General features: G+C 65.5%; 48 protein-coding genes (1 of these 48 only partly in view). 22 read left to right on the top strand and 26 right to left on the bottom strand.

The features are described from left to right. On the top strand, positions 1–128 hold the 3' portion of the coding sequence (locus ACSQ22_RS09280) for a PilZ domain-containing protein (RefSeq protein WP_055397452.1). The gene continues 247 nt to the left of window position 1, outside the view; only the last 128 of its 375 coding nucleotides appear in the window; the start codon falls outside the window, past its left edge; it ends in the stop codon at positions 126–128. A gap of 101 nt (positions 129–229) precedes the next feature. Here the strand turns inward: ACSQ22_RS09280 and ACSQ22_RS09275 are convergent, their stop codons facing one another. Beyond that, the gene (locus ACSQ22_RS09275) at positions 230–1,915 is read right to left on the bottom strand and encodes a long-chain fatty acid--CoA ligase (RefSeq protein WP_436130135.1); all 1,686 of its coding nucleotides are present in this window, start codon (positions 1,913–1,915) and stop codon (positions 230–232) included. A gap of 29 nt (positions 1,916–1,944) precedes the next feature. Then, a complete protein-coding gene (locus ACSQ22_RS09270; RefSeq protein ID WP_436130134.1) occupies positions 1,945–2,124 on the bottom strand; it encodes a hypothetical protein in 180 nt (59 codons plus the stop codon). Positions 2,125–2,147: 23 nt separating this feature from the next. Here ACSQ22_RS09270 and ACSQ22_RS09265 point away from each other — a divergent pair, with 23 nt between their 5' ends. Beyond that, positions 2,148–2,504: a hypothetical protein gene (locus ACSQ22_RS09265; RefSeq protein WP_436130133.1), complete on the top strand. Its 357-nt coding sequence runs from the start codon at positions 2,148–2,150 to the stop codon at positions 2,502–2,504. Positions 2,505–2,527: 23 nt separating this feature from the next. Here the strand turns inward: ACSQ22_RS09265 and hrpA are convergent, their stop codons facing one another. After that, positions 2,528–6,607, bottom strand: a complete 4,080-nt coding sequence (hrpA, locus tag ACSQ22_RS09260; RefSeq protein WP_436130132.1) for an ATP-dependent RNA helicase HrpA — start codon at positions 6,605–6,607, stop codon at positions 2,528–2,530. A gap of 139 nt (positions 6,608–6,746) precedes the next feature. Here hrpA and ACSQ22_RS09255 point away from each other — a divergent pair, with 139 nt between their 5' ends. Further along, on the top strand, positions 6,747–8,609 hold the full coding sequence (locus tag ACSQ22_RS09255; protein ID WP_436130131.1) for a serine hydrolase domain-containing protein: 1,863 nt from the start codon (positions 6,747–6,749) through the stop codon (positions 8,607–8,609). Positions 8,610–8,644: 35 nt separating this feature from the next. Here the strand turns inward: ACSQ22_RS09255 and ACSQ22_RS09250 are convergent, their stop codons facing one another. Next, on the bottom strand, positions 8,645–8,776 hold the full coding sequence (locus ACSQ22_RS09250; RefSeq protein WP_436130130.1) for a hypothetical protein: 132 nt from the start codon (positions 8,774–8,776) through the stop codon (positions 8,645–8,647). A gap of 162 nt (positions 8,777–8,938) precedes the next feature. On the opposite strand from ACSQ22_RS09250, the gene ACSQ22_RS09245 reads away from it, so the two are divergent. The 3 genes from ACSQ22_RS09245 to argA all read left to right on the top strand — a co-directional run bounded on the left by ACSQ22_RS09245 (position 8,939) and on the right by argA (position 12,670). Beyond that, positions 8,939–9,190, top strand: a complete 252-nt coding sequence (locus tag ACSQ22_RS09245) for a hypothetical protein (protein WP_436130129.1) — start codon at positions 8,939–8,941, stop codon at positions 9,188–9,190. Between the two features lie 19 nt (positions 9,191–9,209). After that, positions 9,210–11,240, top strand: coding sequence for an AAA family ATPase (locus tag ACSQ22_RS09240; RefSeq protein WP_436130128.1), 2,031 nt, complete (start codon positions 9,210–9,212; stop codon positions 11,238–11,240). Between the two features lie 83 nt (positions 11,241–11,323). Beyond that, positions 11,324–12,670, top strand: coding sequence for an amino-acid N-acetyltransferase (argA, locus tag ACSQ22_RS09235; RefSeq protein ID WP_055397476.1), 1,347 nt, complete (start codon positions 11,324–11,326; stop codon positions 12,668–12,670). On the opposite strand, the gene blaACA is transcribed toward argA, so the two are convergent. Continuing rightward, positions 12,657–13,571, bottom strand: coding sequence for an ACA family class A beta-lactamase (gene blaACA, locus ACSQ22_RS09230; RefSeq protein WP_436130127.1), 915 nt, complete (start codon positions 13,569–13,571; stop codon positions 12,657–12,659). The two genes, argA and blaACA, sit on opposite strands and share 14 nt — an antisense overlap. Positions 13,572–13,667: 96 nt before the next feature. On the opposite strand from blaACA, the gene ACSQ22_RS09225 reads away from it, so the two are divergent. After that, a complete protein-coding gene (locus tag ACSQ22_RS09225) occupies positions 13,668–14,537 on the top strand; it encodes a LysR family transcriptional regulator (protein WP_436130126.1) in 870 nt (289 codons plus the stop codon). A 49-nt stretch (positions 14,538–14,586) separates the two neighbouring features. Here ACSQ22_RS09225 and ACSQ22_RS09220 read toward each other — a convergent pair whose 3' ends face one another. Both ACSQ22_RS09220 and ACSQ22_RS09215 read right to left on the bottom strand, forming a co-directional pair. Continuing rightward, the gene (locus ACSQ22_RS09220; protein ID WP_436130125.1) at positions 14,587–17,376 is read right to left on the bottom strand and encodes an IPTL-CTERM sorting domain-containing protein; all 2,790 of its coding nucleotides are present in this window, start codon (positions 17,374–17,376) and stop codon (positions 14,587–14,589) included. A 51-nt stretch (positions 17,377–17,427) separates the two neighbouring features. After that, positions 17,428–20,289: an IPTL-CTERM sorting domain-containing protein gene (locus tag ACSQ22_RS09215; protein ID WP_436130124.1), complete on the bottom strand. Its 2,862-nt coding sequence runs from the start codon at positions 20,287–20,289 to the stop codon at positions 17,428–17,430. A gap of 167 nt (positions 20,290–20,456) precedes the next feature. Here ACSQ22_RS09215 and ACSQ22_RS09210 point away from each other — a divergent pair, with 167 nt between their 5' ends. Further along, entirely contained in the window at positions 20,457–21,173 is a 717-nt protein-coding gene (locus ACSQ22_RS09210) for a response regulator transcription factor (protein WP_055397486.1), read from the top strand. Beyond that, positions 21,160–23,154, top strand: a complete 1,995-nt coding sequence (locus tag ACSQ22_RS09205) for a histidine kinase (protein WP_436130123.1) — start codon at positions 21,160–21,162, stop codon at positions 23,152–23,154. Before ACSQ22_RS09210 ends, ACSQ22_RS09205 begins: the two co-directional genes overlap by 14 nt. Before the next feature lie 75 nt (positions 23,155–23,229). Here the strand turns inward: ACSQ22_RS09205 and ACSQ22_RS09200 are convergent, their stop codons facing one another. Then, entirely contained in the window at positions 23,230–24,861 is a 1,632-nt protein-coding gene (locus ACSQ22_RS09200; protein ID WP_436130122.1) for an HD domain-containing phosphohydrolase, read from the bottom strand. A gap of 92 nt (positions 24,862–24,953) precedes the next feature. On the opposite strand from ACSQ22_RS09200, the gene trhO reads away from it, so the two are divergent. The 3 genes from trhO to ACSQ22_RS09185 are packed head-to-tail and all read left to right on the top strand — an operon-like array spanning position 24,954 to position 27,875. Next, on the top strand, positions 24,954–25,955 hold the full coding sequence (gene trhO, locus ACSQ22_RS09195; protein WP_436130121.1) for an oxygen-dependent tRNA uridine(34) hydroxylase TrhO: 1,002 nt from the start codon (positions 24,954–24,956) through the stop codon (positions 25,953–25,955). Between the two features lie 47 nt (positions 25,956–26,002). After that, positions 26,003–26,665, top strand: coding sequence for a glutathione S-transferase (locus ACSQ22_RS09190; protein WP_431153088.1), 663 nt, complete (start codon positions 26,003–26,005; stop codon positions 26,663–26,665). A 1-nt stretch (position 26,666) separates the two neighbouring features. After that, the gene (locus ACSQ22_RS09185) at positions 26,667–27,875 is read left to right on the top strand and encodes a GGDEF domain-containing protein (protein ID WP_228895948.1); all 1,209 of its coding nucleotides are present in this window, start codon (positions 26,667–26,669) and stop codon (positions 27,873–27,875) included. Between the two features lie 133 nt (positions 27,876–28,008). Here the strand turns inward: ACSQ22_RS09185 and ACSQ22_RS09180 are convergent, their stop codons facing one another. The 6 genes from ACSQ22_RS09180 to ACSQ22_RS09155 all read right to left on the bottom strand — a co-directional run bounded on the left by ACSQ22_RS09180 (position 28,009) and on the right by ACSQ22_RS09155 (position 33,454). Then, complete coding sequence (locus ACSQ22_RS09180; protein ID WP_199731376.1) at positions 28,009–28,545, bottom strand: disulfide bond formation protein B; 537 nt, start codon at positions 28,543–28,545, stop codon at positions 28,009–28,011. 146 nt (positions 28,546–28,691) lie between these two features. After that, complete coding sequence (locus tag ACSQ22_RS09175; protein ID WP_228895010.1) at positions 28,692–29,816, bottom strand: sulfate/molybdate ABC transporter ATP-binding protein; 1,125 nt, start codon at positions 29,814–29,816, stop codon at positions 28,692–28,694. A gap of 12 nt (positions 29,817–29,828) precedes the next feature. Beyond that, on the bottom strand, positions 29,829–30,737 hold the full coding sequence (cysW, locus tag ACSQ22_RS09170; protein WP_431153087.1) for a sulfate ABC transporter permease subunit CysW: 909 nt from the start codon (positions 30,735–30,737) through the stop codon (positions 29,829–29,831). After that, positions 30,734–31,603: a sulfate ABC transporter permease subunit CysT gene (cysT, locus tag ACSQ22_RS09165; RefSeq protein ID WP_436130120.1), complete on the bottom strand. Its 870-nt coding sequence runs from the start codon at positions 31,601–31,603 to the stop codon at positions 30,734–30,736. Before cysT ends, cysW begins: the two co-directional genes overlap by 4 nt. A 31-nt stretch (positions 31,604–31,634) precedes the next feature. Then, positions 31,635–32,639 carry a sulfate ABC transporter substrate-binding protein gene (locus ACSQ22_RS09160; protein WP_029413810.1) on the bottom strand — a complete coding sequence of 335 codons (1,005 nt, stop codon included), beginning with the start codon at positions 32,637–32,639 and terminating at the stop codon, positions 31,635–31,637. A 248-nt stretch (positions 32,640–32,887) separates the two neighbouring features. Continuing rightward, complete coding sequence (locus ACSQ22_RS09155; protein WP_436130119.1) at positions 32,888–33,454, bottom strand: RBBP9/YdeN family alpha/beta hydrolase; 567 nt, start codon at positions 33,452–33,454, stop codon at positions 32,888–32,890. A gap of 273 nt (positions 33,455–33,727) precedes the next feature. On the opposite strand from ACSQ22_RS09155, the gene ACSQ22_RS09150 reads away from it, so the two are divergent. From ACSQ22_RS09150 to ACSQ22_RS09130, 5 genes are all read left to right on the top strand, one after another. Next, positions 33,728–35,380: a methyl-accepting chemotaxis protein gene (locus ACSQ22_RS09150; protein WP_436130118.1), complete on the top strand. Its 1,653-nt coding sequence runs from the start codon at positions 33,728–33,730 to the stop codon at positions 35,378–35,380. A gap of 145 nt (positions 35,381–35,525) precedes the next feature. After that, positions 35,526–36,407: a hypothetical protein gene (locus tag ACSQ22_RS09145; protein ID WP_436130117.1), complete on the top strand. Its 882-nt coding sequence runs from the start codon at positions 35,526–35,528 to the stop codon at positions 36,405–36,407. A gap of 152 nt (positions 36,408–36,559) precedes the next feature. After that, complete coding sequence (locus tag ACSQ22_RS09140; protein WP_436130116.1) at positions 36,560–37,327, top strand: hypothetical protein; 768 nt, start codon at positions 36,560–36,562, stop codon at positions 37,325–37,327. Between the two features lie 38 nt (positions 37,328–37,365). Then, positions 37,366–37,980: a sigma-70 family RNA polymerase sigma factor gene (locus ACSQ22_RS09135; protein WP_436130115.1), complete on the top strand. Its 615-nt coding sequence runs from the start codon at positions 37,366–37,368 to the stop codon at positions 37,978–37,980. Further along, positions 37,977–39,143: an ankyrin repeat domain-containing protein gene (locus ACSQ22_RS09130; RefSeq protein WP_436130114.1), complete on the top strand. Its 1,167-nt coding sequence runs from the start codon at positions 37,977–37,979 to the stop codon at positions 39,141–39,143. The genes ACSQ22_RS09135 and ACSQ22_RS09130 overlap by 4 nt, the downstream gene beginning before the upstream one ends. Before the next feature lie 59 nt (positions 39,144–39,202). On the opposite strand, the gene ACSQ22_RS09125 is transcribed toward ACSQ22_RS09130, so the two are convergent. Next, positions 39,203–40,072 carry an HDOD domain-containing protein gene (locus tag ACSQ22_RS09125; protein ID WP_055397514.1) on the bottom strand — a complete coding sequence of 290 codons (870 nt, stop codon included), beginning with the start codon at positions 40,070–40,072 and terminating at the stop codon, positions 39,203–39,205. Between the two features lie 138 nt (positions 40,073–40,210). Further along, on the bottom strand, positions 40,211–41,158 hold the full coding sequence (locus tag ACSQ22_RS09120) for a LysR family transcriptional regulator (protein ID WP_055397516.1): 948 nt from the start codon (positions 41,156–41,158) through the stop codon (positions 40,211–40,213). A gap of 154 nt (positions 41,159–41,312) precedes the next feature. Between ACSQ22_RS09120 and ACSQ22_RS09115 the strand changes: the two genes are divergently transcribed. Beyond that, complete coding sequence (locus ACSQ22_RS09115; protein ID WP_121419901.1) at positions 41,313–41,960, top strand: FMN-dependent NADH-azoreductase; 648 nt, start codon at positions 41,313–41,315, stop codon at positions 41,958–41,960. Between the two features lie 356 nt (positions 41,961–42,316). Here ACSQ22_RS09115 and ACSQ22_RS09110 read toward each other — a convergent pair whose 3' ends face one another. The 4 genes from ACSQ22_RS09110 to ACSQ22_RS09095 form a co-directional block, all read right to left on the bottom strand. Continuing rightward, positions 42,317–44,626: a putative bifunctional diguanylate cyclase/phosphodiesterase gene (locus ACSQ22_RS09110; RefSeq protein WP_436130113.1), complete on the bottom strand. Its 2,310-nt coding sequence runs from the start codon at positions 44,624–44,626 to the stop codon at positions 42,317–42,319. A 301-nt stretch (positions 44,627–44,927) separates the two neighbouring features. Beyond that, positions 44,928–45,764 (bottom strand): MetQ/NlpA family ABC transporter substrate-binding protein, encoded by an 837-nt coding sequence (locus ACSQ22_RS09105; protein ID WP_436130112.1) that lies wholly within the window; start codon positions 45,762–45,764, stop codon positions 44,928–44,930. A 235-nt stretch (positions 45,765–45,999) separates the two neighbouring features. Then, positions 46,000–47,088: a DUF6817 domain-containing protein gene (locus ACSQ22_RS09100; protein ID WP_121419898.1), complete on the bottom strand. Its 1,089-nt coding sequence runs from the start codon at positions 47,086–47,088 to the stop codon at positions 46,000–46,002. A 323-nt stretch (positions 47,089–47,411) separates the two neighbouring features. Continuing rightward, complete coding sequence (locus ACSQ22_RS09095; RefSeq protein WP_055397526.1) at positions 47,412–47,720, bottom strand: hypothetical protein; 309 nt, start codon at positions 47,718–47,720, stop codon at positions 47,412–47,414. Positions 47,721–48,000: 280 nt separating this feature from the next. Here ACSQ22_RS09095 and ACSQ22_RS09090 point away from each other — a divergent pair, with 280 nt between their 5' ends. Then, positions 48,001–48,294, top strand: coding sequence for a hypothetical protein (locus ACSQ22_RS09090; protein ID WP_055397528.1), 294 nt, complete (start codon positions 48,001–48,003; stop codon positions 48,292–48,294). 259 nt (positions 48,295–48,553) lie between these two features. Here the strand turns inward: ACSQ22_RS09090 and ACSQ22_RS09085 are convergent, their stop codons facing one another. The 4 genes from ACSQ22_RS09085 to ACSQ22_RS09070 all read right to left on the bottom strand — a co-directional run bounded on the left by ACSQ22_RS09085 (position 48,554) and on the right by ACSQ22_RS09070 (position 52,874). Continuing rightward, on the bottom strand, positions 48,554–49,693 hold the full coding sequence (locus ACSQ22_RS09085; protein WP_436130111.1) for a zinc-binding dehydrogenase: 1,140 nt from the start codon (positions 49,691–49,693) through the stop codon (positions 48,554–48,556). Between the two features lie 214 nt (positions 49,694–49,907). Then, positions 49,908–51,056, bottom strand: coding sequence for an MFS transporter (locus ACSQ22_RS09080; protein WP_436130110.1), 1,149 nt, complete (start codon positions 51,054–51,056; stop codon positions 49,908–49,910). Between the two features lie 97 nt (positions 51,057–51,153). Next, positions 51,154–52,149: an alpha/beta hydrolase gene (locus ACSQ22_RS09075; protein WP_436130217.1), complete on the bottom strand. Its 996-nt coding sequence runs from the start codon at positions 52,147–52,149 to the stop codon at positions 51,154–51,156. A 254-nt stretch (positions 52,150–52,403) separates the two neighbouring features. After that, on the bottom strand, positions 52,404–52,874 hold the full coding sequence (locus tag ACSQ22_RS09070; RefSeq protein WP_431152816.1) for a cyclophilin-like fold protein: 471 nt from the start codon (positions 52,872–52,874) through the stop codon (positions 52,404–52,406). Between the two features lie 96 nt (positions 52,875–52,970). On the opposite strand from ACSQ22_RS09070, the gene ACSQ22_RS09065 reads away from it, so the two are divergent. From ACSQ22_RS09065 to ACSQ22_RS09055, 3 genes are all read left to right on the top strand, one after another. Then, complete coding sequence (locus ACSQ22_RS09065; protein ID WP_121419893.1) at positions 52,971–53,861, top strand: LysR family transcriptional regulator; 891 nt, start codon at positions 52,971–52,973, stop codon at positions 53,859–53,861. Positions 53,862–54,010: 149 nt separating this feature from the next. Then, a complete protein-coding gene (locus ACSQ22_RS09060) occupies positions 54,011–54,490 on the top strand; it encodes a MerR family transcriptional regulator (protein ID WP_055397539.1) in 480 nt (159 codons plus the stop codon). Beyond that, a complete protein-coding gene (locus ACSQ22_RS09055; protein ID WP_121506623.1) occupies positions 54,417–54,818 on the top strand; it encodes a carboxymuconolactone decarboxylase family protein in 402 nt (133 codons plus the stop codon). Before ACSQ22_RS09060 ends, ACSQ22_RS09055 begins: the two co-directional genes overlap by 74 nt. Before the next feature lie 39 nt (positions 54,819–54,857). Here ACSQ22_RS09055 and ACSQ22_RS09050 read toward each other — a convergent pair whose 3' ends face one another. Together ACSQ22_RS09050 and ACSQ22_RS09045 are read right to left on the bottom strand one after the other, a co-directional pair. Then, positions 54,858–55,445, bottom strand: a complete 588-nt coding sequence (locus ACSQ22_RS09050) for a DUF1566 domain-containing protein (protein ID WP_436130109.1) — start codon at positions 55,443–55,445, stop codon at positions 54,858–54,860. Between the two features lie 102 nt (positions 55,446–55,547). Then, positions 55,548–56,531: a LysR substrate-binding domain-containing protein gene (locus ACSQ22_RS09045; RefSeq protein ID WP_436130108.1), complete on the bottom strand. Its 984-nt coding sequence runs from the start codon at positions 56,529–56,531 to the stop codon at positions 55,548–55,550. Positions 56,532–56,685: the final 154 nt, after the last annotated feature.

Raw genomic sequence — 56,685 nt, 5'->3', positions numbered from 1 at the left:
TGCTGTGCCGGGGCATCGATCTGGACAGCGTGACCCACCTGCGCCGCCTGATCGAACTGCAATTGGGCGACCCCGCCTTGCTGGAGCGCGACCTGGGCGAGCTGACGCTGGCTACGCCATCCCACTGACCCGGGGCATGGAAAAAAGGGCTACCAATGGCAGCCCCTGACTCCGACTCCCGGCCTGGCCACCCGCCCATGGGCCACTGCAACTGCTACTGCTACGGCCCCTACTGAGCCTCCTGCTCCTGCAGCGCCCGCCACATCACCTTGCCACTGCCACTCTTGGGCAACGCCGCCACAAACTGCACGATGCGCGGCACCTTGTAGACCGCCATGTTCTCGCGGCACCAGTCGATGATCTGATGCTCGGTCGTGTCCTGGTGCGTGGCGCGCAGCACCACCACGGCCTTGACCGTCTCGCCCCGGTAGCTGTCCTTGGCGGCGATGATGCAGGCCTCCTGGATGGCTGGGTGGCGGAACATCAGCGCCTCCACCTCGGCGGGCCATACCTTGAAACCGCTCGCGTTGATCATGCGCTTGAGCCGGTCGGTCAAAAAGAAATAGCCGTCCTCGTCCATGCGCCCCAGGTCCCCCGAACGGAAGAACCGCTTGCCCTCGAACTCGATGAAGGCCGAGGCCGTGGCATCGGGCCGCTTCCAGTAACCCTCGAACACCTCGGGGCCATGGATGATGATCTCGCCCTGCTCGCCCACGGGCAGCTCCTGCAGCGTGTCGGGGTCGATCACCCGCGCGTCGGTGCTCATGAACGGAATGCCCAGGCACTGCTGCTTGGGGTGGTCGGGCGGGTTGGCGTGCGACGGAGCGGCTGTCTCGGTCAGGCCATAGCCCTCGGAATACCGCAGGCCATACTGCTCCAGCAAGCGCTGCGCCACTGCCTGCGGCATGGCGGCCCCACCACCACCGATATAGGCCAGGCTGGACAGGTCATAGCTGGCAAAGTTCGGGCTGCCCAGCAGGTCGATGACCATGGTGGGAATGTTGGTCCAGGTGGTGACCTGGTAGCGCGATATGAGGCGCCCGGCCAGGTCGCGGTCCCACCGGGGCATGATGACCAGCGTGGCGCCGCAGTAGATCGACGTGTGCATCACGCTCACCATGCCGGTGATGTGGAACATGGGCACCACCGCCAGCGTCACATTGTCGGCTGACCCATTGCCCCACAGGCTGGCGGCCACCGTGTTGTGCATGATGCTCTTGTGCAGGTGCATGCAGCCCTTGGGCAGGCCGGTGGTGCCGCTGGTGTAGGGCAGCAGCGCCAGGTCGGCCGGCCCCACCGACAAAGCGGGGGGCGCATCACGACAAGCCAGCGCATCAACCCAGGCGTGGACCTGCCCGCCCTCCAGCGCAGGCAAGGGGTGGCGCGTGCCCAGCCAGTCCATCCATGCTTCGGGCGGCGCATCAATGCCGGTCACGGCCACGTCGAACGCATCCGAGAACTGTGTGACCACCAGATGCGCCAGGCGCTCGCCAGGGGCCAACGCATTGCTGGCCTTGGCCATCTCCGGTGCCAGATCACCGGTAGTGATCGCCACCTTGGTGTCGGGATCGGTGATGTAGTGCTTGAGCTCCTCGGCCCGGTTCATGGGATTGACCGGCACCACCACCGCATTGGCCCGCAGGATGGCGAAATGCGCCATCACCAGCTGCGGGCAGTTCTGCATGCACAGCACCACACGGTCGCCGCGCTGCACGCCCAGCTGGGCCAGCCGCGCAGCCAGGCGCTCCGCGCCTTCCATCAATTGCCGATAGCTGACCGTGGTCCCAAAAAACACCAGCGCCGCCTTGTCGGGGTAGCGGCGTGCATTGGTGGCCAGGTTGTCCCACAGCGAGGTGGACGGCAGGGTGATGGACTTGGGCAGCCGGCGGGGCCAGAACTTGTAGTGAGCGCGCATGGAGCAGGGATTCCTTTGAAGAACACAGCCTAGTTCGCATGGTGCCCCACGGCATTGGGGATGGCACTGATGCTGCGTCGCGCATGTGACGCCGAGGTACCGGTCGCACGCGGCGCAGTGGCCACAGGCTGGCGGCGCAGCGCCAGCGCTTCTGGGGCAGCTGTGATCGAGATGCGTCGGCTACCATCGTCGCCACGCCGCTTGTTCATCCTACCTACCAAGACTCGACGACATGCTGACCCTCGTCTATTACGCCCTGATGCTCCTGGTCGGTTACTTCTTTTACCGGTACGGACAGAAGTTGCTCAACCAGGGCTTGCGCGACGAGAACGATGAGTTCACCAAACCACCTGTCGGGCCCATCGGCTTCTTGCTCGTTGCCGGTTTGGGTTGCTACCTTTTGCTCGAAGCCCTGCGCGCAGTGGTGCTGCGCGAAATTCCCTGCGTTGGAAAGGGCTGCGCCGGGCAGGTCTACACCCTGGCAGAGCATTCCGGCCAGTACTGGGCCAACCTGTTTTTTGTGGTGTGGTTGGTGCTCGCCCTGGGCTACACGATGTACGTGACGATCAAGATCTGGACCAGGGGGTAAGGCGCAGGCCTCCACCCCGGCCATCAGCTATTGACCTGCGCCCACAACTTGTCCAGCCGCTTCACGCTCACCGGCTGGGGCGTGCGCAGCTCCTGCGCAAAGAAGCTCACGCGCAGCTCCTCCAGCAGCCAGCGCAGCTCTTGCATGCGCGCATCCACCTGCCCCTTGCGCTCGGCCACCAGGCGCCAGTAGCGCTGCTCTTGCGGGCGCAGCTCGGCCAGCTTGGCAGCGTCACGGGCGGGGTCGGCGCGGTATTTATCAAGCCGCAGCGTGATGGCTTTGAGGTAGCGGGCGTAGTGGGCCAGTTGCGTCCACGGGGCCACGGCAATGAATTTCTTGGGCACCAGGCGCTGCAGCTGCTGCAGTGCGTCCGCAGTGGCTTCGGGGGCGTTTTTGGTGTCCTTGATCTTGCGGGCGGCGGCTGCGTATTCGGTGAGGATGGTGGCGGCCAGGCGCGCCACCTCATTGGCGATCAACGTGAGGCGCCCCCTGCCCTCTTCCACGCGGCGTTTGAAGGCAACTTCGTCGGTCGGCAGCGGGTCGAGCAAAAAGGCCCGGTCCAGCGCCACGTCGATGATCTGGGTGCGCAGCTCTTCCTGCGTGCCCAGGGGCATGAACGCTACGGCCATTTTCTGCAGATCGGGGATGTTTTTTTCCAGGTACTTGAGGGCGTCCTTGATCTGCAGCGCAAACAGGCGGCGCAGGCCCGCGCGGTGTTTGGCGGCGGCGACTTCGGGCTCGTCAAAAACCTCGATGGTCACAGCGTCGCCGCCGTCGATGAGCGCCGGGAAGCCGATCAGCGTCTGCCCGGCCTTTTTGATCTCCATCAGCTCGGGCAGCTCGCCAAACGTCCAGGTGGTGTAGCGCTGGCCTGCGGGGGTCGATGGGGTGACGCTCGCAGGTTTCGCGGGCGCGGGCGCTGCCCCCTTTACTCCTGATTTAGTAGCTGCTTGCGCTTTACCATCAAGCGCTGGAGGCATTTTTGACTCATTTTTTTCACTCTCTGCTGCCCCGCCACCGAGCTTGAGCCCTGCCAGCGCCTGGAATGCGCCGCGCGCCTTGGCGCCCCATTCGGCCTTGAGCGCGCCCAGGTTTCGGCCGTGGCCCAGCTGGCGGCCGTGCTCATCCACCACGCGGAAGTTCATGAACAGGTGGGGGCTGAGCATGTCGAGCTTGAAGTCCGCCCGCTTCACATCCAGCGAGGTTTCGTCGCGCACCTGCTTGAGCAACACATCGGTAAGGCTGCCGGTGCCAAAACGTTCGGGCGTGCCCAGCAGCGCGGCCAGACGGGTGGCGGACTCGGGCAGCGGCACAAAGCGGCTGCGTGGGCGCTGCGGCAGGCTTTTGAGCAGCGCCTGGATCTTGTCCTTGAGCATGCCGGGCACCAGCCATTCGCAGCGCTCGTCGCTCACCTGGTTGAGCACAAAGAGCGGGATGGTCACGGTGATGCCGTCACGCGCATCGCCGGGCTCGTGCAGGTAGCTGGCGGCGCAGTCCACACCACCGAGGCGCACGGTGCGTGGGAAGGCGTTGGTGGTGATACCCGCGGCCTCGTGGCGCATCAGTTCTTCGCGGGTGAGCTTGAGCAGATCGGGCTGTTTTTTACTTTCTTCGCGGTACCAAGCCTCAAAGCTGTGGCCGCTGCATACCTCGGGCGGCAGCTGCTGGTCGTAGAAGGCGTAGATGAGTTCGTCGTCCACCAGCACGTCCTGGCGGCGGGACTTGTGCTCCAGCTCTTCGACCTTGGCAATGAGCTTCTGGTTGGCGGCCAGGAAAGGCAGCTTGGTCTCCCAGTTGCCACCCACCAGCGCCTCGCGGATGAACACCTCGCGCGCAGCGTGCGGGTCTACCTTGCCGAAGTTCACGCGGCGGTTGTTGTAGACCACGATGCCGTAGAGCGTGGCGCGCTCCAGCGCCACCACTTCGGCAGACTTTTTCTCCCAGTGCGGGTCGAGCAGCTGCTTGCGCAGCACATGCCCGCCAATCTGCTCCAGCCACTGCGGCTCAATGGCCGCAATGCCCCGGCCAAACAGACGCGTGGTTTCCACCAGTTCCGACGCCACGATCCAGCGGCCGGGCTTCTTGTTCAGGTGCGCGCCTGGGTGTTTGTAGAACTTGATGCCGCGCGCGCCCAGGTACCAATCTTCCTCGTCGCTCTTGGCGCCCACGTTACCCAGCAGCCCGGCCAGCATCGACAGGTGCAGCTGCTCGTAGCTGGCGGGCTGGGTGTTGATCTGCCACTTGTGCTCGGTGACCACCGTGAGCAGCTGGGTGTGGATGTCGCGCCACTCGCGCAGGCGCCGGATGCTGATGAAGTTCTGGCGCAGCAGCTGCTCGTACTGGCGGTTGCTGAGTTTGTGAGTCGCAGCGGGGACGGCGGCGGGTACAGCAGCAGGCGCTGCGGCAGGACTGCCCCCGCCACTGCGCTGCGCCACCGGCAAGTAGGCCTGCGAAGGCGCTTTCTGCGCGGCCATCGCCTTCTGGGCACGGGCCGATGGCAGGCTGGGTGCTCCGCCCCGCGCTTCGTTGATCCATTTCCACAGCTTGAGGTAGCCGCTGAACTCGCTCTTGTCGTCGTCGAACTTGGCGTGCGCCTGGTCGGCCTGCTGCTGCGCCTCCATGGGACGGTCGCGCACGTCCTGAACGCTCAGGGCGCTGGCAATCACCAGCACTTCATCAAGCGCCTTGCGGTCGCGCGCCTCGATGATCATGCGGCCCACGCGCGGGTCCAGCGGCAGTCGCGACAGTTCCACGCCCATGGGGGTCAGCTCGTTGGCGTCATCCACCGCACCCAACTCGGCCAGCAGCTGGTAGCCGTCGGCAATCGCGCGGCCCGAAGGTGCCTCGATGAAGGGGAACTGCGTCACGTCGCCCAGATGCAGCGACTTCATGCGCAGGATGACGCCTGCCAGCGATGACCGCAGGATTTCGGGGTCGGTAAAACGGGGGCGGCCATTGAAACCAGCCTCGTCATACAGGCGAATGCAGATGCCGTTGGCCACCCGGCCGCAGCGGCCAGCGCGCTGGTTGGCGGCGGCCTGGCTGACGGGCTCGACCAGCAGCTGCTCGACTTTGCTACGGAAAGAATAGCGCTTCACGCGCGCTGTTCCTGCGTCAATGACGTACCGCACGCCTGGCACGGTGAGCGAAGTCTCGGCCACGTTGGTGGCCAGCACGATGCGGCGGCCCGTGTGGCCGTCAAAGATGCGGTCCTGCTCCGCCTGGGACAAACGCGCGAACAGCGGCAGCACCTCGGCATTGCGCATCACGGGCTGGTGCGACAGATGCTTGCGAAGGTGGTCGGCCGCTTCGCGGATCTCTCGCTCGCCGGGCAAAAACACCAGGATGTCACCGGCCGCATTGCCTTGCCACAGCTCGTCCACACCATCGGCAATGGCCTCGTTCAGGCCGTAGTCGCGGCTTTCTTCAAACGGGCGATAGCGCTGCTCCACCGGGAAGGTGCGGCCCGACACCATGATGACGGGGGCCGGGCCCTTGGCCGACTCAAAGTGCTTGGCAAACCGGTCCGCATCAATCGTGGCCGAGGTAACGATGACCTTCAGATCAGGCCTGCGCGGCAGGATCTGGCGGATGTAGCCCAGCAGGAAGTCGATGTTGAGGCTGCGTTCGTGCGCCTCGTCAATGATGATGGTGTCGTAGTTCTTGAGCAGCGGGTCGGTCTGCGTCTCGGCCAGCAAGATACCGTCGGTCATGAGCTTGACGGAGGCATCGCGGGAGAGGCGGTCCTGGAACCGCACCTTGAAGCCCACGACATCGCCCAGCGGCGTGTTCAGCTCTTCGGCGATGCGCTTGGCCACGCTGCTGGCCGCAATGCGGCGCGGCTGGGTGTGGCCGATGAGCTGGCCCTTGGTGCCTGGCCTGGCGTTGCACTTGCCTCGGCCCAGCGCCAGTGCAATCTTGGGCAACTGCGTGGTCTTGCCTGAGCCCGTTTCGCCGCACACGATGATGACCTGGTGCTTCTTGATGGCCTCCATGATCTCTTCGCGCTTGCCCGATACGGGCAGGGACTCAGGAAAGGCGATGCGCAGCAGCGCAGTGCGCGGGGCGGTTGGCAAGGGGTGGGGAGGCGCGGATTCGGTCATGGAGGGCTGCATTATCCGAGCCGGGCGTTGGCCGCGTGCAACACGGGCCATGCGCGCGGTTGCCAGCGCGGGTGCCGGGCTTCCACAATCGCGCCTCGACTGGCGATGCCTCCGTGGCCAATGCCCCCAGGAATACCGAATGCCCCGACAGCCATCCGCCCAGAATCTTGTTGATCAGCCCCGCCTTTTTCCTGCATCGCGCCGTGGTTGGCTGACCTGGGCGGGCACCAGCGCGATGGCTTCGCTGCTGCCCGGTTGTGGTGGCAGCAGCACTGCATCCCCCACCCTCACAACGACCATTGCCTGGGGGCGCAAGGAAATTCGCGAAGCCATGCAAAGCAGCAAGATGCGGGCGGCCTCCGTGGCACTGCTGCACAACGACCACATCGTCTGGCAAGAGGCCTTCGGGGCGCTGGATGCAAACGCCACCACGCCCGCCACGCCCGACACACGCTTTAACGTCGGCTCCGTCAGCAAGGTGCTCGCGGCGCTGGCCATCATGGTGCTGGTAGACCGCAGGCTCGTGCAGTTGGATGCCCCGGTGGTGGGCTACCTGCCGCAGTTCGCGATGCTGTCGCCGGGCTACCGCGACATCACCGTCCGGCACCTGCTGAGCCATGCCTCGGGGTTGCCCGGCACTTACCTGCACAACATGTTTGCCTTTGCGCCGCTGCCGGGCTATGCCGCCGAGGTGGAGGCAGCCATGGCCAACGTGCACCTCAAGCACGCCCCCGGCGCCATGGCGGTGTACTGCAACGACGGTTTCACGCTGATCGAGCGCATCGTGCTGGCCGTTAGCGGGCAAACCTACCCGGCGTTTGTGCAGTCCGCCCTGCTCAACCCTCTGGGCATGGCCCGATCAGGCTACACGCTGCAGCCGTTGCCACCGGGCAGCTTTGCCCCCGGCAGCATCAACGACGCGCCGCAGGGCCAGGAGTTCGTGATGGGCTACGCCACGGGCGGGCTGTGCACCACACCCGGCGACATGATGAAGCTGGCCGCCATGCTCATCCAGGGCGGCGAGTACGATGGCCAGCGCATCGTGTCGAAAACCAGCGTGGCCGAGATGGGCAGGATTCAGAACCAGGGCATGCACCCCGGCCTCACCCCCGACTGGCAGTCGGGCCTGGGCTGGGACAGTGCGCGGCACCCGGGCATGAATGCTGCGGGCGTGCTCGCGTGGCAAAAGAGCGGCGGCACCATGTTTTATTCCAGCGACTTCTGCGTGCTGCCCCAGGCGGGCATGGCGGTCATGATCACCGGCAACGCCGCCAGCTTCAAGCCGGGCCCGATTGCCGAGGGCATTGCGCTGCGCGCCTTGCAGGAGACGGGGCAACTGCGTGTGCTGCCGCCCCGGGTCTCGACCGCCGCCCCCGCCATGGCCACCGCATCCTCCAGCGCGGTGGATGCCCTGCTCGGCATCTATGGCAACTATTCCGCGCCCATCAAAGCCGTCTCGCCCGACCGCCAACAGGTTGACCTGTGGTCGTGGAACCCAAAACTGCAGGACTGGAAAACCCTGAGCACCGGGCTTCGCCTGCGCAGCGATGGCTGGTGGTGGTCAGACACCCAGTCTGGCACCCACTACCGCTGGGAGCAGTCCGAAGGCCGCCGCTACCTCCTTGCGCGCGAGGCCGCCACGGCGGGGCACTACTGGATCACCGTGCCCATCGGCCAACAAATGCCGCCCGCACCCAGCCCCCTTGCCGCCCCCTGGACTGCACGGCTCGACAGCACCTGGCTGCTGACCAACGAAGCACCCACATCCATTCCGCTGGCCATTGGTGTGGGGGCCTCCAGACTTCGGGAGCTGCCCGAACTGCCCGGCTACCTGTTCTGGGACGAGAGCCAGTTCCTGCTGCCCTTGTCGGCGGACCGGGCCGGTATGACCGTGCAGGTGCCGCTCAACGCGGGCCGTGATCTGGTGGAACTGGTCGTGCAGACACGCGACAAGGAGGAGTGGTTGCACGCTGCTGGCTGGATCTACCGGCGCCAAGCCTGAAAACTGCGCTGTTCACCCCCACCGCACTGTTCTTTTCAAGCGACAAATTCAGCCGATTGCGGCGCCTTCGGCTTGCCAAGCACCGGGGGCATCGCCACAATTCGCGCTTCTTTCAGGCCGCGCCCGCCGCCACGGCAGCCCCTGAAAACACTGGAGGTCACCACCATGTTTGTTCCCTTGTTCGCTCCCGCCTGACCACAGTCCACCGCCCCGGCTGGACTGTGCATTCACAGCAATTCCAGCCACGGCAAGCGCGTTTCTGCACCTTTCATTGCAGCGCCCCACAAGCCCTGGCTCTATTGCCGGGGTTTTTTGTTTGTGGAGTGCACATGAGTGCCAAAAAACTGTCTCGGGCCTTCGCCCAGGGCGAGCTTAAGAAGCTGCGCCGCATGAAGGCGCCCCTGGTGTTGAAGCTCGAAGCCTCGGGCCCGCCCCGAAATCCTGTGGCCGTCGCGCTGGCCCAACGCAGCCTGTCCAGTGCGGCAGGCAAGCACATACGAACCCGTGGGGCCCAGCGCCGTGCGGACAACGTCGCCCTGCGCAAGGCGATCCAGACATCCCGCTTCACCGCAAGCGACTGATACAAAACGATTGAAAACCATGGACCTTTCTACCCTTCAAGAAACCACGCCGCGCGAGCGGCACACACCGGGCGCTGCCCACCGGGAGCTGCTGGCCCAGCGCCAGCAGGCGCTGGCACAGGCCGCAGCGCAGCTCAAGGCCGAGCTTTTTGGCATCGACGACGTGATCGACCGCGTGATCGATGCCATCCGCGCCTGGTACGTATTGCCCCAGCTCATCACCCGCCCCGTCATCGTCTGCCTGTGGGGCCTGACGGGCACGGGCAAGACCCAGCTCACGCGGCGCCTGGCGCAGCTGCTGGGCTTTTACGACCGTTTTGTCGAAGTGCAGATGGACGGCTTCAGCCACGGCGCGAGCTACCGCAGCTCTTCCATCTCGGGCATGCTGGGCGACTCCGGCATCCACGAGGGCGCACCGGGCATGCTGGTGCTGGACGAGTTCCAGCGCTTTCGCACAGTGAGCACCAAGGGCGAGGAGGTCAAGGTAGAGCGCTACCAGGATGTGTGGACGCTGCTGTCCGACGGGCGCCTGCCGCCCGCTTTGAGCGCCCTGACCAACATCGAGCGCAAGCTGGCCGACGCGCACTACGAAGCCGAACGTGCCGACGACAACGAGGAGGAGCGCGCCGGCAAGAAGCCCTACCGCTTTCAGCTCGACGCCTGGGACGCGCAGGAACTCAAGCGCATGCTCAAGCTGCAAGAGCCACTTGCCGAGATCATGCAGTGGCCTCCCGTGCAGGTGCAGGCCCTGTTCACGCGGTTTCAGCAGTCGCTTTCGTCCTGGGAGACCGACTACAGCAAGCTGCTGGTGTTCGTCTGCGGCAACCTCGACGAGATGTACCACGAGACCGCGCAGCGCGTGGAAGACTGCGACACCGACGCCGACATCTTCCACCGCCTCACGCGCAAGCTCTCCCTCATCGATGTGAAGAAGGCGCTCAGCGAACGCTTCAAGCCCGAGCAGATCGCCCGGCTGGGCAACGAGCATGTGATCTACCCCTCGTTCAACAAGGCCACCTACGAGCAGCTCATCCGCAACCTGTGTGCGCGGTATTGCGACGACATTGCCGCCCAGTGCGGCGTGCGCTTTGCCATCGGGCAGGACGTGCGCGATGAGCTGTATGCCAACGCGGTGTTCCCGGCCCAGGGCACGCGGCCGCTGTTCTCGTCGGTGCATGCCATCCTGAGCGCCAATTTGGTCAACGCCGCGCTCTGGGTGCTGCAGCAGCAGCTGCCCCTGGCGCAGGACTTTGACATCACGCTGGCGGACGACAAGCACCATCTGGTGGTTCAGGGCGCCGGCGCTAGCGGAGCCGTGCAGCAGGCGCAGTTTGCGGTGACGCTGGAGCTCAACCGCCTCAAGCAGCGCGCCAATGCCGACTTCCGCGCCCTGCTGGCCGTGCACGAAGCAGGCCACGGGCTGGTCTACTGTCTGCTGTTCGGCCAGGCCCCGCAGGAGGTGAAGATCAACATCGCCTCGTTCGAGGGCGGCTACAACAGCTTTGCGGGCCTGAAGGTCACCACGCGCCAGAACGCGCTCGACATGATGTGCGTGGGCCTGGCAGGCCGCGTGGCCGAGGAGCTGGTGTTTGGTGAAATGGCCTGCACGACCGGCGCGGAGCAGGACTACAAGCAGGTCACGGCCGAGGCTGCGCGGTTCATTCGCCACCATGGGTTTGGCACGCGGCTGTCCCGCACCGACGTCACGGTGGAGCTGGACAACCACCTCAACACCGACGTGGAACCCAGCAACGCCGCCATCGAGGAACTGCTGCAGTCCCAATACCAGCGCGCCAGCGCCCTGCTGGGCCAGTACCGGGGTGCCCTCACCCGCCTGGTAGAGGCCCTGCTGGACCACGGCATGATCGCCCAGCCCGAGATGCAGGCGCTGATGGCTCAAAGTGGCGTGGCCATTGCGGTGGCAGCCCAGACGGGGCCTGACGAAGCTTTGATCCTGGAGCCCTTTGCGGCCCGGCTGGCGGCGTTTCGGCAACAAACCGGGGGCCAGGCTGCAACTGCCCCAGACAGCGAAAGCCCTGCATGCTTATGATGCGCGACTTGGCGGCCCTGCTCAGCTGCCTTTCATTGCCAGTTTTTCCGTAGCTCCAAGGCCACCCACCGCTCTCCACTGCCATGTCCGCCGTTTTCAACTTCACCTTCGTCCCCTGGTTCCGCTCGGTGGCGCCTTACATCCACAAGTTCCGCAACCAGACGTTTGTGATCGGGCTCACGGGTGAGGCCATTGCGGCCGGCAAGCTGCACAGCATTGCGCAAGACCTGGCACTGATCCAGGCCATGGGCGTAAAGATTGTTCTGGTACACGGTTTTCGCCCACAGGTGAACGAACAGCTGGCCGCCAAGGGCCATGCAGCCAAGTATTCGCATGGCATCCGCATCACCGACTCGGTGGCGCTCGATTGCGCGCAGGAGGCTGCGGGCCAGTTGCGTTATGAAATCGAGGCCGCCTTCAGCCAGGGGCTGCCCAACACGCCCATGGCGGGTGCCACCGTGCGGGTGATCTCGGGCAACTTCCTGACCGCGCGGCCCGTGGGCATCGTGGATGGGGTGGATTTTCAGCACTCGGGCCTGGTGCGCAAGGTAGACGTGGCGGGCATCCAGCGCACGCTGGACATGGGTGCACTGGTGCTGCTGTCGCCGTTTGGCTTCTCGCCCACGGGCGAGGCTTTCAACCTGAGCATGGAAGAAGTGGCCACCAGCGTGGCCATTGAGCTGCGGGCCGACAAGCTGATCTTCTTGACCGAGGTGCAAGGCATCCGCATGTCGCCCACCGAGCCCGAGAGCGACGACAACCCCATCGACACCGAGCTGCCGCTGGCCGCCGCGCAAGCCTTGCTGGCGCAGCTACCACCCGCACAGCAGCCCACGGACACGGGCTTTTACCTGCAGCACTGCGTGAAGGCCTGCAAGGCCGGCGTGGAGCGCAGCCACATCCTGCCGTTCGCGGTGGATGGATCGCTGTTGCTGGAGGTGTATGTGCACGATGGCATCGGCACCATGGTCATTGACGAAAAGCTGGAAGAGCTGCGCGAGGCCACGATTGACGACGTGGGCGGCATCCTTCAGCTCATCGAGCCGTTTGAGAAAGACGGCACCCTGGTCAAGCGCGACCGCACCGAGATCGAACGCGACATTGCCACCTACACCATCATCGAGCACGATGGAGTGATCTTTGGCTGCGCAGCGCTCTACCCCTACCCCGAGGCCAAGACGGCCGAGATGGCCGCCGTGACGGTGTCACCGCAAAGCCAGGGCACGGGCGATGGCGAAAAGCTGCTCAAGCGCATCGAGCAACGCGCGCGGCTGCAAGGGCTGGACAGTATCTTTGTGCTCACCACCCGCACCATGCACTGGTTCATCAAGCGCGGATTCCAGCCCGTGGACCCGGACTGGCTGCCCGATGCTCGCAAGCGCAAGTACAACTGGGACCGGCGCAGCCAGGTGCTGGTCAAGAAGCTCTGAACGTCTCGCGCGCCGCCGCCACGGCCCGCGCTACCTGCGCAATCGCCGCATCTCGCTGCTCGGGCTTGGCGGTAGACCGCGTGAGATAACACGTCACCAGCACCGGAGCGCCTCCAGCCGGAGGCCACATCACCGCCACATCATTGGCCGTGCCGCTGTCACTGGCAGTGCCCGTCTTGTCCCCCACCTTCCAGCCCGGCACACCCGCGCGCAGGCGCTTGTCGCCCGTGCTCGTCTCTACCAGCCAGCGCTGCAGCCAGGCGCGCGACGGGGGCGTGAGTACATCGCCCAGCACCAGCTTTTGCAGGGTCTGCAGCATGGCCTGCGGCGTGGTCGTGTCGCGCGGGTCGCCCACCTTGGCTTCGTTCAACGTGGGCTCGGTGCGGTCCAGCCGTGTGATGCTGTCGCCCAGTGACCGCACAAAGGCCGTGAACCCCGCCGGGCCGCCGTGGCGCGCCAGCAGCACGTTGGCGGCGGTGTTATCGCTCAGGCTCACGGTGGCGGAGCACAGCTCGCCGACCGTCAACCCGCCCCCATCGCCCGCACGGGGGCCGCTGACGGGTGAATACGCCACCACATCGCCCGCAGCGTAGTGCACGCGGGCATCCAGTCGCTCCTTGCCCTGGTCCACCAGCGCCAGCATCCAGCCCGCCAGCACCGCCTTGAAAGTGCTGGCCATGGCAAAGCGCTCGTCCTGGCGCCAGCCCAACTGCAGGCCCGAGCCCGTGTCCAGCATGGCCACGCCCAAGCGGCCCTGGGCAGTGCGTTCGATGCTGGCGAGGGTCTCGTTCCATTCGCGGGTGGTCTTGTCGCGGTTCGCTGCGTTGCTGGCGGTCGCACAACCCCAAAGAGGCATGGTGGTAGCGGCCATCAAACCCAAGGAAAACTGTCGTCTTTGCATAAAAATTGGAGGTGAGTGAAGACAAGGCCTGAACGATAAAGAGCTTGAGTCCAAAGCACCATCGACAATAATTGCCGCCAGCCCCTAGAAAAACTTATGCATCTCCCGCTCAATGCCTTGCGCGCGTTCGAAGCCTCGGCGCGCCACCTCAACCTGACGCGGGCGGCCCAGGAGTTGCACGTCACGCAGACAGCGGTCAGCCAGCACATCCGCAAGCTCGAAGACCGCCTGGGCAAGCCACTGTTTCGCCGCCTGCCGCGTGGCCTGGCGTTGACGGACGAAGGCCAGGCGCTGCTGCCAGTGGTGACGGAATCGTTCTCCAACCTGGCGCGTGCCCTGGAAAAACTGGGCGACACCCGCCCGCGCGAAGTGCTGACCGTGGGCGCCGTGGGCACCTTTGCCGTGGGCTGGCTGCTGCCCCGACTGCGCGACTTTCAGCAGGCCTGCCCGTTTGTGGACCTGCGTCTGCTCACGCACAACAACCGGGTGGACATGGCGGGCGAAGGGCTGGACTATGCGATCCGCTTTGGGGACGGCGCCTGGCATGGCACACATGCCGAACGCATCATGGACGCGCCCATGTCTGTAATGTGCACCCCGGCCCTGGCCAACAGCCTGCGGGTGCCATCAGACCTGGCGCGCCAGCCCCTGCTGCGAAGCTACCGCACCGACGAATGGTCCGCCTGGTTCGAGGCGGCCGGCGTGCCCTGCCCCGTTGTGCGCGGCGCGGTGTTCGACTCGTCGCTCACCCTGGCCGAAGCGGCGGCCCAGGGCGCGGGCGCCGCGCTGCTCCCGGCGTGCATGTTCGAACGCGAACTGCGCCAGGGCCGCCTGGTGCGACCGTTCGCGCTGGAACTGCGCCGGGGCGCCTACTGGCTCACACGGCTGCAATCCCGGCCCGTGACGGCGGCCATGCACGCCTTTCACGGCTGGCTCGCCACAGCTCAGAAAACTAAACAAAAATAGGCTTCATCGCTTTACCCATAAGCGTTAACAGCTATTAATTGAGGAGCAATCAAGCCCTGCGCCGCTGCGCCACCATGCCCAGCGCCCCGGCCATCACTCCCAGCAGCAGCAGGGCCCAGGGGGACAGCGCGGGGATCGCTTGCAGGTCGGCGGCCAGCGGCATCACCGGGTCGGCGATCACGCCGGGCGCAGCATCGTCGTCGCCAGGCTGGTTATCGGTCACGTCAAAGCCCACGGTGGTGCTGCCCAGGCCCACGCTCGCAGGCACGATGAACTGGCCGCTGCCGGTGCGCTTGACGAAGTCCGCCACCGGCTGCGGCCAGGTGGTGGTCACGCGCACCGTGGCACCCGCGTCGCAGCCGATCAGCCTGAAGCGGAACGCGCCCTGCGGCGCCACCCGGCCAGGGGGCGGCGTGGCGGCCTCGAAGGCCGTGGCGGCTGGATCGAACTGGCACAGCGCCCCGCCGTCGTTGCCAATGCTGGCGCTGGCCGGGCCGCCCGCGCCGTTGGCGGGCAAGGTGGTGCCAGTGAACGTTTTGAGCAGTGCCACGATGGCAAACGCTTGCTGCTGCCGCGCGGCGGCAGCGTAGTGGGCGTTGCCTGCCTGGTCGGCGTAGATGGTGCAAGTACCCGCGCCGTTGAAGCTGACCACCTGGCCCGCCACCGTGCAAGCGCCCGCAGTGGTGAACACCACGGGGTTGCCGGACGCGCCGCCCGTGGCCGCCACGGTGTAGGTTCTGCCCGCCACTGCGGGGCTGGGCGGCGTGGTGGTGAAGGCGATCACCTGGCCGGCCTGCACCACCGCTGTGCTTTGCGACACCCGGGGCGCGGCGGGATAAACCGCATCGCCCGCCTGGTCGGCGTGGATGGTGCAGGTGCCTGCGCCGTTGAAGCTGACCACCTGGCCCGCCACCGTGCAAGGGCCCACCGTGCTGAACACCACCGGGTTGCCGGACGCGCCGCCCGTGGCCGCCACGGTGTAGGTGCTGCCCGCGACTGCGGGGCTCGGCGGCATGGTGGTGAAGCTAACGGCCTGCGACGTGTAGGTGAAGTCGTCTTCCGGCACGTCGGGGCTGGCGTTTGCCCCCACGGTGTAGCGCACGCGCACGGTGCTGCCCGCCGTGCCGGGCGGCGCGGCTGCGGTCAGGCTCATCGAACCGTCCGCATGGGTGATCGAGCCCGTGGCGCTGACTGGCGTCCCGTCAAAGTTCAGCGTGCCGCCCGACAGGTTGAAGCCCCTGACGGTGACCGCGTAGCCCCCAGCGGGCGGCCCCTTGGCGGGGTCCAGCTCGGTGATGGATGGCAGCGTCGTGCTGACCTGCACCGCCCCGGCGTCGACGGCCGCGCCCACTGTGGCGGGCCGGGCCACGCCGCGCTGGTCGGTGGCGGGCTCGCCTGCGGCATAGCGGGAGGCGGCCCAGGCTCTGCTGGCAGGGCCTCCCGGCGGCATGGTCTGCGTGGGGCCACCATAGTCGCCCAGCGGTTGCAGGTAGAGGCCACCCACGCCTGAGGCTGGGGCGCGGATCACGTTCCAGTGGTCGACGGCCAGGTCGTCATCCGCCACGTCGCTGCCATAGACGTCCGTCAGGTAACTCTGGATGGCGTTGCCGGACACGATGGAATTGAACAACTGCACGACCGGCACCGTGCTGCCCGAGGATGGGATGTGGATGCCGCCACCCAAGCCCCCTGCCACGTTGTTCACGATGGTGCTGTTGTCGATGCGTGCCACGCTCGCGCCGCCGATCCAGCCTACGCTGATGGCGCCGCCATCGCCATCGCTGGTGTTGCCGGTGAAGGTGCTGTTGCTGATGCTGAAGTCGTCCGACGAGCGGAATGCGCCGCCTTTGGCGCCGCTGCGGTTGCCCGCGAACGTGCAGTTGCGCACGGTGATCGTCCCGTTGAAGACGGCCAGAGCGATGCCCCCGCCGTCCCCGCCCACGGTGCTGTGGGCGCGGTTGCCCGAGATGGTGCTGTTGCTGATCGTCAGCGCCGATGCCGCGATGCCGCCGCCGCCGCACACGTTGCCATGGCATGCGGACGAGAACACCTGGTTGCCGGAGAGGGTGCTGCGGTCGATGGTGAGCGCACCATACGACGCCACACCACCCCCGCTGTGCCCAAATTCGCCTTCACGCACCGTGTTGTTGGCGATGGTGCTGCGGTCGATGGTGATCACGCCGTTGGGTGAGTTGTAGATACCGCCGCCGCGCCAGCCGGTGGAATTGCCGCTGACCTCGCTGCGCACGATCGTGAGCCTGCCCGCGGGCCCGTTGCCGATGCCCGCGCCTACGTTGCCCGCCCACATGCCCGTGACCTTCACGTCGTCCAGCGTGAGCGTGCCCCAATTGGCGATACCGCCCACCGAGCCGGAGTTTCCGTTCATGTTTACGCCACCGTCCACCGCCGTCGTGCCGTTGGCGAACGCCAGTCCGCTGATATGCACCGGTCCGCTCACTGGCACCCCCGCGCTGGCCGTGCCAGCATTCACCTCCAGCAGGTGCACCGCGTTCTGGCCGTCGAGGGTGAGCAGGCTGGCGCCGGGGCCGCGCAGCGTGATGGCGCGGGCAATGACCAGCGGCCTGCCCACCGCCAGCACCTGCGGCGCCGCAAACACCGCGCCGTCGAACGCTACGGTGTCGCCATGCTGCGCGGCCGCGATCGCATCGCGCAGGCTGCATGTTTGCGCATTGCCGGGCGCGCAGCGGGCCGCGCTGCCGCTGGCGGGGTCGTCCACGCGGTTCACCTGCCAGGTGGCTGCCCAGGCTAGCGGCACCGCAGACAGCACCATCGCAGCCAGGCCCAGCCGCATCGATAGAATCAGTACGTTTTTGATCATTATTTGATAGCACACTGTGTTGACTGACTAGGCGATGGAAGGCAATCTGTCTCAAAATCTGGCCATGCGCCACGCCAGTGCGCCCACCAGCAGCGTGAGCAGCAGCAGGCCCCATTCACCCAGCGTGGGGATGGCCTGCGCGGCACCGGGCGCGGCCGCCAACGGCATGACCGGGTCCAGGATCACGCCGTTCGCCGTCCAGTCGTCGTCGCCCAGCTGGCCGTCGGTCACGTCAAAGCGCACGGTGCTGCCGCTGATGACCAGGTTGGAGGGCGCGAAGAAGCTGGCGCTGGCAGCCTGGCCGGAGGCCTTGCCGTACTTCGCGAACGCACTGACGGCTTGGGGCCAGTGGGTGGTGATGGTGACGGTAGCACCGGGGGTGCAGCCCACAAGCCGGAATTCGAACATGCCTTGGGGTGCGCCCTGCCCTGGAGGGGCTGCGTTCGCGGCCGTGTAGCGGGTGGCCGACGCGTCGAACTGGCAGGTAGCGCCACCGCCTGACAGGCTGGCGCTGGCCGGTCCTGAGCTGCCCCCGCCGCCCGAGGGCACCGTGGGCCCGCTGAAGCTCGCGGAGCCGACAGTAAAGCTCTGCCGCACTTGAGCGGCAGCAGAGTAAGCCGCATTGCCTGCTTGATCGGCTTGGATGGAGCAGGTGCCGGCGCCGGTAAACACCACCGCGCCGTTTGCCGCTACCGTGCAGGCGCCCAGCGTGGAGCCGGCCGTGTCGAGGCTGTAGATGACCGGCAGGCCCGAGCCGCCGCCCTTGGCCGCCGCAAGATATGTTCCGCCCACCTTGGCGAAGGCCGGAGGTGATGTGGTGAAGCTGATGGACTGGCCCTGTCGCGCGCCCTGTAGCACGTTGACGGCAAACGTCGCAGTGACGCTGGCGTCGCCCTTGCTAGTGACGGTGAGCGTGCGCGCGCCCAAACCCGAGAACGTGACGGCGAACGCCACACTGCCTTCGCTTTGCTGAATCTCGCTGGGTAAGGTGTCGGCGGGGTTGCTGCTGGTGATGATCCAGCGCGTGGTGTCGTCGATGTTCTGGCCCACCGGGTCGGCCACGGCCAGCACGAAGGGCTGCGGCGCACCGGCACCGACCGCCACCACGGTGGTGCCAGGCGCCGTCTCCACACGGGCCGGACCGCTCAGCGACGGCAAGGGCAGCGGCAGGTTCTCGAAGTCGATGGCGGTGCGCAGGTTGTGCCCCGTCATGCTCACGATGCCGCGGTACGTGCCCACCACGCGGTTGGCCCTGGCTTCGTGAATGCCGTAGCCAATGTAGCTGGCCATGTCGCCCGACAGGCTCTGGGGGCCCAGGTCGGCGGGCACTTGGGCGCTGGCGCCGCTTTGGGGCAGAGCAAGGTCGATGTCTGCCGCATAGGGTACATGGCCGCCCGCTGCGGTGTCGGCCCAGGGCCCGATGACAATGACACGGCCCGAGCTGGTGAACGGCTGCCCGAGGCGGGCGCGCAGCGACAGCGCGCTGTGGCACGTGCCCGCGCTGCCCGTGTACTGCAGGCACAGGCTCAATGCATGTGTGCTGTCGTCCTTGTCGAAGTCGAAGGGTGACCGCCACACGTCCTTCTCAGGTTTGATGACGGTGATGAAACGCGGCGCATGCCCGGTGCGGGTGTTGCGGCTGCTGTCCAGTGTTATCGGCGATTGCACGTTGGTGGTGACGGCCGCCGCAAAGTCCTGGTTGCGGTTGCCGTTGTACGCGCTGGCCAGCGTGTCGATATAGCGATCGGTGGTATCGGCGACCACAGTCTGGCGAGGCGCGCTGCGGTCCAGTGCCGCCGTGGCGATGAGGTCCGCGCCCGGCGGCTCCGCCCAGCCGTCGTTCCACGATCGCACCACCTGACCGCTCACGTTGAACCTGCGTCGCCCGTAGACCTGCACCTGCGGCTGCGGCGTGGTCTGGTCCAGCACCGGCCCGTTCACATGCATGACCAGCGACTGCTTGCCTGCCATCGAACCCGTACTGAACAGCACCTGGCGCAGCGGAAAGCCGACTTCGAGCGGCTGCGGCTGCAACAGTGCATAGGCGCGGTCCCCTGCCGCGCCGCCAAGCCACAGGTTTTCGTTCTGCCGGAAGTCCTGCGCGGCGACGGTCGGGTCGGTGGACGACTGACGCACGCTGGTGGAGGCATAGGGTCTGCTGCTGATGCCCGCCAGACTCTCCAGCGTGATCAGCAATTGCGCCTGGTGCAGCACGCGCGCCTGGCCCACCGGCTGCTCGCTGCTGGCGAACTCGAAGCTGCCGTAGGAACCATCGGTGTCCTGCGCGGCTTCCACGCGCAGCATCGATTCCACACCCTGCGCCAGCCGGTGCTTGACGAGCTCGGTCACGTCGAAGCTGTAGAAGCCGCGCTCGGTAATGCGCAAGGGCTGCGTCGGCCGGTCCGCATCGGTGGCGCGCCCACCGACGGCGCTGGCCAGTTGCAGGTCGCAGGCGGGAGCCGTGCCCTCGTGCGCAAAGCAGTCTGCGCCCCCGGCCTGGTAGGCACCGAAGATGGCGATGTAGCCCGAGGTGGTCACCTTGTCGACATACAGCACCAGCCGTGCGCGCACCACCTTGCCGGCGTCGAGCGTATAGCTGTCATGGCCTACGGTGGCAACCGTGTTGTCGGTGTCCACATTCAACTTGGTCAGCGCACCGTCTGGCAAGGTGGCATAAGAGAACTTCAACTGCGCGCTGGCCCCCTCGCTCACTGGCAGGCTGGTGCCGTGGGGCGCATAGCCCGCGCCGGTGGTGCTTCCGTCGGCCACCAGGGGCGCCTCGATCCACGACGGCTGGGCCACGCTGCAGGCCTGCAGCAGCAGCACCATGGCCAGCGCGCCCAGCGCCACCGCGCTGCGCGCGCGCAACCAGGCCCGGTGCATGAGCGGGGTGTGAAGGACATTTTTGAGCATATTTTTAGCCTCTAGCGCTTTCTGATCAAGCGCTGACAGCTATAACTTCAATAGCAAAAAGCCAGCAAAGCCAGCGCGTGACCCGGATGCTAGGGACAGGGGGCGGTTTCGTATGTCCCCCTTTTGGGCGACATGCCCGTGCCCAGCGGCTGTGGCAGCATCGGTGCATGCCACCGCCTTCTTCCATTGCCTCCACCCCCGTTCGCGTCGCCGTGGTCGAGGACGACGCCGCCTGCCGCACCGCCCTGGCCCACGCGCTGCAAGGCGCCAGCGACATGCGCCTGGCGTGGACGGCCGCCAGCCGCACCGAGGCCATGGCCGCGCTGGCGCAGGACGACGCCGCGCCGCTGGACGTGCTGCTGCTCGACCTGGGCCTGCCCGACGGCAGCGGGCTGGACGTGCTGGCCGCGCTGCGGGCACGCTGGCCGCAGGCGGCGGCCATGGTCAGCACCATCTTCGGCGACGAGGTGCACGTGCTGGATGCCATCGCCGCCGGTGCCATGGGCTATTTGCTCAAAGACTTGCCCGCCACCGCCGTGGTGGACGAAGTGCGCAGCCTGCACGCAGGCGGCAGCCCCATCAACCCCATGGTGGCGCGCAAGCTGTTGCTGCTGCGCCAGACGCAGCCCGCGCTGGCGGCGGCGCCGCCCCCGCCGCCGGGCGCAGGCCTGGGCGCAAGCGCACCCCCGTCCGCGCGCGAGGCCGAACTGCTGCGCCTGGTGGCGCGCGGCCATACGCTGGACGAGGTCGCCCGCGCAATGGGCGTCTCGCGCCACACCGTGCGCACCTTTGTGCGACGCGTATATGCCAAGCTGCAGGTCACCACGCAGGCCGAGGCCGTGAGCGCCGCAGCGCGCCAGGGCTGGATCCATGCGGCCGACTGAGGCGGCGCGCCGGGTGCTGCGGCGTTGGCGGCTGCTGGCAATGCCGTTGGTGCTGCTGCTGGTGATGATGCTGGTGCCGTGCACGCACGCCGCAGAGGCCGTGCACCTGTTGCAGGCCGAGACCTGGTCTTCGCCCAGCGGCGACTGGGCGCCACCGCCTTCGCTGCACGCATCCGGCGATGCGGTGCTGGACGCCGCGACGCCCTGGGCCGCCGTGGCCCTGCCCCATGCTCGCCCGCGCAGCACCGCGTCCAGCGCCGAGCAGGCCAGCGCGCCGCCCGAAGTGCAGTGGTACCGCCTGCGCGTGCCCGCCAACGCGCTGCCGCACGGCACTCCGCAGGGTATGCGCCTGTACATCCCGCGCTGGCAGACGGTGGGCACGGTGGCCGTGTATGCCAACGGACGCCTTGCATGGCAGACGCGCGGCAGCCGCGTGTGGAACGGCTTCAACCGCCCGGTATGGCTGGATCTGAAGGGCCTAGACCAAGCGGGTGCAGCGCCGCAGTTGCACGTGCGCATGGCCAGCCTGCCGGGCGTGGGCGGGGCGCTGTCCTCGGTGTGGGCCGGACCGGCTGAGGCGCTGCGGCCAGCCTGGCGGCTGCGCGAGCTGCTGCAGACCGGCCTGGTGACCTACCTGCGGGGCGCCTACCTGGTGCTGGGCGTGCTGGCGCTGATGGTGTGGCTGATGCGGCGGGCGCGGGGCCATGGCGAGGGGCGCGAGGAAGCAGGCTACTTGCTGTTCTTCCTGTTGTCGGTGGCGCACCTGCTGGCGACGCTGTTCTATCTGGTGGACGAGGAAGGCCTGGCCGTGCCCGACGCCTGGTTCTCCTGGCTCACGCTGGTGGGGTCACTGGGCTCCTCGGTGTGTTCCTTCTTGCTGCTGCGGCAGATGCAGGGCTGGCACAGGCCCCGGCTGGCACGGGCGCTGATGGCCTACTGCTGGCTGGTGGCGGCTGCAGCGCTGCCGTTGTGGGGGCTCAGGCACGAGGCGATGCTTCCGCTGCTGCGCCTGGCGCTGTTCCCGCCGGGGGTGGTGGTGCTGTATGTGGCGGCGCGCGGCGCGTGGACTCACCGCACGGGGGCCAACGTTCTACTGTGCGGCGCCGTGGCGCTGTCGTTTCCGATGGCGTTCCATGACCTGGCGATGCAGCGGTATCTCATCAGCATCGAGCACATTTACCTCACCCCCTATGCCTACATGGGCGTGCTCACCATGTTCCTGTGGGTGGCCTTCACGCGCTACCAGCGCGCGCTGGGCGCGGCCGAGCTGGCCAATGCCGTGCAGGCCGAGCGCCTGGCCGCGCAAGAACAGCAACTGCGCGAAACCCACGAGCGGCTGCGCGCCGCCGAGCGCGAACAGACGCTGCTCCAAGAGCGCCAGCGCCTGATGCGCGAGATGCACGACGGCGTGGGCTCGTCACTGATGAGCGCGCTGCGGCTGGTGGAGAACGAGCCCGCCGCGCGCCTGGACGTGGCGCCGGTGCTGCGCGAGTGCATCGACGACCTGAAGCTGTCCATCGACTCGCTGGAGCCTGTGGACGCCGACCTGCTGGCCCTGCTTGCGCGCCTGCGCTTCCGGCTGGGCCCCCGTCTAGAGGGCGCTGGCATGGCGTTGCGCTGGCAGGTGGACGATGTGCCGCCCCTGCCCTGGCTCGATTCGCAGAGCGCGCTGCATGTGCTGCGCATCCTGCAGGAGGTGCTGACCAACATCCTCAAGCACAGCGGCGCGATGGAGATCACGCTCGGCACCGCTGAATCGGTGCGCGGAGGTGTGCCCGGCGTGCAGGTGTGCGTGCAGGACAACGGCACCCCCTTCACCGCGCCCCCACCCGATGCGCTACCGCCCGCGCGCAGGGGCCTGGCCAACGTGCGCAGCCGCGCACTGGCGCTGGGCGCGCAGTGTTCGTGGGACACCTGGGGGGCGCTGGGGGAGGACTGCGGTTCGCGCTTCACGCTGTGGCTGCCGCTGCACAAGCCATGAGGCATCTCGACCCTGCGAACCCGGTCAGTGGCCAGTGCACTGGGCTTGGCAGCGATCCACTCAGTAGCATTTCAGTCAGGAGAAGCCGAGCGCCGCGATGTCCACCACGTCCATCTGCCCGGGCTCCAGAAAGTCCCGCGCGTAGCGCAGGTACACCCCCTCACGCACAAACACCTCGAACAGGTCCGGGTCGATGTGCCCGTTGTCGCGCATCCTGCACATGATGGCAATCGCATCTGACAAGGTCATACCGTTCTTGTAGGGCCGATCAGCCGCTGTCAGCGCCTCGAAGATGTCGGCAATGCCCATCATGCGGGCCTGCAGCGACATCTGGTCACGTGTAAGGCCGCGCGGGTAGCCCTTGCCGTCCATGCGTTCGTGGTGGCCGCCCGCATACTCCGGCACGTTCTTGAGGTGCCGTGGCCAGGGCAGCGTCTCCAGCATCTTGATGGTGGCAACGATGTGGTAATTGATGGTGTCGCGCTCGGTCTGGTTCAGGGTGCCGGATCGGATGGTGAGGTTCTCCACCTCCTCGGCCGTAAGGAAGCTTGTCTGCACCCCCTGTGGGTTGCGCCAGTGCCGCATGGCGGCGATGTCACGCACGCGCTGCTGGTCCTCGGGGCGCATGGCCTCGGTGCCGGTATTGCAGCGGCGCAGAAACTCGCGGTCTTCTTCCAGTGCGTGAATTTCGTGCTGCAGGGCTTGCAGCTCCTGCCCCTCGGCACGCGCATCCACCACCGGGCGCAGCGCCAGTTGGCGGCGCAGTGCGGCCAGCTCGGCATCGCGCTTCAAGACTTCAAACCGCGTGTCCACCAGCCCAATGCGGTCGTACAGGGTCTGCAGCTTGGTGGCCTTGTCCACCACGTGCACGGGCGTGGTGATCTTGCCGCAGTCGTGCAGCAGGCCGGCCATCTTGAGTTCGTAGCGGTCCCGGTCACTCATGCGAAAGCCCGCCAGCGGCCCCTGGTTGGTGGCATTCACCGCCTCGGCCAGCATCATGGTGAGGGCGGGCACACGCTGGCAATGGCCACCGGTGTAGGGCGACTTTTCGTCAATGGCCAGGTTGATCAGGTTCACGAACGACTCGAACAGGCGCTCCAGCTGCGTGATGAGCAAGCGGTTGGTGAGGGCAATGGCAGCCTGCGAGGCCAGCGACTCGGCCAGGCCCTGGTCGGCCTCGGAGAACGTGGTGACCTCGCCGGTCTCCCAGTGCCTCGCGTTGATGAGCTGCAGCACGCCGATCAGTTCGTGGTCGTGGTTCTTCATCGGCACGGTCAGAAACGATTGCGAGCGGTACCCCGTGCGCGCATCGAAACTGCGGGTGCCTGAAAAATCAAACCCCTCGGCACTGTACGCGTCGGCAATGTTCACCGTGCGGTCGTGGATGGCGGCATACGCGGCCACCAGCGAATCGTTGGGGCTGCCATCTGCGTTGCGCAGCGGCAGGTGCGGAAAATCAATGGGTTTGCCCGTGGTGCCCCCCAGGCGAATGTCCAGCGAGTCGGTGCGCAGTATCTCGAACTTGAGCGACTGCCCGTCCTCGGTCACGCTGTAGAGCGTTCCGCCGTCCGCGCCCGTGATGGCCTTGGCAGCCTCCAGAATGTTCTCCAGCAGGCGGTCGATGTTGCGCTCGCGGGAGAGCGCAGCCCCAATACCGTTGAGCTGCTCCAGGCGGCGAAACAGGTTGAGGGAGGGTTCTTGGGCCATAAAACACCTCGGGCGCATGTTGGAGACGCTTGCATCGTAACGAAAAGTGACCGCTATCATCACCCCTTCTTTTCCGCTCTCTCCCCCATTTCGTGGACTCGGTCACACCTCGCTTTCTCACTGTTGCGCTTTACCAGTTTGTCGATCTGCCCGACTGCGCCACGCTGCGCGCGCCCCTGCAGACACTGTGCGACGAGCGCGGCGTGCGCGGCATGCTGCTGCTGGCGCCCGAGGGCATCAACGGCACCATTGCGGGTGCACCCGCCGATGTGTTGGCCGTGCTCACCTGGCTGCGCAGCTATGCCCGCTTTGCGAACCTGCAGCACAAAGAAGCCCCCACCGACCGCCAACCGTTCTACCGCATGCGCGTGCGCCTCAAGCGCGAGATCGTCACCCTGGGAGTGCCGGGCCTGAACCCCGCGCGCAACGCGGGCACCTATGTGAAGCCCGAGGACTGGAACGCACTCATCGACGACCCCAGCGTGGTGGTGGTGGACACGCGCAACGACTACGAAGTGGGCATTGGAACGTTTGAACGCGCCATCAACCCCCACACCAAGAGCTTTGCCGAGTTCCCGGCCTGGGTGGCGCAGCAGTCGCAGCCCGGCGGCGTGCTGGCGGGTAACCCGCGCGTGGCCATGTTCTGCACGGGCGGCATACGGTGCGAGAAATCCACCGCCTACCTCAAATCGCAGGGCTTTGACGAGGTGTACCACTTGGAAGGCGGCATCCTCAAATACCTGGAAACCGTGCCCGAAGAAGACAGCCTGTGGCATGGCGACTGCTTCGTGTTTGACGAACGTGTGTCGGTGGGCCACGGCCTGGCTCCGGGGCACCACCAACTGTGCCGCTCTTGCCGCATGCCACTGGGCGAGGCCGAGCTGCAGTCGCCGCATTACGTGCGCGGCGTGAGCTGCCCGTATTGCCACGGCACGCGCACACCCGAGCAGGAACGCGCGCTGGCAGAGCGGCAACGCCAGATGGACCTGGCGGATCAGCGCGGGCAAGCGCATATCGGCGCGCGGCAACCGGGCAACCGAGCGCGATTCAGCTCCAGCGACGACAAAAATGATCGCGAGGACGACTCCGCGTGAGCGCTGCCCTGCCCGTCCTCTATTCCTTTCGTCGCTGCCCCTACGCCATGCGCGCCCGGCTGGCGCTGGCTGTCAGTGGCCAGGCCTGCGAACTGCGCGAGGTGGTGTTGCGCAACAAGCCACAGGGCCTGCTGCACGCCTCCCCCAAGGGCACTGTGCCCGTGCTGGTGCTGCCGAGTGGCCAGGTGCTGGAGCAGAGCCTGGAGATCATGCTGTGGGCGCTGGTGCAGCACGACCCCGAGGGCTGGCTCATCCCCAGCCACGGCAATCTGCAGGACATGCTGGCGCTAATTGCCGAATGCGATGGCCCGTTCAAGCAGGCGCTGGACCGGTGCAAATATCCCAGCCGCTACCCCGATGCCGACATCGGCGCAGAACGCGCCCGCGCCGTGGCCTGGCTGGGGGGGCTGGAGGCGCGTCTCTGGCCGGACCAGCCCTATCTGTTCGGCACCCATGCGGCCCTGGCCGATATGGCGATTGCGCCTTTTGTACGGCAGTTTGCAGGCATTGATGCCGATTGGTGGGCCGCACAGCCCTGGCCCCGCCTGCAAGCCTGGCTGGCGCAGTGGCAGGCCAGCGATCTTTTGGCCAGCGTGATGCACAAGCTACCCGCATGGGTGGATGGGACAGAGGGTGTGCTGTTTGCGCGTCCGGCAAAGAGGCTCGCGCCTGGGGCCGCCACCGCACGGCCAGACTCCGAAGGACGCTGACATGGTGGGGTCTGTTCTCGTCGGCATGCTGTGTGCTCACCTGCTGTGCTTCGCGGTGATGTTTTTGCTCATCAGCAAGCGCTTGCAGGGCAAGAAGATGGGCATGGATTTTTTTGCCATGGGCAACTTGCTGCTGGGGCTTGCCTATGTGCTGCAGTTGGTGGAAGGCGGCCCGGCCTGGAGCATGATGAGCGTGGTCAACCACACCCTCACCCTGGCGGCCCCGATCACCTATGGCCTCGGGGTCATGCGGTTCTTTGGATTTCCCGCGCCGCTGTGGCGGCCGCTGGCGGCATTTGTGCTCGCCTACTCCGCCGCACAGGCACTGATTCAGTGGAGCTTGGGGCCGGTCGCCCGCTACGCCATGCTGTCCGGGATGTCTGCGCTGCTGTTCCTGGTCATGACGCTCGCGGCACTCTATGGTGTTCGCACATTCGCCAAGCACCTGTACCGCGAAATGGCATTTTTCGCGCTCCTGATCAGTGGCATCTGCATTCTGAACGCAATCAAGTTCATAAGGCTACTCCAGGGCGGACTGGAAGTGCTGCACATGGACAGCAGCTTTCAGATGGTGTTCTACATCTATATGTCGTCCCTGGCGACGGTGGTGCCACCCTTCATGATTTGGCTGGTGTTCCGGCGCCTGACCGATGATCTGAGCCAGATGGCGGCGCGCGATCCCATGACGCAACTGCTCAATCGCCGGGGGCTTTCAGAAGCGCTGGAGCAACACTTCAACCTCCACAACGTCGCGCCCGCTTACTTGCTGCTGCTGGACGTGGACCACTTCAAACGCATCAACGACACCTACGGACACCAGGCTGGCGACACCGTGCTGCGCCATGTTGCAGATGTGCTGCGCACCACCGTGCGCCGAGGCGACCTGACGGGCCGCATAGGAGGAGAAGAGTTTGTGGCTGTCTGCCTCGACAGTGATGATGTCGGCGTCGTGCAGTTGGCAGAACGACTGCGCGCAGCGGTCGAAGAACAGGCCATTCACGTGAGCGGCCACGACAAACCGCTGCACTGCACCGTCACCATTGGTGTGTCACCCCGGTTCGCCAACGGCCACGCCTTGGAGAAGGCCCTGCGGGCTGCCGATGTCGCGCTTTACCAGGGCAAGGCAGCTGGGCGCAACCGGATCGAGAAGGCCCATGCATTCGCTGATATCGCACCATTGCCAGGCGCTGGCGCCTCTGCGACTACCTGATCGAATGCTCCCGAAACCTGGATTCTCAGCGTGAAGACCTGCCATGCCAACGCAAAAAAAATGACGCTCACAAGGAGCGCCTTTTTTTCTGATGCAAGTTACGGGCTACGACAAGCGAGCCGACCCCGGCGCATCAAGCCATCGAGTAACCGGAACCCCGACGATTGCCGCTGGTGAACCCGCGCACCAACAGCGCCAGCAGCACCACCGCAAACCCCACAAAACACACAAACGACCAGTTGGCTATCGAGCCACCCAGGAACGTCCAGTCAATCGCAGCGCAGTCACCGGAGCCCCGGAAGATCATGGGGATAGCGCGGCTGATGGGATAGTTTTCGATCATGCCGTAGAAGTCGCGGCCGCAGGTGGCGACTTCGGGTGGGTACCACTGCAGCCAGCTCTGGCGGGCCGCCACGAAGGCGCCGAAGCCGGATGCGATCAGGGCCAGCGCGCCCCAGCCCATCCACCAGCCTTTTGAGCCCCTAGCGCTTGCCAGACCTGTGAAGATTGCTACACCAATGAGAGCATAGCGCTGCACGATGCACATGGGACAAGGCTCCAGGCCCACCACATGCTGCAAGTACATGCCAAAAGCCAGCATCGCCACACAAGCCACGCTGATCAGTGCCAGCACGCGGCGCGGGGCCTGATCGATCCAGTTCAACACCATCATTCTTATCCCTCATCCAATAGCCATTGCAAACGGTGCCGCCTCCGAAACGGGCGCGGCCCATGCCAGTACACCCGTGGATCTGGCTCCGCCAGTCCACCGGGTGCGCCCCCTCAGGGGGAAGACGCGCAGCGGCTCAGGGGGAGTCAGATTCCAGCGGCGTGATCCAAGAACACGCGGGCACGGCGCGGTGTCACCACCAGCGTTTCACCCTCCTTGAAACCCATTTCCTTGAACTGCTGCGCAGGGATCTGCGCTTCGATCAAGTGGTCTGGGGACGCATTGTCCGCTGGTTTGTGGTCGTCGGAGGGAATAAGTTCCAGCCGCGCAATCGGGCCCACCACAATGGCGCGGCTCAGTTGGGCCACGATGCCGCGCGGGCGACCTTGGGCGTCGAGCCCGGCGCCGGGCGAATAGCGCTCCACATCCAGGTCGTGCGGCCGCACATAGGCAAAGGCCTTGGCGTTTTGCGCCTGGCTGTGTTCGGGCGAGTCGATCTGCATGCCGTCGAGGTGCACCAGGCCTTCATGGGCGCGGCCGTGGAACAGGTTCACATCACCCAAAAAGCCATACACAAACGGGCTGGCTGGCTGGTCCCATACCTGCTGGGGCGAGCCGCTTTGCTCAATGCGGCCTTGGTTGATCACCACCACGCGGTCGGCCACTTCCAGCGCTTCTTCCTGGTCATGGGTCACGAAGATCGAGGTGACATGCAGTTCGTCGTGCAGGCGGCGCAGCCAGCGGCGCAGTTCCTTGCGCACCTTGGCGTCCAGGGCTCCGAAGGGCTCGTCGAGCAGCAGCACCTTGGGCTCCACCGCCAGGGCACGGGCCAGGGCGATGCGCTGGCGCTGGCCGCCGGACAGCTGCGAGGGATAGCGCTCGGCCAACCAGTCGAGCTGCACGAGCTTGAGCAGGTCAGTCACCTTTTGCTTGATCTGCGCCTCGCTCGGTCGCTCACTGCGGGGCTTGACGCGCAGGCCGAAGGCCACGTTCTCGAACACCGTCATGTGGCGAAACAGCGCGTAGTGCTGGAACACGAAGCCCACGTTGCGCTCGCGCACGTGCACATCGGTGGTGTCTTCGCCGCTGAAATGGATGGTGCCCACATCGGCCGTCTCCAGGCCCGCGATGATGCGCAGCAGCGTGGTCTTGCCGCAGCCCGAGGGGCCCAGCAGCGCGATGAGTTCGCCCGACGCGATATCGAGGCTCACATCGCGCAGCGCCTGGAAGTCGCCGAATTGCTTGCTGACGTTACGGATTTCAATGCTCATGGTCTTCTTCCTTCAGCGGGCGGTTGGCAAAGGCGCGGGCCGCTCGGGGGGCAATTCGGCAGCCGCCTTCAGCGCCTGCTCGTTGCGGTGCTCTGCAATGGTCTTGATCACCAGGGTGACGAGCGCCAGCAGCGCCAGCAGCGAGGCCGCCGCAAACGCAGCCACCGACTGGTATTCGTTGTAGAGAATCTCGACGTGCAGCGGGATGGTGTTGGTCTGCCCACGGATGTGGCCCGACACCACGGATACCGCGCCAAACTCGCCCATGGCCCGCGCATTGCACAGGATCACGCCGTACAGCAGGCCCCACTTGATGTTGGGCAGCGTCACGTACCAGAAGGTCTGCCAGCCGGTGGCGCCCAGCACGATGGCGGCCTGCTCCTCGTCGTTGCCCTGCGCCTGCATCAGCGGGATCAGCTCACGCGCGATGAACGGGAAGGTCACAAATACGGTGGCCAGCACGATGCCCGGCACGGCAAAGATGATCTTGATGTCGTGTGCCTGCAGCCAGGGGCCAAACCAGCCCTGTGCGCCGAACATCAGCACATAGATCAGGCCCGCCACCACGGGCGACACCGAGAACGGCAGGTCCACCAACGTGGTCAAGAACGCCTTGCCCTTGAACTCGTACTTGGCAATGCACCAGGCCGCTGCCACGCCAAACACCAGGTTCAGCGGCACCGCAATCAGCGCGGTGATGAGTGTGAGCTTGATGGCCGACCAGGCGTCGGGTTCACGCAGGCCGTCGAGGTACGCGCCAAAGCCTTTGCGCAGCGCCTCGGCGAACACGGCGGCCAGCGGCAACACCAGGAACAGCAGCATGAAGGCGAGCGCGACAGCAATCAGGGTGTAGCGCACCCACGGCGATTCGGTCGTGCCCGCTTGGGCGCGGCGTATGGTTCGGGAGTTGTTGCCGCTCATGCTGGAGCCCCCGCATAGCGACGCTGCCATGCCTGTAGTGCGTTGATGACCAAGAGCAGGATGAACGAGATCACGAGCATCACCACGGCCACGGCCGTGGCGCCTGCGTAGTCGTACTGCTCCAGCTTGCCGATGATGATCAGCGGCGTGATCTCCGACACCATGGGCATGTTGCCCGCGATGAAGATGACCGAACCGTACTCCCCCACCGCCCGCGCAAATGCCATGGCAAAGCCAGTGAGCAGTGCAGGGGTGATGGAGGGCAGGATGACCTTGGTGAAGGTTTGCAGGCGCGTGGCACCCAGGCAGGTGGCGGCTTCTTCCAGCTCCTTCTCGGCATCTTCGAGCACGGGCTGCACGGTGCGCACCACAAACGGCAGGCCGATGAAAATCAGCGCAATCACGATACCCGCAGGCTTGAACGCGAGCTGAATGCCCATGGGCTCCAGAATCTGCCCGACCCAGCCATTGCCCGCGAGCAAGGCGGTCAGCGAGATGCCGGCCACGGCGGTGGGCAGCGCAAACGGCAGGTCTACCAGCGCGTCCACAATCTTCTTACCCGGAAACTTGTAGCGCACCAGCACCCAGGCGATCAGCAGGCCGAACACCAGGTTGACCAGCGCCGCAAGGAATGAAGCCCCGAAGGTGAGCCGGTACGAAGCCATCACGCGGGGCGCACTGATGGCCGCCCAGAACTGCTCCCAGGTCAGCGTGAAGGTCTTGAAGATCAGTGCCGACAACGGGATCAGCACGATGATGCTCAGATAGAAAAGCGTGTAGCCCAGAGTCAGTCCGAAGCCGGGCAGCACGCGTTTGGGCGCGCGCCGTCCGGCCGGGGCTGCGGCCACTGCAGTCGCGGTGGTCATAAGTGAGGAGGTAGAAACGAAACGCGCTGGCTTACTTGGCGCCGGGCGTGTAGAGCTTGTCGAACTGGCCGCCATCATTGAAGTGCACCTTCTGCGCTTCGGTCAGCGAGCCGAAATACTTGGCCACCGTGAACTGCTTGAGCGGCTTGAACGTGTCGGCGTACTTCTTGAGCACGGTTTCCGAGCGGGGACGAATCGCATGCTTGGCCGCGATCTCCTGCGCTTCGTCAGAGTACAGGTAGTCCAGGTAGGCCTTGGCCAGCTGGGCGGTGCCTTTCTTGGCCACGGTGCGCTCCACCACGGCCACGGGGTTCTCGGCCACCACGCTCACCGACGGGTAGATCGCATCGACCTTGCCGGCGCCGAATTCGCGGTCGATGGAGACCACCTCGGATTCGAACGTGATCAGCACATCGCCCTGGTTGCGTTGCAGGAAGGTGGCCGTGGCGTCACGTCCACCCTTGGCCAGGATGGGCACGTTCTTGTAGAGCTTGCCCACAAACTCGGCGGCCTGCGCCTCGGTGCCACCCTTTTCACGCACGGCGCCCCAGGCAGCCAGATAGGCATAACGGCCGTTGCCGCCGGTCTTGGGGTTCACCACGATCACCTGCACGCCGGGCTTGATGAGGTCTTCCCAGTCCTTGATGCCTTTGGGGTTGCCGTTGCGCACCAGGAACAGCATGGTCGAGGTGGTGGGCGATGCATCGTGCGGAAACTTCTTGGCCCAGTCCTTGGCCACCACGCCGCTGTCGGCGAGGAACTGCACGTCGGTGGTGGTGTTCATGGTCACCACGTCGGCGGCCAGGCCGTCGTTCACGGCACGCGCCTGGGCGCTGGAGCCGGCGTGCGACTGGTCGATCTTCACGTCCTGGCCAGTGGTCTTCTTGTAGTGCGCGGCAAAGGCGGCGTTGTAGTCCTTGTAGAACTCGCGGGCCACGTCATACGAGACGTTCAACAGGGAATTCTGTGCGGCAGCCATGCCGCTGGCGGCCAGGGCCAGGGAGGCAAGAAGGGTCTTGAGTTTCAAAGAAGTCATGGTGGTGTCGCCCAAAAAATACTGGAGATGACGCATTGTGCGGAGGCGCCCTTAAAACTCAAAAGAATATATTCTTGTTAATTAATCGTATATTGGTATATGGATTTTTCATCGACCGCCGCAGGTCGATTGCATGCCTGCCCGGGTAGCCACCCCGTACGCGGCGCTTCAAGCCAAATAAGCCGCTAGCGCTTTAATATCAAGCGCTAATAGCTATAAAAATTATAGCAATCAGGCCGCTGCAGACGTTACGTGTGTTGGGCGGCAGGCTGCTGCGGCACGGCGTGGTCGCCTTCCAGCGATTGCAGCAATGCCCAGCCCAGGGGCCATTCGCCATGGCCCGAGTCGATGTTGATGTGCCCGGCGTTTTGCATGCGCACGAACTCGCTGCCCCAGGCCCGGGCATAGGCACCCGCCAGCCGGATGGGGCAAAAAGGGTCGTTGCTGCTGGCCACCACAATGCTGCGGTAGGGCAGCGCGGCGTAGGGCACGGGCGCAAAGTCGCTCAGGATGGCGCGGCGCTCCGGGTCTGCCGGGGCCACCAGCAGCGCGCCGCACACCCGGGACGCGGCCTCGGAGCCCATATGAGAGGTAGCGATGCAGCCCAGGCTGTGCGCCACGATCACCACGGGGTTCGCCGCGGCCAACACGGTCTTTTCCAGTTGCCCCACCCAGGCCGTCCGGGTGGGCGTGATCCAGTCGTCCTGCACCACGCGGCGCGCATTGGGCAGGCGCTCGGCCCACAGGCTTTGCCAGTGTCCGGGGCCAGAGTCGCGCCAGCCGGGGACGATGATGATGGAGATGGTAGAGGTCACAGCATCGGCATTCTGCGAGCCGCGCTTTAAAACCCAAACGACTTAATTTTTGTTATTTAATCGCCAAAACATCTAAAAAAAGCCTCAGTTCCTGCCCAGACAAACAAGCATTGACTATCGAGTAAATAAGTTAAACCAAACGGTTTAATTTGCAACCAATCAGTACAATGTAACTAAAAGCAAACATCTTGTCGTGGTCTGCCCCTCCAACGGGGACGCCTGGCGGTTTGTATGGGCAACGTCGCCCCAAGACATCTTCAAGAGGCTCCTTCAATGCACACATGGAAAATCAGCCAGCGCCTGATGGCGGGCTTCGGCCTGGTCATCGTGGCTTTGCTCGGCATGTCGGTCTACAGCGTGCTTATTGCACGGGGCATCGATGGCGCATTGACCGCCAATGCCACGCAAAACGCTGTCATCCAGCGCACTGCCATCAACTTCCGGGGTTCGGCCCACGACCGCTCCATCGCGGTGCGGGATGTGGTGCTGGCGCCCAACGACGAGGCGCGCAAAAAAGATATTGAATCCATCGCGCGGCTGGCCGACTTTTATGCCCAGTCCGCCACGCAACTCGACAACGTGCTGAAAACCGCAAAAGAGGTCCCACCCGAAGTGGGCCCCATGGTGCAAGCGCTCAAGGACATCGAAGCACGCACGGTGGCCACCACCAGCAAGGTGGTTGCACTGATGCAGGCTGGCGACCGCGCGGGCGCCGAAGCCCTGCTCTGGGCCGAGGCCAAACCGCAGTACGAGCAATGGCTGGCCGCAGCCAACAGGCTCATCGACTACGAGGAAGGCCGCATCATCAAGAACAGCCAGACGGCCAACCAGGACGCCAGCCAGTTCACCGGCGTGATGCTGTCCATCACCCTGCTGGCCGTGCTGATCAGCGTGGCGGTGACAGTGCTGGTATCGCGCAGCATTGGCCGCGAGCTGGGGGCAGAGCCCAGCGAAGTGCGCGCCGTGGTGCAGGCCATCCAGCAAGGCAATCTGACGGCGCACGTGCAGGTCAAGGCGGGCGACACCGGCAGCGTGATGGTGGCCGTGCGCGACATGCAACAGCGCTTTCATGAACTGGTCTCGGCCGTGCGCGACAACATTGCGCAGCTGCGCACCACCAGCGATGACATCAGCAGTGGCAACCAGAACCTGGGCCACCGCACCGAACAAGCCGCCAGCAGCCTGGAGCAAACCGCCGCCAGCATGGAAGAGCTGACCGCCACCGTGCGCCAGAGCGCCGACTCGGCCCGCCAGGCCAACCAACTGGCCACCACCGCCGCCAGCACCGCCACCAAGGGCGGCGAGGTGATGCAGCAGGTGGTGAGCACCATGCAGGACATCCACCACAGCAGCCAGAAGATCGCCGACATCATCGGCGTGATCGACGGCATTGCGTTCCAGACCAACATCCTGGCGCTGAACGCTGCCGTGGAAGCAGCCCGCGCGGGCGAGCAGGGGCGGGGCTTTGCGGTGGTGGCCACCGAGGTGCGCAGCCTGGCGCAGCGCAGCGCCGAGGCCGCCAAGGAGATCAAGGCGCTGATCCAGTCCAGCGTCGAAAAAGTGGACTCGGGCACCCAGCTTGTGGCCAATGCCGGTGACACCATGAACGAGATCGTGCAAGGCGTGCAGCGCGTGAACGGCATCATCGGCGAGATCAGCACCGCCGCTGCCGAGCAGAGCGACGGCATCTCGCAGGTCAACGTGGCCGTGACCCAGCTGGACCAGATGACGCAGCAAAACGGCGCGCTGGTGGGTGAAAGCACCGCTGCCGCAGAGAACCTGCGCCAGCAGGCCCAGCGCCTGGCAGAGCTGGTGGCCGTGTTCCAGGTCAGCGGCAGCGCTGCAGCAGGCATGGGCACACGCGCCACAGCGAGTCACCGGGGCAATGCCCTGCCCACCACCAGCGTGCGACGCCTCGCTCACTGAGACCGCAGTGCGAACGGTAGGCCCGCAAGCTTGGGTGCGATGCGGTGCTGAAAACTATTTTTGATTTTTTTCGGCACCTCTCAACCCCATTGACCCACCCCGTTCGTTTCATGCAGCACCACCACATTTTTTTGATGGAGCTGCTATGAAACCCCGTTCGCTCACCCTGCCCGCCCTCGCCGCCCTGACGGCATTGCTGGGCCTGGCCCACCCTCCTGCCCAGGCCATTGGCCGCCTGGCTGATGTCACCATCGTGGACCGTGACACCGGCGCCACGCTGCCGGTGCACTACGCCCGGAGCGAATACTGGGTGGCAGGGCGACCCGGGGCGCGGTATGCCATCACGGTGCGCAACCGGCTGGGAGAGCGGGTGTTGGCCGTGCCTTCGGTGGACGGCGTGAATGTGCTCAGCGGCGAGACTGCGGCCTGGGACCAGCGCGGCTATGTATTCTCTCCTTATGAGCGTTACCAGATCACCGGCTGGCGCAAGAGCGACAGCCAGGTGGCGGCCTTCGAGTTTTCCCACATTGCCAACTCGTATGCCGCCCGCACGGGCCGCCCGGCGCATGTGGGCGTGATTGGCGTGGCCCTGTTCCGCGAACAGCCGCCGGTGCCCCAGCCTGCCCCCGCCATCACCCCCGAGCCCTACAGCCAGCGCCGTGACAACGGCCACGGCCTCGGGCGCCTGCGGGAGGAACCCGCGTCACCCGCTGCCGCTGCACCGGCGGCCCCTGAGCCATCGGCCGAATCCTCTGCCCGCTCGCAATCTGCCGACAGTGTGGCCAAGGCCGCCCCCATGCCGTCGGCCAAGCTGGGCACGGCGCACGGCCAGCGCGAGACATCGGTCGTCACCCACACCAGCTTCACGCGCCTGCAGGAGCAGCCCAATGAAATCATCAGCATCCGCTACGACAGCCGCGAGAACCTGGTGGCCAGCGGCATCATCCGCGAACGGCCGGCGCGCATGCCGGTGCCCCGTGCATTCCCGCAATCGGACAACCTGTCCTATGTGCCGGACCCGAATTGACTGGGCCCGGGATAGCGGACCGGCCATGCGCAGCCGTCCCGCGCGCAGGTGAACGGGCGCCTCGCACAGTGCGCGGCGGCCGACTGCCCCTGATCCGACCCAGCCATTCCGCTCGTTTCACTCAGCACCAATAACATCGCCAAAGGGCCGCTATGAAAACCGGTTCCCCCACACTCCCTGCCCTCATCCATACCACCGTCACCGCGCTGGCCGTACTGCTCGCGCTGACCAGCTTGCACGCCCAGGCCATCGGCCGCCTGGCCCAAGTCACTATCGTCAACCCCGATACAGGCGCCAGGCTGCCGATGTACTACGCCAAGGGCCAATACTGGGTCGCTGGCCGACCTGGGGCCCAGTATGCGGTCACATTGCACAATCGCAGCGGCGATAGGGTGAATGTCGTGCTAATGGTGGATGGCGTCGACGTACTCACCGGTCAGACCGATGAGTTCACCGGTCAGAACGACGGGTGGAGACGGAGCGGCTATGTGTTCTTGCCCCATGCGCGCGATCGAATAGCCGGCTGGTACAAATCCATCGGCACGTTGCCTTACTTCGAGTTCGCAAACGTTGCAAACTCCCACGCCGACCTCACTGCGCGCTCAACCAAGGTGGGCCTGATCCAGATTGCATTGTTCCGCCAGCGGATCATCGACCCCGTTGCACAGGTGAGGCCTGAACCGTCCGGCCAACGCCGCAACAAAGTTAGCAACGAAGACCGTCTGAGCGAGGAAGCCCCGCACGGGCAGCGCCAGACCCCAGTTGTGTCGCACCTCCTCGAAGAGGTCATCAGCATCCGTTACGACAGCCGCAACAACCTGATTGCAAAAGGCGTGATCCGAAAGCGGCGTGCGCACCCGCCGGTACCGCAAACCGTGCCGCAATCGGACAACGTGTCTTACGTACCAGACCCGAGGTAGGCCCTGAATGCAACCCCAGCGGATCTGCCCGCGAGCGCATGAGTCCCTCCCATAATGCGCGGGTGCCATCCACCCCATTCCCCGCCACCATGGAGGACTCCGACGAAGCGCTGATGTTGCGCTACGCCGCAGGAGAACTGGGCGCGTTCGATGTACTGTATGGGCGGCACGAACTGGCGGTGTGGCGGTTTGTGTTTCGCAGCGTCAAGGTGCAGGCCGTGGCCGATGACCTGCTGCAGGACGTGTGGTTTGCCGTGGCGCGCAATGCTGCCCGCTACGAGGTGAAAGCCAAGTTCCGCACCTGGCTGTTCACCCTGGCGCACCACCGGCTGGTGGACCACCTGCGCACCGCCAGGCACCACACCAGCCTGGATGCGAGCGACGACGATGCGCGCAGGCTGGCCGACACACTGGTGGCCGACTCGGGCTTTGGGCCCGTGCGGCAACTACAGTCGCGCGAACAGGCGGCCGCGCTGATTGCGGCGGTGGAACAGTTGCCGCTGGAGCAGCGCGAGGCCTTCCTGCTGCAGGCCGAAGGCGACCTGGGCGTGCAGGAGATTGCCGAGGCCACCGGCGTGAATTTCGAAACCGCCAAGAGCCGCCTGCGCTACGCGCGGGCCAGCCTGCGCCAGCACCTCAAGGAGTTTGTATGAACCTGCAGGACGACGAGCTGGTCCGGCGCTACCACGAAGCCAGCGCGCAGGAAGGCGCCCGCCCCGGCGCGCATGTGCGCGAGGCCGTGCGCGCGCACGCACAGATGGTGGCGGCCGCCCACACTGCAGGCCCCGCTCCAACGCCTGAAGCCCCCGCCGCCAACCAGGCACGCTGGAAGATCTCGGCCCTGGCCACCGTGGCCGTGGTGGGCCTGACCGGTTTGCTGATGCTGCAGTTCGAACGCGGCACGCCCGAGGAGCGGGACACCGCATTCAGCCACCGCCGGGCCGAGGTGCCCGCACCTGCAGCCCAAACCGCCCCAGCCCCCGCGCCCTCGGCCGCCCCCGCACCCAAGCCCCTGCCAGAGGCCCTCTCCCCGCCTCCGTCGGCCACATTGCCAGCCCCCCCCGACAGCGCACAGGAGCAGGAGCGCGCCCGCAACACCACCAGCCCGGCCACCGGGGCCGTGGCCCCCAAGTCCACCACGGCACCTTCGCCTCTGCACGCACCGCCCCCCGCGCAGCCCTTAGCCAAGACCGCGCCAGCACCAACCCCGGCACCGACTCCAGCACCTGCCACGGCTGTGGCCCCCGCCCCCGCGTCTGCCTCCACAGCAGCCGCAGAAACTGAAACCCTGCACGCCCCCCGCGCAGCCGGAGCCATGTCTGGGTTCCCCGCATCGCCCTCCCCGGTCGCCGCCCCCAACGCCGAGAGCCGCGAGCACGCGGCAACAGCTCCCACAAAACAGCCCCCCCCACCAGCCGCGCCCGAGCCCCAGGCAGCGGCCGCTGCTGCAGCCCCGGCCGCCCGCAGCCCGCTGGCCGACTCTGTGGCCCGCGACAGCAACGGAGCAGCCACCGCCTCCATGCAAAAACGCCTCGGGGCATCGTTGCCAGGCAACGTGTGGGACGCTGCCCGTGCGGGCAACCCCCAGCAGATAGAAAGCCTCGTCCGCCAGGGAACGCCTGTGGACGCCCGCGACAACGAGGGCAGAACCGCCTTGATGCTGGCAGCGATGAACGGCCACACCACCACCGCCCAGAAGCTCCTGGCCCTGGGCGCCAACCCCCGGCTGGTGGACCGCGAGGGCCTGAATGCGGCGCAGTGGGCTGCGCAGCGGGCGCATACGCGCCTGGCCGAGTTGCTGGAGGCGGTGCGCTGAGGGCGGCGGAGATGGACTCAGCCCGAACGGTCTTCTGATTGATCAGCCGCGCATCGGCATCAGAACCGCACGGCCTCAAACGCCGGATGCAGCGCGTCGATCCAGTGGTCCAGCTCGTCCTGCGTTACGTGCAGGTGGTCCATGCAGGCCTGCCCATGCTGCTGCCATTCGCGCGTGGGCGGCAGGTTGTCATGCTGGTTGACCAGAAACTCGGCCAGCAGGCCCAGGGCCACCAAGTGGCGTACGGTAGGGTCAAACCGCTCGTCATCGAGGCAGGCAAAGTCGTGGTGCAGCCAGATGGCTTGCGCTACGTCGCCTGGCAGGTGCCAGGTGCGCGCGACGATGGCGCCCATCACGGCGTGGTCGGTGCGGTGGCTGGCGTTTTCGGTCTGGGTGAAGGTGCGGTCCTTGCGCGCCAGGGCCTCGGTCACGGTGCCAGCATAGCCGCGCACCGCCTTCACCAACACCGGCATGCCCACATGGCAGAACAGACCGAAGCTGTAGCCCAGGCCCGGGTCAAAGCTGTAGAGCTGGTGGCCGATGTGTTCGCAGGCGATGGCGCGGCGCTGCGAGCTTTCCCAGAAATGCTCCAGCAGCGGCGACCGCACCTGCAGCGCGTTGCGCGTGATGAAGGCCGATAGCAACTGCACCGCTGGCTGCAGCCCCAACACCGTGAGCGCCATGCCCACGGTCTGCACCGGCTGGGCCAGGCCATACAGCGGGCTGTTGGCCAGCCGCATGACGGCAGCGGCCAGGGCCACGTCGGAGGACGCCAATTGTTCCAGGGCCGCCGAATCCAGCTCGGGCTCGGCCATGATCTGCTGCAGGCGCAGCAACGATTCGGGGCACGGCGGAACCACGATGGCCCGCACGGCGGGGTGCACACGGGCCTGCCGGATGTCTTGGTCGATGGGGTGTGGAGCAGTCACAAAAAATCCCCGGGCCGCCGCGTGTGCTGAACACAGGGACGGGGGCAGCCCGCACAGTTGCAATTCGTTGCATTGTGGGGCCAAAAAGCGTGCCGCCCATTGAACCCGTGTACAAGCGCAGTCTTTGCGCTCAGCAACTCAGATATTCGCGCCGTCGAGCCCCTGCAGGGCCTGCCGCGTGCTCAGGCTGCTGCGCCCGGGCATGGCCTCGCCCAGGTAGTCCAGAAACCGCCGCACGGCGGGCGACAGCCCCCGGCGCGAGGGGAACACCGCATGCACGATGGCGGGCGCGGGCGCCCAGTCAGGCAGCACCCGCACCAGCTTGCGCTCGCGCATTTCTTCCTGGCACATGTAGTCGGGCATCCAGCACACGCCGGTGCCCGCCACAGCGGCGTATTTGAGCGTAAGCAGGTCATCGGCCACATAGCGCGGCGTGTGCTGCACCATCTGGTGCACGCCGCCAGGGCCGATGAGGTTCCAGATGGACCGGCCCTCGGGTGCCGACATGGCAATGCTGTCAAGCTTGGCCAGATCGTCCAGCGTCTTTGGCGTGCCCTGGCGGATCAGCAGCTCGGGGCTGGCCACCAGGATCTGCGTGGTGTGGTCCAGCCGCTTGACGACCATGCTGCCGCTGTCGTCCACCGAGGGGCGCACGCGCAGCGCCACGTCGATGCCCTCCTCCACCAGGTTCACCGCACGGTTGCTCACCAGCATGTCGATACGCACCTCGGGGTACTGGGCGAGAAACCGGGGCATCAGCTCGGCCACCACGGTCTGCGCGAGCGTCACCGGGCAACTCACGCGGATGGTGCCGCGCGGTGTGGTCTGCACCTGGGCCACAGTGTCGGCCGCAGCCTGGGCCGACTCGCGCATGGCCTGGCAATGGCGCAAGTAGGCCTCGCCCACTTCGGTCAGTGACAGCTTGCGGGTGGTGCGCTGCAGCAGACGCACACCCAGCTGCGCCTCCAGGTCGGACACGCGCCGCGAAAGGCGCGACTTGGGGATGCCGAGGGCGCGGCCCGCAGCGGCAAAGCCACCGCGCTCCACCACTTCGGCGAAATACAGCATGTCATTGAGGTCTTGCATGGTGGAAGTGCGGGTTGTAGCCACGCGCGATTCATTCGATGGATGGAACAATCTATCTCAAATTAACCACCTTATCAACAAACGGATGAACAACCACAATTCATCCCATGGCCACACGCTGTGGCTCCATCCACAGAACCCCAAGGAGTTTTTCATGCAACTGCTTCACGTCGATTCCGCCATCACCGGTGCCAACTCCGTTTCGCGACAGCTCACGGCACAGATCGTGGCCGCCTACAAAGCCAGCCATCCAGCCACCGAGGTGACCTACCTCGATCTGGTAGCCAACACCCCCGCACACTTCACCATGGACGCAATGACTCCGCGCACTGGCCAGACCGAAGGCTTGAGCGAAGCGCAAAAGCGCGAGAACGCGGTGTCCGAGCAACTGGTCAGCCAGTTTCTGGCAGCCGACGTGGTGGTGATTGGCGCACCGCTGTACAACTTCAGCATTCCCACCCAGCTCAAGGCTTGGATCGACCGGCTTGCCCAACCCGGCCGCACGTTCCAGTACACCGCCAACGGGCCCGAAGGCCTGGCCAAAGGCAAGACTGTGATCGTGGCCTCCACCCGGGGCGGCGTGTATTCCACCAGCGAAGGCGGCCAGGCCATGGAGCACCAGGAGAGCTACCTGAAGGTGGTGTTCGGCTTCTTCGGCATCACCGACGTGCGGTTTGTGCGCGCTGAAGGCGTGGCCATGGGCCCTGATGCCAAGGCCGCAGCCCTGGCTTCCGCCGAAGTGGAAATCACCAACCACACCGGCGCCGCAGCCAACCAGGCCAGCGTAGCGCAAGCGGCCTGAACGGCAACTGCAGGGCCCTGGGGACCCTCTGCACGAATCACCGCACCGTGTGCATCTGCGGACTCGGGTGGTCTGCGGTGTTGCAAAACCTCGCAATAGCTACAGCTATTGCCGCGTTTTGCGCCTGGCAGCCCCTCCCGATCCGCAGCGCACACTTACCGCTCGATTCGTGCAGAGGATCCCTAGTGTCCTGAGTTGGAAATTCATTTCATCAACGAACTTCCAACTCAGGACACCAGGCCTCGCCAACATTGACAAACCCGGCTCCCTGCCGAGTTTTGTTTTTATGCTGAAAAGTGACTCCAGCGCTTATTAGACAAGCGCTAATAGCTATAAATTAAATAGCAAATCCGCATTCAAACGATTGTGCGGCTTGTCGACTGCCGCTGCAGCCACTGCCGGGCCAGTTGCTCCGGCGGCAGCGCCGGGGCAAACAGCCAGCCCTGAAAGCGCTCGCAGCCCATCTTGATCAAAAGCTGCAGCTGCTCCTCGGTCTCCACCCCTTCTGCCACCACCGAAAGGCCCAGCGTGCGGGCCAGCGCATTGATGGTGGCGCAGATCTCGCGGTCGTTCACATCCACCACGATGTCGCGCACAAACACCTTGTCGATCTTCAGCTCACCCACTGGCAGGCGCTTGAGCTTGATGAGCGACGAGTGCCCGGTGCCAAAGTCGTCGATCGACAGCGCAAAACCCGCGTTTTTCAGGTCGAGCGCAATGGCGTAGAGCGATTCGTCGAGCAACTGCGACTCGGTGATCTCCAGCACCAGGTCCGCAGGCGCCACCCCCGCGCGCTGGGTGACTCCCAGCAAGGTTTGGGTGAACCCTGGTTCGCGCAGCTGGATGGTGGAGACATTGACCGACACCACAGGCACCTGCCAGCCCTCGGCGCGCCACTGCGCCACCTGGCGGCAGGCGGTGTCGAACACCCACAGGCCCATCGGCACGATGAGCCCACTCTCCTCGGCCAGCGGAATGAACTCGTCCGGCGGTACCGCCTTGCCGTCTACCGACCAGCGCAGCAGCGCCTCGGCGCCCACCGTATGGCGCTGCTGGTTGAGCTGGGGCTGGTACACCAGCGTGAACTCGCCACCCTGCAGCGCGCTGTGCAGGCGGCGGCGCAGCTCCAGCCGACTGCGCGTGATCTGCGTGAACTCCTCGATGTAGAAACGGTACGAGCCGCGCCCTGCGCTTTTGGTGGCGTGCAGCGCCGAATGCGCGTGGCGCACCAGCTCCACACTGTTGGCCGAGTCGTCCGGGTACAGGCTGATGCCCAGGCTTGCACCCATGTACTGCGCCCCCACCTCCGACAGCTCCCAGGGTCTCCCCAGCCCTTCAACCAGCGATGCGGCCAGTTGCGCCAGCTCGGTGCGCGAGGCGGGGCGCAGCAGCATCACGGTGAACTGGTCATTGGCCAGCCGCGACACCAGGCCCTGCCCTGCCAGCAGCTGGGTGATGCGCTGGGCCACCTCACTCAGCAGCGCATCGCCCACGCGGTGGCCGTAGGTTTCGTTCACGCTCTTGAAGTGGTCCAGGTCAATCAGCAGCAGCGCCACACGGCGGTTGGTGCCCTGCGTGTCGCGCGCGGCCTCGGCCACGGCGCGCTCCAGCGCGTCTTCAAAGTAGCGGCGGTTGGGCAGGCCGGTGAGCGCGTCAAAGTGCGCCACCCGGTACAGCTGCTCTTCGTTGCGCAGCACGGCGGCCTCGGCCGTGCGAAGGCGGTTGAGCAGGCTGACCACAATGGTCTGGCGCAGTGCAGCCAGCAGCAACACCAGCAGGCAGCACACCAAGATGAGCGCCTGCACACCGGCGCGCCCGTCGGGCGCGACAAACAGCAGCACCAGGGTGATGGCCGCCAGCGTCATCGACACCAGCGGCACATAGTTCATGGCCCGGTCACACTGGCGGCGGTAGTCGGCATCCACCGACATCTCAAAGCGCAGCCAGCGCGCGCCCCAACCCAGGGCGAGCGCCGAGAGGCTGAAGCTGGCGTTGAACCAGACACCCGGCTCCACCGTGCTGCTGATCACCATCAGGTTCCACTGCATCCAGCTCAGGCCATAGCCCAGCAGGCCCATCAAGACCAGCAGGTGCGAGCGCGCCACCCGCACCCCCACGGTAGGAATGGCCAGCGCCGTGACTCCCGCCGCCGTGAGGAACCCTGCCGGGTACAGCACCAGAACCGTACCCACCGCCGCCGACCCCACCCCGCCCGAGGGCAGATAGATCACCAGGGTGAAGGCCAGCAGCGCCAGCACGGCACCGCCAAAGTCCAGCGCCGCCGGGTAGGCGCGGTCACGCGAGAGGCGGGCAAACGTGGCGCGGATGACGGTGGCCGCCCACAGCGGGCCCCCGGCCAGAAAGAACAGGTCGGCAGGAGCGGGGAACGGGTTCCAGTCCAGCGCCACCTGCACGTTCCACACCATCTGCCCCACAGCCACCAGCAGGGCAAAGGCCAGCAGACCGGCGTGCAGCGCGCGGTCGGTAGGCGGCGCCTGCACCCAGCCGCGCCAGGCCCAGAAGGCCGACAGCCCAAACGCCAGCGTCCACGAGGCGTTGTCCAGAAACACCCGCACGCTGACGTCCGGCACCCACAGCGACGCGGCGAACAACAGCGTGGCTGCGCTCAACCAGACCGCTGAGAGGATTCGTTCCGCGAAGGACATGGGTGGGGGGCCGTGGTGGAAGGGGTGTGCTGGGCGTAATTGCTACAGAACGTTAACCCTCCCATTGTGGACGCAAGCGTGGCCCGCCTGTTTCCCCTCAAAGCAGCCGGGGCACTGGGCCGGCCAATAGCTACCAAAAAAATAGCATCCAGCGCCTGCTGGACAAGCGCTGGATGCCAATGGAATCTGAATATTTACCGTTCTTCGACAGCGCTTTTGGGCTCCCGCTCCCCTCGCGGGAGAAAGTCAAACCAGGGCACCGCAGCGCCCACCCATCACAGGGTGCGCTCAGCGTGAAGCCTTAAAACCCTGGCAGCACCGAACCCTTGAACTCGGTCTGGATGAATTTCTTCACTTCTTCCGAGTGGTAGGCCTTCACCAGCTTGGCCACCCAGGGCTTGTCCTTGTCGGCTTCGCGCACGGCGATCAGGTTGACGTAGGGGCTCTTGGCGTTTTCTTGCGCAATCGCGTCCTTGCCAGGGTTCAGGCCAGCCGACAGCGCAAAGTTGGTGTTGATGGCCGAGGCGTCCAGGTCGTCCAGCGAGCGCGGCAGCTGGGCAGCGTCGAGTTCCACGAACTTGAGCTTCTTGGGGTTGCTCACCACGTCCAGCGGCGTGGCCTTGAGGCCCGCGCCCTCACGCAGCTTGATCAGGCCCTTGTCCTGCAGCACCAGCAGCACGCGGCCGCCGTTGGTGGGGTCGTTGGGGATGCCGAACTTGGCGCCTTCCTTCAGGTCTTCCAGTTTCTTGACCTTCTTGGAATACAGGCCGATGGGGAAGTTGACGGTGTAGCCCACCGACACCAGCTTGTAGCCACGGTCTGCCACCTGCGCATCGAGGTAAGGCTTGTGCTGGTAGCTGTTGGCGTCCAGATCGCCCGCCGACAGAGCGGCGTTGGGCTGCACGTAGTCGCTGAACTCGACGATCTGGATCTTCAGTCCGTCCTTCTCGGCGACCTTCTTCACCTGCTCGAAGATCTGCGCGTGGGGGCCGCCCGTCACGCCGATCTTGAGGGGCTTGTCCTGGGCGATCGCGCCGGTAGAGAAAGCGGCGGCAGCAGCCAAAGCCAGGGCAGATTGCAGGAGGAGGCGCTTGTTGTTGTTCACAGGAAAAACCTTTCGTAAAGAGATGGCACGCATCCTAGGGTTTCCCCGATAAAACAGGAACGAATAATTTTTTATTTCATTAAAACCCATTCGAATAAGAAGACAAGACCCGTGCACCTCACCCCCCACCTCATGAGACTGGCGCGCGCCCGGCGAGGGCAGCCGAGCAAGGGCCGCCCCGCAGCGAGGGCTGCGTCCCCCTTCCCGAATCGCGCAGCGATTGGAGAGAAGGGGGAAGTGGCGCAGCCACTCAGGGGGATGTTCCAAGTCACCCGCGCAGCGCGACGTTGTTCAGCTTGTCCAGCCGCTCGGGCCAGGTGCCCTCCACCGTGGCACCCTGCAGCAGGATGCGCGTCCAGGCCACCCAGGCGTCCCACTGCACGCGCTTGTCCCATGCATTGCCCCAGGCGCTGAACAGGTGCAGCGCGCTTTCGGCAGCGGCCTTGGCGTCGTCCTTGCGGCCAGCGGACAGATACAGCTGGGCCAGCACCATCTGCGGCTCGCCCACCCAAGGGTTGTGGCGCACGGCGCTTTCCAGCACGCCGGTGGCCACGTCCAGATCCACCAGGGGCTGGTCTTGCTGGATGACCGACCAGTACAGCGACGTGGCCGCCGCCTCATTGGCGGCAGACAGGTACTGCGAGCAGTGCGCAAACACGGGCGGCATGGGCAGCACATCCTTCAGCCCCGGGTGCTGCAGCGCCTTGGCCAGGCCATTGATCTGGTGCACCATGCGCCCCGACGGCCGCATGGGCCCGGGCCACAGCGATGCGGCCCAGTGCGCCTTCTGGCTGCGGTGCTGCACGTCCGGAAAGCGCGAGAAGATATCGTCCTGCCAGCTGAACCACTGCTCGATGGTGTCGGCCATGCTCACGATGATGAATGCCGCCACCTCGTAGGGTGTGAGCACGTGGTCCTGCCCGTCTTTTTGTAGCACCAGGCTGCCGTCCGCCTCCAGCGCATGGGCCAGCACCTTTTGCACAAACTGTGTGCGCGACTGGGTACAGAACAAATACACCAGGTGCTCGGCCGACTCGCCCGCAATCTCGCGCACACGGGCGCGCTCCTTGGCGGGGTCGAACTTCACCAGGTCCACAAAGGCATTGCCATACACGCTGTGCAGCAGCCCCAGCAGGCGCACGTCACGCGGCTGCTGCCACACCGTCAGCGTGCGCGTCACGCCCACCAAGTGGTGGCGAAACGTGCCCGCCTTGTGCCAGTCCTGCCCCACATTGCGCGCGAGCACCGTGGGCAGCACGGGCGCCAGTTCAGGGTCGCGGGTCAGCCACTCTTCGTCCAGCAGCGGCAATGCGCGGGCAAACAGGTCAGGGTCCAGGGGGTGAAGCGGCAGGGTCATGGTGTTGTGTCTCCGGCGTTGATCGTGCAGGTAATGCAATGTACACACAGTATCTGCCCACACGGCGGGTGTGCAAGCACCGGGGTGACCCGGCCCTCACACCCAGCACGCGCCTGCACGACGGCTCGGTCAGCCCCACTGCGTGCTGCGGGCTTTCAGGCTCAGAGGCTGAGAGTTTTTTAGCCGGGCTCGAAAGGCGCGCAAATACGCCTCGGATCTAGGCGCAAAGCACAGCCATAGCTCAGGCTATGGCGAGCATTTGTAACGACGAGCCGGGGCGTATTAGCGTGCAAGGCGGGCATGGATGAAGGACTCTCAGCCTCTCAGACCAGCCTTACTTCAAAGTACGCGCCCTCTCCTTCCCCCAAATCCCGGAACCCGGCCTGCCGGGCTGCCACGCTGGCCTTGCCCCAGGCCTTGAGCAAAGTGAGATCGCCAGGGGACACCACCTCGGGGGGCGACTCCTCCAGGCTCTGCATGGTGTCCAGCGCAGCTGCTACCTGTTCAGGGCCGCCAAGCTGCTTTTCCAGGGCCCTGGCATACCGGGTTTCTGCGGCAATACGCTCTTTGGGCGGAAGCTCCTCGGGATAGTCGCGGAGGTTGACGACGAAAGTGGATTCGATGACTTGCATGGCACTGCTACTCCTGTGGTTTGATACTGTATGAATATACAGTTTTTTCCAGCAGAATTCGAGCCCTGAAAGATCACCCGGGAGCGCGGGATGATGGAAGGATTGTTCTCAATACTGGAACAGTTAGTTCGCGACCAGGTAGTTTTTCCGTGAACACCATCGGCGTACAGTTCATCCCATCGATGAGCCGAACCCGCAAGGCGACTCACCGAACCCGGTTCAGGAATGGTTTTTGACCCGGCTTTTTTGAGACGCTTTTTAACCTTCAAGGATTTTCATCATGAACAAGACCGCCCGTTTCCTCTCCGTCGCTGCCGTTGCCGCTTTCGCTTCTTTTGGCGCCCAGGCTGACGAAGCCGACAGCTCGCAATTCGCCCTGAAGTTCGAAACGAACCGCACCCGCGCTGAAGTGGCCGCTGAAGCAGCAACCGTCGCCCAGACCCGCAGCCAGGAACCTGCTGGTTCGCGTGTGGTGACCTACACCTCCACCGCTGACCGCGCTGCCGTGCGTGCCCAGGCTGCCGAAGCCCTGCGCACCGGCCAGATCCCCCACGGCGAATTCAGCGCCATGTAATTGGCAGACCAACTGCTTGAGATTGGTTGAAGCAGTTGCGGGACTTCCCATGGTGGTGGCACTTTGCATTTGCGGGTGGCGCTGCCATGGGGAGTGTTAACTGAACCGCAGGGGCGGGCAGGCAGATCGGGCTCCCTTTGGGAGCCCTGTTTGTTGGCGCACGCGGCGCCGGCTGGCTACATGGCACTTACCGAGCTTGCCTGGCGCCTGCCGGAATGGACCATCCCTCAAGGCACCGGAAGCGCCCCTGCAACGTCGCTTACAGCGACGGGTCGATCAATACCTTGGCACCAGTATTGCGCGGGCCGTAGAACGCAATGGACTCGGCACTCAGCGCGCCTGCCAGCGACACGGTGCGCGCGTAGTGGCTGGCAAACGTGGTCTTCAGCTCGGCCGCCACGCGCTGGCGCAGCGCCTGGGTGGCCTCTTCGCCAATCTTCTGCAGAAACGGGAACAGCAGCCATCCCCCCATGCCCCAGGCCATGCCAAAGGTGCGGTGCACTTCGGTCGGGCGCGTGTCCAGGTGGCCGTACAAATAAACCTGCTTGTGCACGGCCGAGCCGTAGCGGCTGTATTCCTTGGCCTTGCGGTTGATGGCCGCCTCCATGCACTGCAGGATCTGCCCCGCCAGCGTGCCGCCGCCCGTGGCATCAAACGCAATGGTGGCGCCAGTGGCGGCCAGCGCGTCGGTCAGCTCGGCCATGAAATCGGGCGCACTGCTGTCGCACACGTACTGGGCACCCAGTTCGCGCAACAGTTCCGCTTGCTCGGGCTTGCGCACGATGTTGACCAGGCCGACACCATCCTTCTGGCAAATCTTGAGCAGCATCTGGCCCAGGTTGCTGGCCGCAGCGGTGTGCACCAGCGCGGTGTGGCCTTCGCGCTTCATGGTTTCGACCATGCTCAGCGCAGTCAGCGGGTTGACAAAACACGACGCGCCCTCAGCCGCCGTGGTGCCGGGCGGCAGCGGCAGACACTGCGCTGCAGGCATGGCGCGGTACTGCGAATACATGGCGCCACCAATCACTGCCACCGTGCGGCCCAGCAGCGCCTGCGCAGCGGGCGATGCACCCGCAGCCACCACCAGACCGGCGCCCTCGTTGCCCACGGGCATGCTCTGGCCCAGGCGTGCCGCCATGCCGGGCATGGCGCGCTCGGGGATGCGAGCCGTGGCCACCGGCCGCTCGGCCGTGCCCGCGACCTGCACGGTGGACAGATCAGACGGGCCCAGCAGCAGGCCAATGTCCGATGGGTTGATGGGCGTGGCCTGTAACTGAATCAGCACTTCGTCAGGCCCTGGCGTGGGCACGGGTGTCGGCTCCAGGCTGATCTGCAAGGTGCCATTGGCTTGTACAAGCGAGCGCAGCTGCAGCGCGGTGGTAGGGATGGATGGGTTCATGGAGGACTCGCAGTGGGATGATGGAAATGGGGCCGCGCACATGAAGCGGCGCGACGTGGAGGGAGGCTGGGGTGCCAGCAGGTCACAGCCTCTCCACCTGCCGCGCCATTTTTCACCAGGACGCCGGGTTTTGCTGTCCCCTCGGTTTTGCACCCCACAACGCCGTCAGTTTGCTGGTGCGCAAGGCACGCGTTCACCCCATCTCCTTCAGCCTTCAACTACCGGCAACAGCACAGCCCTCGGCCCTGCCAGAGCGCCAGGTCAGCAAGACCAGCAACGCGGCCACCAGCAACAAAACAGCGCTGACGACAAAGGTGCTCTGGTATCCGTTGCGGTCAAATAGCAGGCCCCCCACCGTGGAGCCCAGGCCGATAGCCAGTTGGACCACCGCCACCATGAGACCGCCTCCGGCTTCAGCGTCTTTCGGCATCGACCGGGCGACCCATGTCCACCAGCCCACCGGTGCTGCCGTGGCCACCATGCCCCATACACCCAGCAAGGCCGTGACAGCGGTGAGCTGGTCACCCAGACAGATCAGCGCGATGGCGATGAGCGCCATCAAGACGGGTGCCGTGAACAGCGTTGGGTAAAAGCCTCTGGCCAGCGCCGCGCCGACGAGTGTGGTGCCCACAAAGCCCGCCACCCCGATCACCAGCAGGATGAACGACAACGTGAACCCACCCGCATGCGTGACGGTCTCCAGAAATGGACGCAGGTAGGTAAACAGCACAAACTGCCCCATGAAAAAGCTGCCCACTGCCAGCATGCCCACGGCAATCATCCGGCGCCGGAGCAGTCTGAAAACAAGGCCAGGGGCCCCAGAGCGCCGGGGCCCGGCAGGTATCGGCGGCAGGCTCACCCACTGCCAGATGAAGGCCAGTACCGCCACCGGCACCAGGCAAAAGAAAGCCCCACGCCAGCCAATCACGGCCCCCAGATAGCTGCCGAGCGGCGCCGCCACCACCGTGGCCAGCGCGTTGCCACCATTGAAGATGGCCAGGGCCCGTGGCACCTGCTGCGCGGGCACCAGCCGCATGGCCGTGGCGGCCGACATCGACCAGAAGCCTCCCACCACCACCCCAATGAGCGCGCGCCCCACCATGTACACCGCGTAGTTCGGCGCCAGTGCAATGACCGCGCCAGATAAGCACATCAGCGCCGTAAGGCCCAGAAGCAGGGTCTTGCGGTCCATCCTGCCTGCCAGCGCTGCAATGCTCAGGCTGGTGAGCACGGCGAAGGCGCCCGATATCGCAATGCCCTGCCCGGCCCAACCCTCACTGACACCCAGGTCTGCGGCCATGGGTGTGAGCAGGCTGACTGGCATGAACTCCGACGCGATCAGCGCAAACACGCAGAGCGTCATCGCAAAAAGCGCCGCTCCAGCGCGCGGGCTGCGCCGCCGCCCCGTCTTCACCGCCTGTGTGGTGCGGCGGGGCGTCGCAAACCTGGGTGGTCATTGCTTAAGCCAGGTGTTTGCCAAAGAACGCCGTCAACTTGCCCCATGGGATCAGGTTCACACGGTCATACAGATCCACATGGCCCGCACCGGGGACGATGTGCAGCTCCTTCGGCTCGGCAGCGCGCTTGAAGGCGTCTTCGCTGAACTCCTTGGAATGCGCCTGGTCACCCGTGATGAAGAGCATGGGGCGCGGAGAAATCGTCTCGATGTCATTGAACGGGTAGAAGTTCATGAACTTGACGTTGCTGGTCAGCGTGGGGTGGGTGGTGGTTTTGGCTGAGCCGCCCTTGGGCGTGACCTCGCCACGCGGGGTGCGGTAGAAGTCATAGAACTCCCGCTGAATGGGGTGTGTGTCTACCGACAGCTCGTGCACCGTGCCACCGGTGTACTGGATGGCCCCGCCAGTGAACTCCACGTAGCGCTGCTCGGCAGCGGCGGCAATGATCTGCTTGCGCTGCTCCACAGTCTGCGAGTGGTTCAGCGCATCACGGTTGGCAGCACCCATGTCGTACATGCTGACGGTGGCGATGGCCTTCATGCGCGGGTCGATCTTGGCGGCGCTGATGACAAAGCTGCCGCTGCCGCACACGCCAATGGCCCCAATGCGCTCGCGGTCCACCATCGCCTGCGTGCCCAGAAAATCCACCGCTGCGCTGAAAGCCTCGGCATAGATGTCTGGCGCCACCGCGTTGCGCGGCTGGCCGTCACTCTCACCCCAGAAAGGCAGGTCCAGCGACAGCGCGACAAAACCCTGCTCTGCCATCTTGGTGGCATACAGGTTGGCGCTTTGTTCCTTGACTGCGCCCATGGGGTGGCCCACCAGAATGGCCGGATTTTTCTTGCTGCGGTCCAGGTTCTTGGGCACAAACAGGTTGCCAGCCACCGCCATGCGGTACTGGTTCTTGAAGGTCACCTTGCGCACGGCCACCTTGTCGCTTTGGTAGAAATTGTCGGCGCCGCTGAGCTTGCCGTGCGCTGGCTGCGGCCCCGCTGCCATCGCACTACCACCCGCGGCAGACAGCCCGCCCCATACCGCCGCACCGAAGCCCGCCCGGACGAGGAAGTCGCGCCGGTCCGAGGTGAGGGGGGCTGTGCCGGGTATTGGGTGCTGTGCGTGGATGGTGGAGAGTGTGTTGTGCATGTTCGATGCTCCTGGGGAGGTATGAAATTGGGGAAGGACGAGAAATCAAGAAATGAAGGCGGGGGTCGAGGGCGCGCCTTCGTTGGACGCTCCAATGCTTTGTCCGCGCGTCAATCGCTGGCGCGTTCGATACGCACTTTCAAAGGCCCTTGGCGCTGCAACGCGGGCAGGCCCGTGTCCACTCTGCCCAGCCGCACCAGGCCGCGTGCATAGGCTTCATCGCCCACAAAAATCGCCAGATTGCCCCAGGGCGCGTAGTAGTTGATGTCACCTGTTTTGGGGGTGATGCCCGCCGGTGCCCCGTCCACCGACAGCTTGCGCGGCAGGGTGGCGATGCGTTCGATCTCCGCGTAGTTCTGCAACGTCAGCGACAGCGGCAGCTGGGCCACAAAATCGCGCGCTGCGGCGTTGTTGTCCAGGGTGGCGGTGGCAATGGCACCATCGATATGCAGATGAATTTTCATGGGGCCCTGCTGTGCAAAGGTGGTGGCGGGCATCACCCCGGCTGCCAGGGTGAATGCCAAGACGACACCCGCCAGGGCGCGGCGTTGGAAGGGGTGGGTGCTGATGCGTTGTGCCATGGCAAGAAGTTTGCCCAGCATTGCTTGCGCCGACTAGATAATGAATGGCGAATGGGTTTATAAGGCTGGCTAACCAATCAATTCAGAGAATCAGACATGGCGAGACGCAACCTGAACGATCTGCTGGCCTTTGTCACCGTGGCGCGCGAGGGCAGCTTCACCCGGGCCGCAGCCACTCTGGGCGTCACGCAGTCCGCGCTGAGCCAGACCATCCGTGGCCTTGAAGAGCGCCTGCAGATCCGGCTGCTCACACGCACCACGCGCAGCGTCTCGCCCACACCAGCGGGCGAACGCCTGATGCAAGCCATCGGTCACCGCTTTGACGAGATTGAGGCCGAGCTGGATGCGCTGACCGCACTGCGCGACAAACCCGCAGGCACTGTGCGCATCACCTGCGGCGACCACGTCATGCACACTACGCTGCTGCCCAAGCTCATGCCACTGTTGCACGACAACCCCGACATCACGCTGGAGTTCGACATGAACTACGGCTTTCGCGACATCGTGGCCGACCGTTTTGACGCCGGGGTGCGCCTGGGCAACACCATCGACAAGGACATGATTGCCATGCCCATCGGCCCGCCGCTTCGCATGGCCGTGGTCGCATCGCCCAGCTACTTTGCCGCCCATCCCATTCCCAAAACCCCGCACGACCTGACGGCGCACCGCTGCATCAACCAGCGCATGCCTACCTCGGGCGGCCTGTACGTGTGGGACTTTGCGCGCAAGGGCAAACAGGTCAACGTGCGGGTAGATGGCCCGCTGATCTTCAACACCGCCCCGCCCCAGGTCGATGCAGCGTTGGCCGGGCTGGGCATTGCGCTGCTGCCCGAGGACGAACTGGCCACCCACATCGAAGACGGCCGCCTGGTCCGAGTGCTGGAAGACTGGTGCCCACCGTTCGCGGGCTACCACCTGTACTACCCCAGTCGGCGCCAGCCATCGCCTGCGTTTTCGCTGGTGCTGCAGGCGTTGCAGCTGCGGTGAAGAGACTGCTTGCAAGCACGCGGGCAGCTAGAGATCACGAGGCAGCAGATACGAACAAGGGTTAGACAGCGGCCTGTTGCGACCCCTTGTCACGTTGGAACGATTCAGTGCTTGACTTAGAGTGCACTCCAACTTTCAGAATCGTTCCCATGGCATCCCTCCTCACCATTGCCGAAGTCGCCGAACGCACGGGCCTGACCGCGCACACGCTGCGCTACTACGAGCGCGCCGGGCTGATTGCGCCCGTGGCGCGTGCGCCGGGTGGCCAGCGCCGCTATGCGGCTTCGGACATGGAATGGATCGGATTCCTGCTGCGCCTGCGCGAGACCCAGATGCCCATCGGGCAGATGCAGGCCTTCGCGCGACTGCGCAGCGAAGGGAACACCACCGCCCCCGAACGGCGCGAGCTGCTGGAGCATCACCTTGCTCAGGTGCTTGCAACCATCACCGCCATGCAGCAAGCCGCACAGGCGCTGCAAGCCAAGATCGCGCACTACCGGGATCTGGAGGCTTCCCTTCGCCACACACCCTCGTCACCCCGCCAAGGAAGCACCCATGTCCCCCGAAACCAATCCCCGTTATCTCCAGGGCCTCGCCAAGCTGCGCGAAATCGACGGCCACGCCGGTGAGCACGTCGTCGCCAGTCTGGCCGACATTGCCCCGGATTTCGCCCGCTACCTGATCGAGTTTCCGTTTGGCGACATCTATTCCCGACCCGGACTGGACCTGCGCAGCCGCGAAATTGCAGTGATCGCTGCTTTGACTGCGCTGGGCAACGCGACACCACAGCTCAAGGTGCACTTGCAGGCGGCGCTGAACGTGGGCGTCACCCGTGAAGAAATAGTGGAAGTCCTCATGCAGATGGCTGTTTACGCAGGCTTTCCCGCCGCGCTGAACGGACTGGCCGCTGCCCGCGAAGTGTTTGCGGCGGGCGACGCGGAAACGGTGGCAGCATGAGGTGCCTGAGCCGCTACCTGCTCCGTGCGACGTCTGCGGCTACTTCCCCGCCCCCACCGGCGGCGGCCGCACCAGCCGCACGGGCAGCTTGCTGGCCCGCGCCGCATCGCCCCGTGCCTCGCCGGTGGACAGGTTCACGGCCCAGCCGTTGATCATGGCAGCCTGCCGTACGCCATCGCCCGCGCGGCCTTGCGCGATGTTGCCGTAGGTGTATGGGTTGACGCTGGGCGCACTCACGTTGCTGGTGGATGACCAGTGCCACTGGCCCGGCGCGGCCGGGAACAGGATGGGGTTGAGGCCCGGGGGAGACAGCGACTTGTCCACCAGCCGCTGCAGTTCCGCCGCGCGGGGAAGGCGCCAACCTACGCCCTCGGCCTTCCAGCGGTCGGTGGCCAGGGTGGTGGCTTCGGCACGGTCCAGCAGCAACGGCTTGCCGGTGCAGGTCTTGCCCGTCCACTGCATGCCTTCCACACAACGCGGCCAGGCCAGGCCTGCGCGCACATCAAGTACATAGGCGCCATCGGCCGACAGAGACCAGTCTTGGGCTGCGGTGGAGTCGGTAGCCAGCACCGGCAGGGATGTGAGGGCGCAGGTCAGCGCGGCAAAAAGCTGCGAAAGTGGTTTCATGGGCAAAAGCCTAGTCTTGGCAGGGTAGCGGAAGAAGGCGGGCAAAACGGACTGGGATGGCGACACCCTACCCGCACAGCGACACCAGCGCCACCCCGCAGATCAGGAAACCTGCATTGCGCTTTTACCCAACTTGCCCGGCTTGGTCGGCTTGGCGGGCACAGCGGCCGGTGCCCCCGACGCTGCCAGCGCCTCGGCCAGAAACCCCACAAACGCCTGCACGCGGGTGGAGAACTGGTGCCGCTGCGGGTATACCGCATAGATGTCGGCCGCCGGGGTCTGGTAATGCGGCAGCACGGTCTCCAGCAGGCCCTGGGCCAGGTGGCGGTTCACGTCCCACTCGGCGCGCATCACGATGCCGTGGCCCTGCAGTGCCCACAGCACGGCGATCTCGCCGTCGTTGGTGGTCAGGTTGCCGGTGATCTTGATCGACTCGGTGTGTGCCTTGCTGCCGCGCCCGGTGGTCAGGCGCCACAGGCCATAGGCCTCGTCGCCCTGGCGGATGCCGATGCACTGGTGCTCCATCAGGTCGCGCGGCACGCGGGGCCTGCCATGGCGGTCCAGGTAGGCAGGCGCTGCGCACAGCACGCGCCGGTTGGGGGCAATGCGGCGGGCAATCACGCGGCCGTCGGGCGGCTCACCAAAACGCACGCACACGTCGTAGGCGTCGTCGGTGATCGGCGGCGGGTGCACCGACAGTTGCAGCTGCACATCCACCTCGGGGTACTGGCGCACAAAGTCCGAGATCACGGGGGCGATGTGCATGCGGCCAAAGCCCAGCGTGGCGTTCACGCGCAGCAGGCCCTTGGGGCTGGCTTTGGACTGCACGATGAGTTCATTGAGCGCATCGATCTCGCGCAGGATGCGGCGCGCGTGCTCCAGCAGCAGCTCGCCCTCGGGCGTGAGGCTCATGCGGCGCGTGGTGCGGTTGACCAGCACCACGCCCAGGCGCTTTTCCATCTGCGTGAGGTGCTTGCTGACCGCCGCCGTGGAGACCCCCATTTCGCGCCCTGCGGCGCTCAGGCTGGGGCTGGCGGCCAGCGCAGAAAAGAAGCCCAGTTCTGCGGGCTGGATGGTGGCACTCATCGAATAGCTCTTAACTTCAGGTTAACGATGGATTCACTTTAGCGGCGTTCTGCAAAAGCGTCCAGGCCTACAGTCCCTCTACCGTTTGGTTTCTCCTGTGTCTCTCTTTCACGCCTGTGCCTTGCTGCACGGGCATTTCCAGACCTTTTTCACC

Origin of the sequence: Acidovorax sp. LjRoot38 (assembly GCF_964252975.1) — a bacterium.
Classification (GTDB): domain Bacteria; phylum Pseudomonadota; class Gammaproteobacteria; order Burkholderiales; family Burkholderiaceae_C; genus Acidovorax; species Acidovorax facilis.
This window is presented reverse-complemented; position numbering and strand designations above follow the sequence as displayed.

Excerpts from the sequence above, each read along its gene's own strand:
- ACSQ22_RS09245 (WP_436130129.1), top strand. The coding sequence starts at position 8,939 with ATGAGTGCCAAAAAACTGTCTCGGGCCTTCGCCCAGGGCGAGCTTAAG.
- ACSQ22_RS09140 (WP_436130116.1), top strand. The coding sequence starts at position 36,560 with ATGAAAACCGGTTCCCCCACACTCCCTGCCCTCATCCATACCACCGTC.
- ACSQ22_RS09055 (WP_121506623.1), top strand. The coding sequence starts at position 54,417 with ATGTCCCCCGAAACCAATCCCCGTTATCTCCAGGGCCTCGCCAAGCTG.
- ACSQ22_RS09095 (WP_055397526.1), bottom strand. The coding sequence starts at position 47,720 with ATGCAAGTCATCGAATCCACTTTCGTCGTCAACCTCCGCGACTATCCC.
- ACSQ22_RS09200 (WP_436130122.1), bottom strand. The coding sequence starts at position 24,861 with ATGGCCCAAGAACCCTCCCTCAACCTGTTTCGCCGCCTGGAGCAGCTC.
- ACSQ22_RS09115 (WP_121419901.1), top strand. The coding sequence starts at position 41,313 with ATGCAACTGCTTCACGTCGATTCCGCCATCACCGGTGCCAACTCCGTT.
- ACSQ22_RS09120 (WP_055397516.1), bottom strand. The coding sequence starts at position 41,158 with ATGCAAGACCTCAATGACATGCTGTATTTCGCCGAAGTGGTGGAGCGC.
- cysW (WP_431153087.1), bottom strand. The coding sequence starts at position 30,737 with ATGAGCGGCAACAACTCCCGAACCATACGCCGCGCCCAAGCGGGCACG.
- ACSQ22_RS09105 (WP_436130112.1), bottom strand. The coding sequence starts at position 45,764 with ATGCGTGCCATCTCTTTACGAAAGGTTTTTCCTGTGAACAACAACAAG.
- ACSQ22_RS09065 (WP_121419893.1), top strand. The coding sequence starts at position 52,971 with ATGGCGAGACGCAACCTGAACGATCTGCTGGCCTTTGTCACCGTGGCG.
- ACSQ22_RS09225 (WP_436130126.1), top strand. The coding sequence starts at position 13,668 with ATGCATCTCCCGCTCAATGCCTTGCGCGCGTTCGAAGCCTCGGCGCGC.
- ACSQ22_RS09265 (WP_436130133.1), top strand. The coding sequence starts at position 2,148 with ATGCTGACCCTCGTCTATTACGCCCTGATGCTCCTGGTCGGTTACTTC.
- ACSQ22_RS09080 (WP_436130110.1), bottom strand. The coding sequence starts at position 51,056 with ATGACGCTCTGCGTGTTTGCGCTGATCGCGTCGGAGTTCATGCCAGTC.
- ACSQ22_RS09255 (WP_436130131.1), top strand. The coding sequence starts at position 6,747 with ATGCCCCGACAGCCATCCGCCCAGAATCTTGTTGATCAGCCCCGCCTT.
- ACSQ22_RS09185 (WP_228895948.1), top strand. The coding sequence starts at position 26,667 with ATGGTGGGGTCTGTTCTCGTCGGCATGCTGTGTGCTCACCTGCTGTGC.
- ACSQ22_RS09215 (WP_436130124.1), bottom strand. The coding sequence starts at position 20,289 with ATGCTCAAAAATGTCCTTCACACCCCGCTCATGCACCGGGCCTGGTTG.
- blaACA (WP_436130127.1), bottom strand. The coding sequence starts at position 13,571 with ATGCAAAGACGACAGTTTTCCTTGGGTTTGATGGCCGCTACCACCATG.
- ACSQ22_RS09070 (WP_431152816.1), bottom strand. The coding sequence starts at position 52,874 with ATGGCACAACGCATCAGCACCCACCCCTTCCAACGCCGCGCCCTGGCG.
- ACSQ22_RS09210 (WP_055397486.1), top strand. The coding sequence starts at position 20,457 with ATGCCACCGCCTTCTTCCATTGCCTCCACCCCCGTTCGCGTCGCCGTG.
- ACSQ22_RS09045 (WP_436130108.1), bottom strand. The coding sequence starts at position 56,531 with ATGAGTGCCACCATCCAGCCCGCAGAACTGGGCTTCTTTTCTGCGCTG.
- ACSQ22_RS09150 (WP_436130118.1), top strand. The coding sequence starts at position 33,728 with ATGCACACATGGAAAATCAGCCAGCGCCTGATGGCGGGCTTCGGCCTG.
- ACSQ22_RS09190 (WP_431153088.1), top strand. The coding sequence starts at position 26,003 with ATGCGCGCCCGGCTGGCGCTGGCTGTCAGTGGCCAGGCCTGCGAACTG.
- ACSQ22_RS09180 (WP_199731376.1), bottom strand. The coding sequence starts at position 28,545 with ATGGTGTTGAACTGGATCGATCAGGCCCCGCGCCGCGTGCTGGCACTG.
- ACSQ22_RS09110 (WP_436130113.1), bottom strand. The coding sequence starts at position 44,626 with ATGTCCTTCGCGGAACGAATCCTCTCAGCGGTCTGGTTGAGCGCAGCC.
- ACSQ22_RS09100 (WP_121419898.1), bottom strand. The coding sequence starts at position 47,088 with ATGACCCTGCCGCTTCACCCCCTGGACCCTGACCTGTTTGCCCGCGCA.
- ACSQ22_RS09050 (WP_436130109.1), bottom strand. The coding sequence starts at position 55,445 with ATGAAACCACTTTCGCAGCTTTTTGCCGCGCTGACCTGCGCCCTCACA.
- ACSQ22_RS09060 (WP_055397539.1), top strand. The coding sequence starts at position 54,011 with ATGGCATCCCTCCTCACCATTGCCGAAGTCGCCGAACGCACGGGCCTG.
- ACSQ22_RS09160 (WP_029413810.1), bottom strand. The coding sequence starts at position 32,639 with ATGACTTCTTTGAAACTCAAGACCCTTCTTGCCTCCCTGGCCCTGGCC.
- ACSQ22_RS09135 (WP_436130115.1), top strand. The coding sequence starts at position 37,366 with ATGAGTCCCTCCCATAATGCGCGGGTGCCATCCACCCCATTCCCCGCC.
- cysT (WP_436130120.1), bottom strand. The coding sequence starts at position 31,603 with ATGACCACCGCGACTGCAGTGGCCGCAGCCCCGGCCGGACGGCGCGCG.
- argA (WP_055397476.1), top strand. The coding sequence starts at position 11,324 with ATGTCCGCCGTTTTCAACTTCACCTTCGTCCCCTGGTTCCGCTCGGTG.
- ACSQ22_RS09270 (WP_436130134.1), bottom strand. The coding sequence starts at position 2,124 with ATGAACAAGCGGCGTGGCGACGATGGTAGCCGACGCATCTCGATCACA.
- ACSQ22_RS09075 (WP_436130217.1), bottom strand. The coding sequence starts at position 52,149 with ATGGCAGCGGGGCCGCAGCCAGCGCACGGCAAGCTCAGCGGCGCCGAC.
- ACSQ22_RS09175 (WP_228895010.1), bottom strand. The coding sequence starts at position 29,816 with ATGAGCATTGAAATCCGTAACGTCAGCAAGCAATTCGGCGACTTCCAG.
- ACSQ22_RS09220 (WP_436130125.1), bottom strand. The coding sequence starts at position 17,376 with ATGATCAAAAACGTACTGATTCTATCGATGCGGCTGGGCCTGGCTGCG.
- hrpA (WP_436130132.1), bottom strand. The coding sequence starts at position 6,607 with ATGACCGAATCCGCGCCTCCCCACCCCTTGCCAACCGCCCCGCGCACT.
- ACSQ22_RS09085 (WP_436130111.1), bottom strand. The coding sequence starts at position 49,693 with ATGAACCCATCCATCCCTACCACCGCGCTGCAGCTGCGCTCGCTTGTA.
- ACSQ22_RS09205 (WP_436130123.1), top strand. The coding sequence starts at position 21,160 with ATGCGGCCGACTGAGGCGGCGCGCCGGGTGCTGCGGCGTTGGCGGCTG.
- ACSQ22_RS09250 (WP_436130130.1), bottom strand. The coding sequence starts at position 8,776 with ATGGTGGTGACCTCCAGTGTTTTCAGGGGCTGCCGTGGCGGCGGGCGC.
- ACSQ22_RS09130 (WP_436130114.1), top strand. The coding sequence starts at position 37,977 with ATGAACCTGCAGGACGACGAGCTGGTCCGGCGCTACCACGAAGCCAGC.
- ACSQ22_RS09240 (WP_436130128.1), top strand. The coding sequence starts at position 9,210 with ATGGACCTTTCTACCCTTCAAGAAACCACGCCGCGCGAGCGGCACACA.
- ACSQ22_RS09275 (WP_436130135.1), bottom strand. The coding sequence starts at position 1,915 with ATGCGCGCTCACTACAAGTTCTGGCCCCGCCGGCTGCCCAAGTCCATC.
- ACSQ22_RS09145 (WP_436130117.1), top strand. The coding sequence starts at position 35,526 with ATGAAACCCCGTTCGCTCACCCTGCCCGCCCTCGCCGCCCTGACGGCA.
- ACSQ22_RS09090 (WP_055397528.1), top strand. The coding sequence starts at position 48,001 with ATGAACAAGACCGCCCGTTTCCTCTCCGTCGCTGCCGTTGCCGCTTTC.